The following is a 53651-nucleotide window of genomic DNA, read 5'->3' on the forward strand; positions in this document are numbered from 1 at the left end:
CGCGACCTCGACGCGATGCTCGAAGACCTGCGCACCATCTCGTAGGCGCGCGTTCGCGTTCGCCCGCCCGCGGAAGCGCGCGGGCCACCGGACTCTTGTGTGCGTCGCCCGTGCGTGGGACCGTGTCACACGCCGACGCGGGGGGACTGCTCGACCTGTTGGGCGACCGGTCGGTCAGGCGGATACTCGTCCACACTAGTGAACGCCCGCGGTCGGCGAGCGAACTCGCCGCCGCCTGCGACGTGTCGAAACCGACCGTCTACCGGCGACTCGAAGCGCTCGAACGCCGCGACCTGCTGGCGCGGGAGACGCGCTACGACGCCGACGGCAACCACTACGCGACGTACGCCTGTCGCCTCGAAGAAGTGACGTTCGGCGTCGGCGCCGACGGCCTCGCGGCCGACCTCGACCGGGACCGCCCGGAGGCCGACGACTGAGTCACGCGTTCGGGTTCCGCGACCCCAGGTTCAGCGAGGACTCCTCGGCGACGAAGATGTACCCGACCGCGAGCGCCGCGTACCCCAGCATGATGGGGACGTACCACTTCGGCGACGCCGACGGTTGGAGGAACGCCGCCCAGTAGGCGACGGCCAGGCTACCGACGGCGAACGCCGCGGCCTGCCAGTGGCGCGCGACGTCGCCGGCGGCGGTTCGAAGGTACGATTCGCCCGCGTCCGAATCCGAGTCCGAGTCTGAATCCGACCTCGAACTCGGGTCCGAGTTCCCGTCGTCCGCCGTCTCCTCCTTGGCGGACGTCCCAGCACGAGTTGTACCGGTCACGCGCGTGGTCGTGTAGAACCGTGATATACAAAAGCAATCGGGGGAGCTTCACGCGCCGAAGTCGCCGGCGGGCGACGGCACCGACGGAGGTGCGAACGGGAAACCACCCGGGGCCGACGGGTTCCGCTACTCCACGTAGTCGTAGCGTCGCTCGTTCATCCGGCCCCATCCGGTGAAGACGAACTCCGACTCGGGGGGGCTGAATCGGTCGACGTCGGTCTCTTTGTCGTGGTTGTGGACGTCGTGGACGAGTTCGTACTCGTCGTAGGTGATGTCGTAGCGGCGGGCGAGTTGGTCGTCCACCTCGATGGCATCGACGTGGTCCTCCCAGCCCTCGACGACCGTCTCGGCGTGAATCTCGGCCTGCGCGCCGGAACCGTACGACCCGACGAGCAACTTCTTGCCGGTCATGTCTTTGCCGCGTTCGAGGGCGTCTCGGAGCGCCGCGAGGCGGGCGATGTGGACCGACCCGGTGTACCAGTTGCCGACGCTGCGCGAGATTCCGAGCGTGGGTTCGATGGCGCGGCCGTACCACTCGCGGTAGCGGTCGGTGTCCTTCAGTTCGTCCATGTAGGCGCGGATGGCCTCCTCGTAGTCCTCCCGGGAGTCGTACGCCTCCTCGCGGGGTTGCATCCCTATCTCCTCGGCGAGTTCCTCCTCCACCTCGGTGTCGCGCGTCATGTGGCGGTAGCCGAGGACGGCGGCCTTGCGGACCATCCCCGGGAACGGCGTGTGGAACGGGATGTACTCGAAGTCGTCGGGGTGCGTGTCGCCCGAGACGGACTCGTAGTCTTCGAGCGCCTCGCGCATGCGCGCGAGGTACACCTGCACCGAGCGCTTGCCGTCGACGCTCGGGAACTGCTGGTTCGGCTTCAGGAAGTCCGTCTCGTCGGCGCTGCCGTAGCCCTGTTCGGTCGAGAGTTCGACGATGGAGGGGTCCTCCGTGATGAGCATCGCGACGGCGCCGGCGCCCTGCGTCGCCTCGCCGGGGTCGCCGCGTTCGTACAGGGCGGTGTCGGTGGCGATGACGAGGGCGGCGCGCCCGCGGTGGCGACCCGCCTTGATCCAGTTGTAGGCGTCGTCGATGCTCTGCGTGCCGGCGAGGCAGGCGAACTTCCGTTCGCCCTTGTTCGCGTGGTGGAAGTCGCCGTCGTACACCTGTTCGAGACAGCCCGCGATGTACGTCGAGACGGGCTTGGAGTTGTCGAACGCGGACTCGGTGGCCACGTCGATGCGGCCGATGTCGTCGGGCGTCAGCCCCCTTCGGTCCATCAGGCGCTTGGCCGCGTTCGCGCCCATCGTGACGATGTCCTCGTAGGTGTCCGGGAACGACGACGACTCGAGGCCGAGTCCCTTCGTGTACTTCTCGGGGTCCTCGCCCATCTCCGGCGCGAACGTGTTCGGCAGGTCGAGTCTGAGCTTGCCCGTCCATATCTCGATGGCGTCGATGCCGACGGCTGTCATGGTTCTTCACTCCGGAGCCCGGCCATATGGGTTTGTCGATGAGGTGTTACGTCAGCTGTCGAATTTCAGAGAGCGCTCCGGCGACGCCGCCCGGACGGGCTACCCGAACAGGAGACGGAGGAACCACTCCAGCCACCCCCACCAGCTCCACCCGTTCTGAGAGCCGCCCGCGTCGTCGGCGGGGACGCCGACGTCCACGGTGTCGGTGTCGGTCGCCCCGTCGTCGTCGGTGACCGTCAGTCGGACCGTCACCGTCCGGTCCTCGTCGAGGAGCCGCGAGAGTCCGAGCACCGGCCGGACCGCGCTCTCGTCGCTCAGTTCGAGCGCGTCGCCCAGTCCGCCGGCGTCGACGACCTCCCAGCGGTAGGTCAGTTCGTCGCCGTCGGGGTCGTAGCTCCCGGACCCGTCGAGTTCCATCACCGCGACCCTCCCGCCCATCGTCGGTCTGTCCCCCGAGGAGTCGAGGAGGAGCGACCGGGTTCCCGAGCGTCCGTCGCCCGGCCCGAACCCGGCGGACGGTTCGAAAACGCCGCCAGACGCGGAGGCGCCGGCGGACAGCGACCAGCGTCGGTCCCCGCGACCGTTGCGGTCGTCGGCCCCGCCGTTGACGCTCGCGACGGCGACGGGCGGGCGGTTGACCTTCTTGACCTCGACGGTCGCTGCGTCGCTGCCGGTTCCCGACCCCTCGGAGACGACGAGTTCGACCGTCACCGAGCGATTCTCGCCGGTGACGTTCTGCCGTATCTCGAAGGTGGCGTTCGGCGTCGACTCGTCGTCGTCGACGATGCGCGCGGCGTCCGAGGGGAGACCCGCGCCGTCGACGACGCGCCACTCGTAGGTCGGCGACCCCGAGGCGGTCGTCCCCGACCCGTCGAGCGTCAGCGTCTCGCCCGCCCGTCCCTCGACGGTCCCGCCGCGCGCGACGGCAGAGGGCGGGTCGGTCGCCTCGGGCGTCGCGGTGGGCGTCTCGCCGCGGGCGGGGTTGGCGGGCGCCGGCGTCGGCGCCGACGCGACGGCGACCGTCCGACTGAACAGCACGGCGCCGGCGTCGGTGTCGACGAGGTCCACGCGGAGTTCCTCGTCGGCGGACTGGTTCCAGTCGAGGCGCCAGCGCTCTCCGGAATCGAACGTCCCGTCGCCGTCGCCGCCCGTCAGGTGCGCCGGGGGGAACGCCAGTTCGGTCCGCCCGGACCCGTTGTAGACCACGACGCGGAGGCCCTGGGTCGGAACCGACCGACCGCCGGCGTGTGAGAGCGAGACTCGGTCGCGCGAGACGTCGCCGACGACGTTCACCGACGCGCCGGTCGCCCCGCCGCTTCCCCCGTAGGCGTCGCTCAGATAGAAGGCGCCGAACGCGCTGACGCCGAGGACGACGACACCGAGGAGGAGGACGACGCCGACGGCCTCCGCCTGTCCTCTCCCGTCGAAACCGGATGTCATTGTTCGTCTCTCGGCCGTTCGGTACGAGAAACTTTCTTACAAAATATCACATCGGATAGCTCCCGTCGGAACACGGTCCTTACCCAACCGTCCGCTCGTCCTCCTGCACGTTCCCGTCGGCGTCGACGGCGGTGACGCGGAACGTGTGCGGATTCGTCCCCCGTTCGACGTTGTTGAAGTTGACGTTGCGCGTCACGGAGTCGCCGTTGAGGTTGTAGCTCTTGCTCCGCAGCACCTGTCCGTCGCCGTCGACGAGTTCGAAGGTCATCCGTTCGAGGTCGTCGTCGCCGTCCGCGTCCTGCGCGGTGGCTTGGGCGCTCACGGTGAGCTTCGCGGAGTCGCTGTTGTCGTTGACCGGTCCGACCGTCAAGTCGATGGCGGACGTCTCCGACGGGCCGTCGTCGCTCCCGTCGTCCCCTCCGTTGACGGTCTGCACTGCGACATCGTACCGGAGGTCCTCGGGGTCCGAGGGGTCGAACGCCGAATCGGACAACGCGGGGACGGTCACGTTCACCGTATCGGAACCGCTCGCGTCGGGGGCTTCGTACACGTAGCGGTAGCGGCCGGCTTCCTCGACGGTTCCGTTGGGGACGGTCCCGCGGGCGGCGGCCGCCTCCACCTGCGACCCTACGGGGTTGTTGTATCGGTCGCGGACCTCGACGACGAACGACTCTTTCTGCCCCTCGTAGGGGAACTCTATTCCGTCGACGCTCGTCAGATACGCGGGTTCGGTGTCGCCCGCGTTCGCGCCGACGGCGACGTTCGAGAGCCGCAACTGATAGGTCGCGTTCCGCTCGAAAACGAGTTCGACGGCGTCCGGCCCGGCGTCGTTCACCGCGTGGACGTACCGCTCGTTCGATTCGTCGCCCGTCCCGTCGTACTGACCCGACTCCTCGAGGAGCGACCGCCACGCGTCGGCGTCCAAGCGCGTCGAGAGGAGGATGGAGACGTTGCCCGCCCGGGAGTCGTCCCGCGCGACGGTCACCGTCCGCGTGGACTGACTCACCGCCCGCGGGGATACCGAGAGCGTCCCCGTCCCGCCGCGGGAGAGGTCGCCCGACAGTGTCACGAGCGAGATTCGGCGTCCGGCGACGAGCGACTGGTCGGTGACGGCGATGGTGTCGTTCTCCCCGAACCGGTTGTAGAGCACGCCGTTCTCGTAGACGGTCGTCGGGGCGTTCCGGTACCGGGCGTACGACGGACTGTACGAGAGCGCCTTCGTCGCGTACGCGTGCGCGTCACCGTTCCAGAAATCGTCCGTCTCCGGGAAGTCGGCGTCCCGCGTCCGCGGGTCGTCGGCCTTCGCGTTCCGAATCGTGACGTTCCCGAGCGGCGACGTCGAGAGCGTTCCGCCCGGCGGCGCCGGGTTGACGAACACCGTCCGCGCGGGGTACTGCGTGCCGAGTTCGACTGCCGTGGGCGCCGACGACCCGGTCGCCGCCGTCCGAAGGATTCCGTTGCGGACCTCCTGCATGTCGCTCACCGCGCGCTGGTTGTGCCGGAACTCCACCTCTTCGTTCTCCTGCGGGACCACCGTCGCCTGATACATCGACAGCGAGACGACGAGGAACCCGAGCAACAGCACCGCTCCGATCTGAACGGTGACCCCCCGGTCGTCCCCCCGAAAGTCCATACATCGGATTGTGTGACTGTCAGATAAAAGTATTCCTCCGAGGAGACCGACGAGAGGCGCGGGTGTGCGAGGCCCGGCGAGGGGCGTCCGTCTACCTCAGTCGTCTTCTTCTTCGACGACTTCGGGGTCGCTCATGGCGCTCTGGAGGCTATCGAGGCCGTTGAGCCACTCGGAGACGAGGCCGTACTCGATCTCTTCGGCGACGGACATGTCGAGTTCGTCGCCCTCGATGATGCGCGTGCCCGCCTGCACGAGGTAGCCGAGGGCGGCGTCCAGGTCCTCCTCCTGTTCGGCCTCGGCGGCCACCTGCACGTACTCTTCGAGGGGGGCCTCCTCGGCGGGGCCGGCGACGATGTACTCCTCGGCGGCGTAGAAGACGCAGACGAGACTCGTCTGGACGCCGTCGATGAGCATCACCTTCTCCTCGACGTCGTCGCCCTCGAACTCCGGTTCCGAGAGGACGATCTCGCGGACGCCCTCTATCTCCTCGAGGGCCTCGTCCTCCGAGAGCGTCCCCTCCTCGTAGGCGGAGACGATCTTCGCCACCGCGATGGCGGCGTCGTCCTGTAGGTTCAAGAGGAGTCGGGCGGAGTCCTCGTTCTCCGGGTCGAGTTCTTCCTCTTCGACGCGCGAAATCCAGTTCTGCCAACGCTCTCTCGTGTAGTAGGTCTCCTCGGCCTCGGTCATGTCTCATTCATCCCGGTGGGCGTTCAAATGCCTTTCCTATATCCGCGGGGGCCGTGGACCGGACGCCCGCGGCGAATACGGGCGGCGAGGCCGCCGAATCGGCCGTCTCCGCGCGTCACGGGACGCGAGAGCACTTCGGGACCGGGGACGGCGACCGACCGCCGCGACCGTCACCGCTCCAGCGTCCCCCGCGTGTCGATGTCGTACACGGCCCGCGGCGTCTCGACGTGCGCCGTCTCCACGGCGTCGTCCCATCCCTCCTCCAGCATCCACCGCACCCGCCGCGGCACCGTCTTCGGGCCGAGCACCGCGCCCGGCCGGTCGGCGTCGTCGACGAAGTCCGTCTCCATCAGGAACGGCTCTCCCCGCTCGGCCGCGGTTTCGAGCCGGTCTTTCTCGCTCATCACGCTCGGCGTCGGCCCCTCGAGTCGCCCCGCGGCGTAGTGTTTCACGACCTTTTCGGGCTCCATCCCCGCCTCGGCGGCCCAGTCGGCGACCTCCGAGAGGTCCTCCGTCGACTCGGTGTGCAGTTGGACGGCGCAGTCCAGTTCGGCGCCGAGGTCGAACGCGTGCCGCATCACGTCGTTCGACGCCTCCCAGACCTCGTCGTCCACGTCGTAGTGCGGCCGTCCCGACTTCAGACCCAGCGCGTCGCCCTCGCGGACGTACTCGGCCGCGAGGTCCAATCCCGAGCGCATCACGTCGCGGGCCTCGGCCGGCGAGAGGTCGCGTTCGTCGACGAGGCGGGAGACGAGACCGGGGTGGACGCCGAGGACGGGCCACGCGCGGCCCGGCAGTTCCGCCGTCGCCTCGTCGACGACCTCCAAGGTCTCCTCGAAGACGGGTCGGAAGTCCGCTCGCTCGCTGGCCTCGATGCCGAAGTGCCACGACGGGCGGTTCACGACGAGCAAGTGCGTGCCGCCGAGGCGCGCGAAGTCGCGGACGGCGTCGATACCCCGACCGTGCGTCGGATTCAAGTGCAGGTGGTCGTCGAGGACCGGCGTACCCAGGTCTTCCATACGTCGGGGTCGGACGGTTCGAGTAAAAGGTTGGTCGCCCCCGGTCCGTGACCGACCGGACCGAACGACCCCGACTGCCCTCCCCCGTTACCCGTCGTAGCCGACCATCGACGGCCCCTCCTCGTCGTCGCCGAGGGTGACGCTCTCCGTCGCGGCGTTCCGCAGGGCGTCCGACCGGCCGAACGCGCCGGGCGCGATGGCCACGGTGCGCAGGCCGTAGGCGTTGGCCGTCTCGACGGCGGGCTTGAAGTCCGTGTCGCGGGAGGCGACGGCGACGACGTCCGCGCGGCCCTCGACGGCGAAGCGCGTCAGGTCGACGGCGAGGCGGACGTCCACGTCGCCGCTGGTGACGACCACCTCGAACCCGCGCGCCTCGGCGGCCTGAATCAGTCCCGGCGTGGCGTGTTCGTCGAGGTAGAGGCGCGTGGCCGCGGGGCGGCCGAAGGCGGCGGCCGCCTCGCGCAGGTCGTCCAAGTCGACGTCGAACTCCTCGCGGAGGACGTTCGGGCCGTCCACGAACAGGGCGACGCGCGCGTCGCTCCCGGCGCGGACGCCGTCGTCGGTGCGGCCGTCGGCGTCGGCGTCGATGTCGGTATCGGTGTCGGTGCGGGCGGCGTCTGCTGCGTCGCCGGCGCCCCCGGCGTCCCCCCCTGTTGCGGCTTCGGCGGCGTCGTCGGCCGCGGAGTCCCGTCGCGAGCGGTCCATGCGCGTCCGTTTCGCCCGGACCCGAATAACCCCGCTGGTTCGCCGAGGAGGATTCGACGCTCGTCCGCCCGCCCCGCGACCGACGGGACGAACGGACGGCGTGCCGGGTTTTCTAGCCCCGTATGTACACCTTATACTCCTTATGGGCTAGATTTATCTATCTATTCCGCCCACAAGTGGATGAAGTAAGAATGAGTGTAGCAAAGACTGGTGAAACGTTCACCGTCGTCGGTGAGATGAACGCCCACGGCGCGTTGACCCTGCGGACCCACGAGACGAACGCGACCTACCACGTGGTCGAGTACGCCCACGAGGGACTCCGCGAGCGACTCGCCGGACTCCCGACGGGAGCGCCCGTCACGATGGAGTTGACGCGCGCCGGCGCCCGAGGTAACGGGTGGCGCGCGGACGGCGTGTATCTCCGAAACGACGCGGCCGAAGATGCGGCCGCAGGTGGGTGAGAACACGGAGGAACCGAACGAGCCGAATCCAACTACGAGTGGTCCCCGTCGTACCGCCACCGGGACGTCCGCCGACGTTCCACGTTAGTCTGTATCAACCGTCCCTCCCGATACGCTTCGAGGGAGCGTGCACATCCCGCCTGGTGCGTTCGCTCCCTCGTTTCCGTTCTGCGACCCCGTGAGCCGATTCGCTCTGACACGCCGCGACCCCGCGCCAGCGACGCGAAACCCGAAGCGGCTAGCCGGCGCCGACGACGGCCACACAGCGTTTTCAGTCCGCTCCCGTTAGGGCCGACGTGCCGCGACCCGACACCGCCGTCGAGACGGTGCGGACCGTCGTCGAGGCGTCCTACGAGCACCGGGTGCAGTACCCGGCGGCGGCGCTGGCGTACTACGCGTTCGCCTCGCTGCTCCCGGTGTTGGTGCTGCTGCTGGTGGTCGTCGGGAGACCGGTCGTCGAACCGGTCCGCGAGGCGACGGCGCAGTTTCTCACCCCCGGGGCCCAGCGGTTGGTGTCGCGGGCGCTGTCGAACTCCGCCGGGAAAGCGGGCGCGACGCTGTTCGCCGTCGTCGTCCTCGTCTGGAGTGCGGCGAACGTCACCGCCGGCTTCGAGACGGTGGTCGCCCGCGTCGAGGACTCCGCGCACGAGTCGCCGAGCGGCCGACTCGGCGACGCGGTCACCATCCTCGTTTCGGTCGGTCTGAGCGTCGGGTCGGTCGTCGCCGCGAGCGCGCTCTTCGTCCTGTTGCCCAGCGTCGTGCCCGCGGCGGCCGGCCTCGGCTCCCTCTTCGTCGCGCTCTCCGTCGTCCTCCTCCCCCTGTACTACGTTCCGACGAGCGAACTCCCCTCGCCGACGGCGGCGCTCCCCGGCGCCGTCACCGCCGCTCTCGGGTGGACGACCCTGCTCGCCGCCGTCCGGTTCTACATCGCGAACGCGGCCGCGTACGCGGTCTTCGGCGTGCTCAGCGTCGTCCTACTCGTGCTCTCGAGCCTCTACCTCGCCGCCGTCGTGCTCATGCTCGGCTTCGTCGTGAACGCGACGCTCTCGACGGCGACGACCGCCGCGGGGTCGGCGTGACTGTGGCCCTGGCGCACGCCGCGGACGCGTCGCTCGCGGACCGCGGCGTCGAAAAAAAGGAGTCCGTCACCGCCCGTGGACTTCGAGCACCTTGCCGGCCGCGATGGTCTGACCCATGTCGCGGATGGCGAACGAACCGAGTTCCGGAATCTCCGAGGAGGGTTCCAGCACCAGCGGTTTCTGCGGGCGCAGGGTGACGACGGCGGCGTCGCCGGCCTTGATGAAGTCGGGGTTCTCCTCGGCGACCTCGCCGGATTTCGGGTCGAGTTTCTTGTCGATGGACTCGAACGTGCAGGCCACCTGCGCGGTGTGCGCGTGGATGACGGGCGTGTACCCCGCGGTGATGACCGACGGATGCTGCATCACGACGATTTGGGCCTGGAACGTCTCGGCGACCGAGGGCGGCGCGTCGGCGGGACCCGCCACGTCGCCGCGGCGGATGTCGTCCTTGCCGACGCCGCGGACGTTGAACCCGATGTTGTCGCCGGGGCCGGCGCTGTCGACCTCCTCGTGGTGCATCTCGATGGTCTTCACCTCGCCGGAGACGTCCGAAGGCTGGAAGGAAACGTTGTCCCCGACGTTGAGCGTTCCCGTCTCGACGCGGCCGACGGGGACGGTCCCGATGCCCGAGATGGTGTAGACGTCCTGAATCGGGATGCGCAGGGGGGCGTCCGTCGGCGGCGACGGCGCCGGGAGGTTGTCGAGGGCCTCGAGCACCGTGGGGCCGTCGAACCAGTCCATGTTCCCCGAGCGCTCGGCGATGTTGTCGCCCTCGAACGCCGAGATGGGGATGAAGCGGGCGTCGTCCGTGTCGAAGCGCACTTGCTTCAGCAGGTCCTGTACCTCGGATTTGATCTCCTTGTAGGAGTCCTCGCCGTAGCCGACGGTGTCCATCTTGTTGATGGCGATGATGAGCGTCTCGATGCCCAGCGTGCGGGCCAGGAAGACGTGCTCGCGGGTCTGGGGTGCGACGCCGTCGTCGGCGGCGACGACGAGGATGGCGTGGTCGGCCTGCGAAGCACCCGTGATCATGTTCTTCACGAAGTCGCGGTGACCGGGCGTGTCCACGATGGTGAAGTAGTACTTGTCCGTGTCGAAGCGCTGGTGGGCGATGTCGATGGTCACCCCGCGCTCTCGCTCCTCGGCGAGGTTGTCCATGACGTAGGCGAACTCGAACCCCGATTTACCCTTCTCTGCGGCCTCCTCGCGGTGCTGTTCGATGATGTGCTCGGGGACGCTCCCCGTCTCGAACAGGAGTCGGCCGACGAGGGTCGATTTCCCGTGGTCGACGTGTCCGATGATGGCCAGATTCTGGTGTGGCTTGTCGCTCATGATTGGAACGCGCCGGCGGCCGCGCCCGCGGGGCGGACGGGCCAGCGACGCTCAGCCGTCTAGATGGATACGAAAGGACAAAACCGTTTCTCGGGTCGAGAACCCCCGAAAGAGAGATTTTCAGCGGATCAGATGCTTCGCATCAGACGGTCCATGTCGGCGAAGGTGGCCGTTCGGCGGTCGCGGTCGTCGGCCCGGGCGGCTCGGTTGGGAGAATTTGCTACTATCATAGTAACTTATTCGGCCGCCGCCGGTATAAACCTAGTTCAGGGGACGTGATTTGTCGATACTATTTACTGTGTCCTACGATGATAACTATCTAGTACTTCACAGATACTATAATAAAGGAGAAATCAAATACTACTGTAATGACGGTCGCGAGTGACCTTCGGACGGCGGACGTGGGGGGCCGTCGGAGGGGCACGGAGAACGGTCACGCATGAGACACGACACACGCGGGGAGGAGGCGACGGGGGGCGGGCCGCGGTTACTCGTCGGACTGGGCTGTCTGTTCGTCCTCACTATCGTCGGCGAGTGGGCGCTGATGGAGGTGCTCCGACCGATGGAGCATCTGACGACCGAGTACGCCTTGGCGCTCCTGCTCAACGGGGTCCCGGCGCTCGGAATCAGCTACGGCGGCTACTGGCTCGCGCGGAGCGACGTCGAACCCGACCAGTACCGGCGCGTCGTCCGGTGGTGCGTCGGCGGACTCGTCGCCTTCCTCTCGCTCAACCTCGTGATGATCGCCGTCTGGCCGGCGGAGGGGCTCAGAGCCAACCTCGGGTGGGCCCGCGGAACGGCCATCTTCGGGGCGGTGGGGGGACTCCTCGTCGGCGGTATCGAGGCGCGGACGGTCCGACGTGCCCGCGCCGCCGAACGCGAAATCGCGCACACCGAGTACGTCGAATCCCAGCGCCGGTGGCTCGGCTACCTCAACAGCCTCCTCCGCCACGAGGTGTTGAACACCGCCAACGTCATCGAGGGCTACAGCGAACTGCTCATCGACGAGGGCCCCGACGGACTCGCCGCGGACCGACTCGAAATCATCCGCCGGCAGAGTCGCAACCTCACCGAGGTCATCGACGACGTGCGGGTGCTGTTGGAAGCCACCGAGGAACCCGAGGAACTCGAAGTTCAGAACCTCTCTACGGTGCTTGCCGACCGAGTCGCCGAACTGCGGGCGCGGAATCCGGAGGCGGACGTCCGGACGGCCGTCTCCGACGACGTGTTCGTGCGGGCCGACAGCCTCCTTCCGCGCGTGTTCTCGAACCTTCTGCACAACGCCGTCGACCACCACGACGGCGACAGCCCCGTCGTCTCCGTATCGGTCGAGACGACGGACGAGACGGCCGTCGTGTCGATAGCGGACGACGGGCCGGGCGTACCCGAAGCCAAACGCGACTCGATATTCGAGGGGGACGTCCGGTCGAGCAACCACGGCCTCGGGCTCTACTTGGTCCGGACGCTGGCCGAACGGTACGACGGAGCGGTCGAACTCCGCGAGACGGGACCGAACGGGAGCGTCTTCGCCGTCGAACTTCCCCGCGTCGGGCGGTCGACGGGTGGCTTCGACCCGGTCGACGCCGTCGTTCCGGCGGCTATCGCCGGTCGAACCGGGTGACGGGAGCGAAGGGCGGACGACCGAGCACCGACCGGCGCTCCGAAGCGCCTGTTAGTCGTCGCGTCGGAGTTACACGGTTCGAACGGCGCCACGGAGGCGGTTTGCTATCGCACCATGGGATTTATCGTGTCGCTCGCTCGCGATGCGGAATCCCGAACCGACATACCAAAGCATTACTTCGCCCGAACCAACTCGGAGATATGGCCCTTCGCAAACCGCCGTTGCGCGAGGCTCACGCGGCCCGTGACGCCAAGTTCACGGAGTTCGGTGGGTGGGACATGCCGGTCGAGTTCGACTCGATTCGGACAGAGCACGCGGCCGTCCGCGAATCGGTCGGCATCTTCGACGTCTCGCACATGGGCGAGGTGGAGGTGTCCGGACCGGACGCGGCGACGCTGATGCAGCGACTCACCACGAACGACGTGACGCGCCTCGCTCCCGGCGACTCGCAGTACGCGATGATAACGAACGAGGAGGGAACGATTCTGGACGACACCGTCGTCTATCGCCTCCCCGACGAGGAGACGGAGCGCTACCTGTTCGTCCCGAACGCCGGTCACGACGCCGAGATGCACGACCGCTGGACCGCCCACCGCGAGGAGTGGGGGCTGGACGCGCGCGTGGACGACGTCACCGAGGAGTGGGCGATGTTCGCTGTGCAGGGTCCAGACGCCGCGGACGCCGTCGCCGCCGCGGCCGACGGCGTCTCCGACCTCTCGAAGTTCGAGGCCCGCTACGCCGACGTCGTCGGCGCCCGGTCGTGGGTCGCTCGCACCGGTTACACCGGCGAGGACGGCTTCGAGATACTCTGTCCGTGGGACGAGGCTGAGACGGTGTGGAACGCGTTCGTCGACGACCACGACTGCACGCCCTGTGGCCTCGGCGCGCGCGACACCCTCCGAATCGAGATGGGATTCCTGCTCTCCGGGCAGGACTTCGACCCCGAGACGGAGCCTCGAAACCCCTACGAGGCCGGCGTCGGCTTCGCGGTGAAACTCGATACCGAGTTCGTCGGCCGCGACGCCCTCGAAGCCGTCTACGAGGAGGGCGTCGACGAGAAGTTCGTCGGGCTGAAACTGCTCGACCGCGGCGTCGCCCGGCACGGTTACGACGTCGTCGACGACGACGGACACGTCGTCGGCCACGTCACCAGCGGAACGATGAGCCCCACCCTGAACGAACCGATAGCGCTCGGCTACGTCCCCGTCGAGCACGCCGACCCCGGCACGCGCCTGCGCGTCGCCGTCCGAGAGCAGGAGAAGCGCGCGAAGGTAGTCAGCACGCCCTTCCTGGAGGATTAACAATGTTCGATGTACCCGAAGACCGAAAGTACCTGGAATCGCACGAGTACGCAACCACCGACGGCGAGACGGCCACCGTCGGCATCTCCGACTTCGCGCAGGACGAACTGGGCGACGTCGTCTTCGTCGAACTCCCCGCGGAGGGCGACGAGGTGACGAAAGGCGAGGAGTTCGGCGTCGTCGAGTCCATCAAGGCCGTCTCCGACCTCTACGCGCCCGTCTCGGGCACGGTGGTCGACGTGAACGAGGAACTGTTCGACCGCCCCGAACTCGTCAACGAGGACCCCTACGGCGAGGGGTGGATGCTCGAAGTCGAGGTGTCGGACCCCGACGAGTTCGACGGACTGCTCTCGCCCGAGGAGTACCGCGGCCAGACCGAATGACGCGCGGAAGCCCCTACGCACCCCACACCGACGCGGAGACGGCGGCGATGCTCGACGCCGTCGGCGTCGACGACGAGGAGTCGCTGTTCGACATCCCCGAGGAGGTGCGATTCGACGGCGAGTTCGACATCGACGCTCGCGGAGAACGGGAACTGCGGGCGGAACTGTCGAGGACGTTCGCGAAGAATCGGGACCTCACAGAGTTCCTCGGCCGCGGCCACCACGGGCACTACGTGCCGGCCCTCGTCGACGACATCTCGCGCCGCTCGGAGTTTCTCACCTCCTACACGCAGTACCAACCGGAGATAACGCAGGGGTTCCTGCAGGCCCTGTTCGAGTACCAGTCGTTGCTGGTCGAACTCACCGGCCTCCCGGTGGCCAACTGCTCGATGTACGACGCCGCGACGGCGCTGGCGGAGGCGGCGCGCCTCTCGAACCGGGTCCGCCGCGTCTCCGGCGACCGCATCTTGGTCCCGGAGACGCTCCACGCCGGCAAGCGGAGCGTCCTCGACAACTACGTCGCCGGGACGGACCTCGCCGTCGAGACGTACCCGATGGACGACGGCAACGTCGACGTGGACGCTCTCGGGGACGCGGTCGGCGAAGACGCCTCGATGGTGTACGCCGAGAACCCGACGGTCCGCGGCGCAATCGAGGAACGACTCTCTGAGATAGGAGAGCTAGCCGACGAGGCCGACGCGCTGTTCTGTCTCGGAACCGACATCGTGGCGCTCGGACTCCTCGAGGAACCCGCGAGCGTCGGCGCCGACGTCGTCGTCGGCGAGGCGGACGCCCTCGGGATGCCCACCTCGTACGGGATGGGCCTCGGACTGTTCGCCACCCGCGAGTCGTTCCTCCGGCAGGTGCCGGGGCGACTCGTCGGCGCGAGCGAGGACGCCGGCGGCAAGCGCGCCTACACGTTGACGCTGCAGACGCGGGAGCAGCACATCCGCAAGGAGCGCGCCACCTCGAACATCTGCACGAACCAGGCGTGGGTCGCCCTCCGGACGGCGATGCACGTCGCGTACCTCGGCCCCGACGGACTCGTCGAGTTGGCGAAGCGCTGCGTCACCGACGCCGAGTCGCTCGCGGCGGAGTTGAGCGACCTGAAGGGCGTCAAAGCCCCCGTCCACGACCGACACCACTTCCGCGAGTTCGTCGCGCACACCGACCAACCCGCCGAGGCCATCGCCGCCGACCTGGAGAGGGAGGGCTTCGCCGTCCACGTCGTCGGAGAACACGAACTACAGGTGTGCGTCACCGAGTCGACCGCCGCGAAGACCGACGAGTTGGTCGCCGCGTTCGAGGAGGTGCTCTGAACCCATGGATTACGACCAAGCGCGCTACTCGCGCGACGACCAGTACGAACCGCTGCTCGCAGAGAAGAACGCCGCGCGCGTCGAGATAGACGAAGAGGACTCGCCGCTGCCGGCCGAGTTGACGCGCGACTCGGTGGAACTGCCGGACCTCTCGGAACCCGAACTCGCCCGCCACTACACGCGCCTCTCGCAGATGAACTGGAGCGTCGAGAGCGGGCCGTACCCGCTCGGGTCCTGCACGATGAAGTACAACCCCTCGTTCACCGAGGACGTCGCCGCCGACCCGAACGCGGCGGTCCACCCCGACCGCTCCGCCCGGAGCGTGCAGGGGTCGCTCGAACTCCTCTGCGACCTGCAGGACTACCTCGCGCGCATCGGCGGGATGGACGCCGTGACGCTGCAACCGCCCGCCGGCGCCGCCGGCGAGTTCGCGGGCATCCTCGTGGCGAAGGCGTACCACGAGGCCAACGGCAACGACCGAAACGAAGTCGTCGTCCCCGCCTCCGCGCACGGGACGAACTTCGCGTCGGCTGCGATGGCGGGGTACGACGTGGTGGAACTCCCGAGCGACGAGGACGGCCGCGTCGACGTGGACGCCCTCGACGCCGCCCTCTCGGACGACACGGCGGCGCTGATGCTCACGAATCCGAACACCGTGGGCCTGTTCGAACGCGACATCGTCGACATCGCGGAGATGGTCCACGACGTGGGCGGTCTGCTCTACTACGACGGGGCGAACCTCAACGCCCTGCTCGGACGCGGTCGTCCGGGCGATATGGGCTTCGACATCATGCACTACAACGTGCACAAGACGTTCGCCACGCCCCACGGCGGCGGCGGTCCGGGCGCCGGCCCCGTCGGCGTCGTCGAGGAACTCGCCCCCTACCTCCCGAGTCCGCGGGTCCGCGAGAAGGGCGGCAACTACGAACTGTTCGACCCCGAGGAGTCGATCGGCAAAGTCCACGGCTACCAGGGCAACTGGCTCGTCCTCGTGAAGGCGTACGCCTACATCGCCCGCCTCGGCGACGAGGGACTGACGGACGCCTCCGCGAAGGCCGTGCTGAACGCGAACTACCTCGCCTCGCAGATAGACTACGAGGTGCCGTACGACCCGTTCCACCACGAGTTCGCCGCCACCGCCGGCGACAGGGACGCCGCCGACGTGGCCAAGCGGATGCTCGACTACGGCGTCCACCCGCCGACGACGAAGTGGCCCGAGTTCGTCCCCGAGGCGATGCTCACGGAACCGACGGAGGTGGAGAACCGCGACTCGCTGGACGACTTGGCGCGCGCGTTCGACGCCGCGATGGCCGACTCCGACGAGGAGTTGGAGAACGCGCCCTCGAAGACGACGGCGCGGCGCATCGACCAGGTGACCGCCGCGCGCGAACCGCGCCTGTCGTGGCGGGCGCTGGACGACGAGAGCGAGGAGTAGCGGCCGCGCGAGCGCTCTTTTTGGCCGCCGCTCGAACGAAGCGCGAAGAGAGAGAACAGCCGAGCCTACGCCGTGCTGATGTCGCCGTCTATCTGGATGAAACCGAACCCGCAGTCGCTACAGCGCCACTTCGTCTTCTTCCCGAGGTGAATCTCCATGTACGCCGTCTTCCAGAACTCGTTGCTGTCGCACTCGGGGCAGTCGCGTTCCATCTCCAGGCTCATACTCGCTGTTCTGCGTGGGGTACAGTTGAAGATACTGGTTCGGACGACGCCGAGCGAACCGCTCGACGAGGATAATATATGCTATGACGCGATACGCAATCTCGCTTCGGAGCGGACGGGTCGAGCACGTGTCTACGGCCGCCGAACCGCGCAACCGAGGTCCGAGAGCGCCGCGAGCGCGGACTCGGCGTCCGCCCGTCGGACGAGCACGTGGTCGGTGGAGTACGCCGAGAGCGCGAAGACGGGGATATCCTCCTCGGCCAGCGTCGAAGCCACCCGCGCGAGAAAGCCCACCAACTCGAACGGCAGGGTGGCGTCGAACGTGAGCAGCGCCCACCCGGGTTCGGCCGCCAGCGTCTCCACTTCGTCCAGTCGCTCCTCCCGAAGCACCTGCGTCACCTCCCGCCCGTCGTCGACGGTGGCGAAGGCCCCCGAAACCGGGCGTTCGGTCGCGACGACGGCGTAGTCGTCCGGCGCGAGTTCGACGGCGCTGTCGGCCAGAATCGCTTCGGGGTTCATGTTTTCCGTGGGACGGTCGCCGAGAAGTAGGTACCGAGTGCCGCGACGGCGCGCCGCCTCTACCGGCCGTCGAGTCCGACGGCCTCCGCCAACAGTTCGTGGGATTCCAGCGCGTGGTCGTGCTCCGCGACCACCTGCTGTATCATCATCTCGTCAGCGCCGACGCGTTCCGCGAGTTGGTCAAGGAGGCCGGACAGCATCTCGGGGCTCCCCGAGATGGCGCGGGGCCACTCGTCCCCGCCCAGCGTCTCGGGGGTGGGGTCGGGGACGCCGCCGAGTTCCTCGATTGACTCCTCGACGGAGGGTCTGGTGCCCACCTCGCCGCGCCGCATCCGCTTGTACGACGCCTCGGCCACCGCGCGGCGCCGCGCCGCCTCCTCGTCGGTCTCCGCGCAGACGGCGTTCAGCGCGACCATCACGTGCGGTTCGTCGAGGCCGCCGGCCGACTCCGAGGCTTCGAACTGCTCGCGGTACTCCGCGACGGCGTGGGCGGCGAACTGCGGGCGGATGAACGCCGCGAAGCAGTAGGGAAGGCCGAGTTCGCCCGCGATGGCCGCGCTGGAGGGACTCGACCCGAGCGCCCACGGCGCCGGCGTCTCGGCCCCCGAGCGCGGAATCTCCAGGTCGGCGTAGGCGTGCGTCTCGGGGTACTCGTCGTAGAGGTGGCTGACCACCGCCTCTATCTTCTCGCGGTGGTCGCCGTCGGGGTCCTCGACGTGCCGTTCGGTGCCGAGGGCGCTGTCGGCGGCCGGCGACCCGTTCGCCCGCCCCAGTCCGGCGTCGATGCGGCCGGGGGCGAGGCCGTCCAGCGAGCCGAACGCCTCGGCGACCTTGAACGGGCTGTAGTGGTTCAGGAGGACGGCGCCGGTGCCGAGGCGAATCGAGTTGGTCGCGCCGGCGAGTCGGCCGAGGAGCACCTCGGGCGTCGTCCCGGCGAGCGTGCCCGCCATCCCGTGGTGCTCGGCCACCCAGAACCGCGAGTAGCCCAGTTCTTCGGCCCGCTTGGCCGTCTCGACGGTGTTCGCGTAGGCGTCGGCGGCGGTACCGCCTTCGGGGACCGGAGAGAGGTCGACGAGAGAGAGGTCCATATTCGGGGTCGGAGACTGCGACCCAAAACGGTTCGGCTACCAGCAGTCCATCGGTTTCGGGCGGTTTCCGGCGGGGCGAACACCGCGACGCGCCGCTCAGCGACTCACGAGTTCGTACGGGTCGGCGCCCTCGGGAAGCGGGCTCTCGTACTCGTGACCCGCCGAGCGCTCCTCGAACTCCGCGCGGGCCGCCGCGCGCAACGCGTCGTCTTCGAGCAGGTCCGCGAGCGTCGACGCGATGGTCTTCGCGGCGAACGCCATGCCGACGGTGCCGAGGTCCTTCCCGGCCGCGACGGCCTGCCAGGAGTGGGCGGGCGTGCCGACGACCCACGTCGCCGCGGTGAACCGACCGAGCGGGACGTTCCACGACACGTCGCCCGAGTCCGTCGAATAAGAGCCGACCTGCCCCTCGTCGGGGGCGTCGACGGGCGTCGAGAACATCGACGACTCGCGGGCGGCCTCGCGCTCGGACTCCGGGAGTTGTCGAAGGGCGCCCTCCGCGTCGCCGAGCGTCTCGCGGAGTTCGGCGGCGAAGGCCGCCTGCTCGTCGTCCAACTGGAAGTCGACGAGGTCCATGTTCTCGCGGATGGCGTCGGCGATGGGGTGGTTCGGGAGGACGCCGTACATCCCCGCCGTCTTCGTCGCGTCGAGGTCCGTCCGGGTCATCGTCGCCGCCGCGCCGGCGATGTCGCGCACCCACTCGGAGATGCGTTCGACCTCCTCGCGTTCGGGCGCGCGGACGATGTACTCGACGCTGGCCTCGCCGGGGACGACGTTGGCCGCCGACCCGCCGTTGCGGACGACGTAGTGGATTCGCGCGGCGTCGGGGACGTGCTCGCGCATGTACTCGACGCCGGTGTTCATCAGTTGGACCGCGTCGAGCGCCGACCGTCCGGACTCGGGCGCGGCCGCCGCGTGCGACGTCTCCCCGCGGAAGGTGAAGTCGAAGCCGTCGTTGGCGAGACAGGAGCCCTTGCCCGGCGCGTTGTACCAGCCGGGGTGCCAGGAGACGATGGCGTCGACGTCGTCGAACGCGCCGTCGCGGACCATGTACACCTTGCCGCCGCCGGCCTCCTCGGCGGGCGTGCCGAAGAAGACGACCGACCCCGAGAGGTCGCCGCGCTCGATGGCGCGCTTGACCGCGAGGGCGCCGCCGAGGCTGCCGACGCCGAAGAGATTGTGCCCGCAGCCGTGACCCGGCGCGCCCGGTTCGATAGGGTCGCGCTCGGCCGCCGCGCGCTGGCTCATCCCCGGCAGGGCGTCGTACTCGCCCATCGTGCCGACGACGGGACCCTCTTCCCCATATCGCGCCACGAACGCCGTGTCGATGCCGCCGGCGCCCGTCTCCACCTCGAAGCCCTCCTCCCGGAGGACGGACTGAATCCGTTCGCTCGACTCGGACTCCCGGAGCGCCACCTCCGGGTGCTCCCAGATGTCGCGGGCGAGCGCCCGCAACCGCTCGCCCTCGGCGTCGATATCCTCGAACAGCCTCCGCTTCACCGCTCCGACGTCGCTGGTTGCCATGAGTCACCACACCATGGACGGGAGGTAAAGAGTTCGCCCACCGGCAGTCGGCGGGCCGCGGTCGGCGCAGGGTAGAAACCGCTCGCTCGCGAACTGTCGGGTATGGCAGACACCGTCCGCTGTTGGTTCGTCGAACGGGACTACAACGACCGCGACCTGATCATCCTCACGTACGCGACGCCGGAGGGCGACCGAGTGTACCGCCGGGAACTCGCGGCGCAGGTGGTCGACTCCTCGACGGCCACCGCCGCCCGCGACGTGGACCCCGACAACCTCGAATCGGTCGACGACCCCGAGACGCGCGAGCGCTACGCCGCGGAGGCCGAGCGAGTGGCGAGCGAGCACGACCCCGACGACGAGATCTAGCTTCGATAAGTGAGCCACAGCGTCGCGCCGCCGCCCACCGGAATCACGAACCAGAAACTGGCGACGCGGTAGAGGAGCGCGATTGCGGCGGCCGTCGGCGTCGGCACGCCGGCAAGCGTCACGAGGAGTCCCGTCACGGCCGCCTCGACGCCGCCGAGGCCGCCGGGAGTGGGGACGAGACTCGCCATCGAACTCGCGGGGACGATGAACGCGACCAGTTGGAGCGGCAGGGCGACGCCCATCGCCCGCCCGGCCAGCCACAGGGGGAGGGCGAAGAACACCCATCCGACGTAGGCGAACGCGACGGTTTCGAGCACCCACGAGCGTCGCTCTCCCAGGTCGCCGATGAGCGAGAAGAACCGCGTCACCCGCTCTTCGACGCTCCCGGCGTCGACGAACTCCACCCGCGCGGCGAGGGGGTCCAGCACGCGGGTTATCAGCCGGGTCGCCCGGCCGCGGACCCGCCAGACGAGGTAGGCGAGCAGGGGAACGCACACGGCGACGGCGCCCAGCGCGTACACCAGGGGGCGCACGTTCGTCGGAACGCTGCCGGTGACGCCGAGCACCACGACGCCCGCGCCCGCGAACGTGAAGAAGGGAAGGAGGTTCAGCGAGTCGGTGGTGACGACGCTGGCCAGCGACTCCTCGTAACTCACCTCGTGGTCCGCCGACAGCACCGCGGCGACGAACGGGCCGCCGCCGGCCTTGCCGAACGGCGTCACGTAGTCCGCGAACGTCGCGGCGTAGTACGTCGGGACGAGGTCGCGGTACGGAACCTCCACCGAGAGCGACGAGAGCACCACGTCCCAGCCCTTCGTCCAGACGGTGAGCGCGACGAGCGAACTCCCGCAGGCGAGGGCGACGGGGACGGGGTCCGCCTTCGACAGCGCCGAGAGGATGGAGTCCCAGCCGAGCACCCGACCGAAGAGGTACAACAGGACCGCCGCGACGCCGAACCCGGCGAGCGACTTCAGCGCCGTGCGGCGGTCGAACGTCGACTCGCTCATCCGCTGGCGGATAGGCGGAGCGGACGGTTAAGCGAGGTGGCGGACCGCGGTTCGAGCGTCGGACGCGGCCGGTTCGTCGGAGGCACGCTACCGCGTCGAGGCGGCCGGTCCGCCGAGACGGCCGCTCTCGCCGTCCTCTCCTTCGCCACCTTCCCCGCCCGCTTCGACGTCGTCCTCCTCGCCGCCTTCGCCGCCCTCTTCTCCACCTTCTTCGTCTTCTCCGCCTTCTCCTCCCTCTTCGCCACCTTCTCCGCCCTCTCCGCCTTCGCCCTCTTCGCCTTCTCCGCCGGGGGCCGCACAGCCCGCGAGTCCGATTCCCAGCGCGCCGGTCCCGATGCCGCGGATGAGCGTCCGCCGGTCGTAGTCGTCGGTATCCGTCATGGACTGCGACTCGGAACCCGCGCGGGTATACGTTCGGGCCGCCGCGTCGGACCCTTCGTTCACCGCGCGTCCAGCACCCGCTGGCACGCCCGCGCCAGCCCCTCGATACCGCGGTCTATCTCGTCCGGGGCGGCGTAACTGAAGGAGAGTCGCAGTCCGCGCTCTCCCCGTTCGTCCCCGCCGTCGGGGTAGAAGTGCTCGCCCGGCAGGTAGAGGACCCCCTCCTCGGCCGCCTCCGGAAGGAGCGCCGCGCTGTCGAGGCCCTCGGGGAGCGTCACCCAGACGAAGAAGCCGCCGTCGGGGTCGGTCCACGTCGCCTCCGGCGGCATGTGCGCGTCGAGGGCGTCGAGCATCCGGTCGCGGCGACGCTCGTACTCCCCGCGGAACGCCTCGACGTTCCGCTCGAAGTGGCCCTCGCGGCAGTAGCGGGCGAGGACGCCCCGCGTGAACGTGTTCGTCCCGCCGGGGTTCATCCGCTCGACCTGTTCGCGTATCTCCCCCTCGGCGACGACCCACCCCGTGCGGACGCCGGGCGCGATGGTCTTCGAGAACGTGCCGACGCGGACGACGCGCCCCTCCTCGTCCAGTGCCTTCAGCGGCGGCACCGGGTCGCCGTCGTACCTGAGCGCCCCGTAGGCGTCGTCTTCGAGGACGACGAAGTCGTACTCGGCGGCGAGTTCGAGCAGTCGCCGCCGCCGTTCGAGCGGCATCGTGGCGCCCGTCGGGTTCTGGAACGTCGGAATGGTGTACAGCAGTTTCGGGGCCGGACGCCCCGCCGCGCGGCGCGCGGCGAGTTCGGTTTCGAGGGCGCCCACGTCGAGGCCGTCGGCGTCCGTCGGCAGGCCCGTGACCGCGGCGTCGTACCCGCGAAAGAGGTTCAGCGCGCCCATGAACGTCGGCGCCTCCGCGAACACGCCGTCGCCCGGTTCGAGGAACGTCCGGCAGACGGCGTCGATGGCGCGCGTCGACCCGTTCGTCAGCACCACGTCCCCGGGGTCGCAGTCGACGCCCCTGTCGCGGGCGTGTTCCGCGACGACGTCCGCGAGGGCCCCCGCGTACTCCCCGCCCGTGTACTGGAGGGCCACGTCTCCCTCCTCGTCGAACACCGCGCGCGCGGCCGCGACCAACTCCTCGTTCGGGAACGACTCGGGGTACGGAAAGCCGAACACGAGCGACACGGCGTCGGGTGCCGTTATCGACCGCCACGCGCCGTATCCCTCGCCGTCCATGGTGTTCCGAACCGCATCGGTGAGCAAATGTTCGTACATCTATCGAGTGTGGGGTCAGTTGTCACCCGCTTGCGTCCTCCGGTACGGGCATCCTCTTCCGGTTCGCATCGGCGGCGAGCGCGGCAGATACCTCGGCTGTCGCCGTGAGCGCGCTCCCCTGGGCGGGAGCGCAGAACGACCCACCCCCGTGTGATTCTCGGGGCGACGCGGCCGGGAATCGCCGTGCTCTGCGCTTGGTACGTCGTTTACTTCGATTCGAGTTTATCAATATATTCCCGGAAATTGCCACACAGATATAGAAAACTCGGCGCAGATTCACGAACAGTCTTTCGAGAGAGTGGGACTAAGTTAGAAAAACGCTTATCGGAGTCCGAACTGTCAACCAGCGTGGAGATACTTTCGATGCCAGAAGTGAAATTCGAGGTCGACGTCGACAGTCCGCCCGACGAGCAACCCGGCGCGAACCCGTTCAACCGCTGGCACCCGGACATCCCGGCGGCCGTCGAGGCCGAACCCGGCGAGACGATGCGGTTGGAGGCGCTGGATTGGACCGGCGGCCAGATAGCCGACGACGACAACGCCAACGACGTGCGCGACGTGGACCTGAGCCAGGTCCACTACCTCGCCGGTCCGGTACACGTCGAGGGCGCCGAACCGGGCGACCTCTTGAAGGTCGAGTTCCTCGACATGGGGGTGCTGAACGACCGGTGCGAGTTCGGCTTCACCGGCACGTTCTCCCGACAGAACGGCGGAGGGTTCCTGACGGACCACTTCCCCGACGCCGCCAAGTCGGTCTGGGACATCGACGGCTACACCGTCTCCTCGCGCCATATTCCCGACGTGCGCTACGAGGGGAAGATCCATCCCGGACTGGCCGGATGCGCCCCGAGCGAGGAGCTATTGGAGGAGTGGAACGAGCGCGAACGGAACCTCGTCGAGAGACACGAGGCGGACCCCGAGTCCATCCACAACCACCCCACCGGCGAGGAGGAACCCGGCGTGGCGAACCTTCCGACGACGGAGGGCGCGCAGATGGGCGAGATGGACCCCGAGGTGGCCGAGGAGGCGGCCGAGACGGCCGCGCGGACGGTGCCGCCGCGCGAACACGGCGGAAACCACGACATCAAGGACCTCTCCATCGGGTCGACGGTGTACTTCCCCGTCTACGTCGAGGGGGCGAAGTTCGGCGTCGGCGACTTCCACGCCTCGCAGGGCGACGGCGAGATAACGTTCTGCGGCGCCATCGAGATGCCCGGCTACGTCGACGTGGAGTTCGACCTCGTGAAGGGCGGCATGGAGAAACACGGCGTCGACCACCCCATCTTCGAACCCGGCCACCGCGGCCCCCACTTCGAGGACTACGTGACCTTCTGCGGCTACTCGGTCACCGAGGACGGCGAACAGCACTACATCGACTCGCACGTCGCCTACCGCCGCGCCTGCCTGCAGGCCATCGACTACCTGAAGAAGTTCGGTTACACCGGCCAGCAGGCCTACCACCTGCTCGGCACGGTTCCCGTCGAAGGGCGACAGAGCGGCGTCGTCGACGTGCCGAACGCGTGTTCGACGCTCGCGCTCCCGAAGGGCGTCTTCGAGTTCGACGTCTCCCCGGGCGGACTGGAAGAGTCGAAATCCGACCGCGGCGACCTGGTCGTCACGGACGACCCCCTCGGGTGACCCGACGGATGCGAGCGGCGACCCCGACCGCGAACCGGGACGCGACCCCGAACCGTCTCCGTCCGGCGCTCCGATGTCGGACGTAGCGCGGTCGCCCCTCCGAGAAGCGGAAAGAAAAGCGGACGACGCCGGCGAACCTGCTCCGACGCCCGCCGAGTCCGCGCGGGCGCTGGCGGGCACCGTCCGCTCGACGTTCGGGCCGAACGGCCGCGACAAGATGCTCGTCGGTTCCGACGGCACCGTCGTCGTCACGAACGACGGCGCGCGCGTCCTCGACCGACTCGACGTCGAGGACCCGGTCGCGCGGGTGCTGTCGCGGGCGGTCCGGACCCAGCGAGCGCGCGTCGGCGACGGCGCGACGGGGACGCTGCTCCTCGTCGACGAACTGCTCTCGGCGGCGGCGTCGCTCGTCGGGGACGGCTACCACGCGACGACGGTCGTCGAGGGGTACGCGCTGGCGGCGGCCCGCGCCCGTGAACGGCTTCCGACCCACGAACTCGCGGTCGGCGCGAGCGACGGGGAGCGCCTGCGGAGCGTGGCGAAGGCGGCCGTCACGGGCCGGTGGGACGACGCGGCGGCGGAGCGGTTCGCCGGCCTCGCCGTCTCCGGCCTCCGGGCCGTCGACTTCGACGCGTCCCGCCTCGACCTGTGCGCCTACCCCGGCGGCGAACTCCGCGAGTCGGCGCTCCTCGACGGCGTCCTCGTCGACACCGACACCTCCTCGACGGGCGTCGAGGACGGCGCCGTCGAGGGACCGCGGACGCTCGTCGACGCGCGAGTGGCGATGCTCGACGCCGAACTGACCGTCGAGACGCCTCGCGGGACGGGGTCGCTCGGCCTCAACGGGCCCGAGGAACTCGACGCCCTCCGCGAGCACGAGCGGTCAGTCCGAACAGAGGCCGTCCGGACGCTCTCGGAGGCGGGCGCCGACGTCCTGTTTTGCCAGAAGTCCGTCGACGGGGCGGTGCGGTCGGAACTCGCCCGCGCGGGCGTCTTGGTCGTCGAGCGCACCCGTCGGGACGAGTTCGACGCCCTCGCTCGCGCGACGGGCGCCGACCCGGTGATGTCCGTCACCGACCTCGCTCGCGAGAACCTCGGACGCGCGGACGAGGTTCGCCGGCGGACCGTCGGGACGGCCGACGCCCTCGCCGCGACGGGCGGGGCGGGCGAGTCGCGGGCGACGCTGTTGCTCCGCGGCGGGACGCCGCACGTCGCCGAGGAGACGGAGCGCATCGTCGAGGACTGCCTGGCGCTCGTCCGGGGGGCCCTGCGCGACGGGGGCGTCCTCGCCGGCGGCGGCGCGGCGGCGACGGCCCTCGCAGGCGACCTCTCGTCGCACGCGCGCGCCGTCGGCGGCCGGGAGCAGGCGGCCGTCGAGGCGTTCGCCGACTCGCTGGAGGCGATACCCCGCCAGTTGGCGAGGAACGCCGGCCGCGACCCCGTCGACGCGCTGGTGGAACTCAGAACCCGACATCACGAGGGCGACTCGACCGTCGGCGTCGGCCGGTCGGGGGCGCTCCGGGAGATGGTCGAGGCGGGCGTGCTGGAACCGCCGTCCGTCCTCGATTCGACCCTCGCGACCGCGCTGGAGACCGTCTCGGCGGTGCTCCGCGTCGACGACGTGCTCGCGGTCGACGCGGCCGACGGCCCCGGTTCGGACGGCGGGTCCGGCGGGGCGGGCGGAGGCGGGAGCGGCGCCCCGCCCCGGAGTCGGGCGACCGGCGGCTATCCGTGGGCCATCGGGCACTGAGGCCGGAACCCTCCCGTCGCCCTCAGACCACCTGATTCGCCAGCGACTCGCCATCCCGGAGGCGGCGGACGTTCTCCCCGACGATGTCGGCGACCCGTTCGGGAAACGCCTCGTCGGCGGCTGAGGCGTGCGGGGTGACGACGACGTTCTCCATCCCCCACAGCGGCGACTCGGCGGGGAGGGGTTCGGGGTCGGTCACGTCGAGAGCGGCGCCGGCGATGGCGTCGGATTCGAGGGCGTCGACGACGGCCGACTGGTCCGCGACGGGGCCGCGCGCGACGTTCACGAGGTAGGCGTCCTCGCGCATCGCCGCCAGTTCCGCGGCGCCGAACAGTCCCTCGGTCGCCGGGTTCAGGGGCACCGCGAGGACGACGAACCGCGCGTCCGAAACCGCCTCCCGGAGGTTCTCGGGCGAGTAGCGCTCCGCGACGTGGTCGACGGGCGCGGGCGTCCGGCGCACGCCGACGACCGACATGCCGACGGCGTCCGCGCGGCGGGCGATACCGCGGCCGAGCGTACCCAAGCCCACGACGCAGACGCGTTCGCCCTCCAGCGTGAACGACTCGCCCCACGGCCGGGGATTCCACTCGCGGTCGAGTTGGTCGTCGCGGTAGCGGTGCAGACCGTGGGCGAACTGGAGCATATAGCCGAGGACCGTCTCGCCGACGGGGGCGCCGTGGATGCCGGAACTGTTCGTCAGCGCGATTCCCCGTTCGCGGAGGGCGTCGACCGGGAACTCGTCGTGACCGGCGCGGACGACGTGAATCCAGTCCAGACCGGCGTCGAGGAACCACTCCTCGAAGCCGAACGAGGCGACGACGTCCAGCGAGTTACCGACCGAGGCCGGGTCGACGGTGGCGTCCCTGCCGCCCCTGCCGTCGCCGCGGCCGTCGAGGACGCGGACCGTCGCGTCGGAGGCGGCGTCGGCCAGTTCCGATTCGAGGCGTTCGGGCGGCACGATGCGGGCGACGGACGGGTGGATGCCGATTGTGACGGGCACGTACGCGCGTCCGACGCCGACCGCAAAAGTCGTTCCCGAGGTGGCAAACGCTGGCGGGGGAGCGAGCGCTCGCGGCGCGGACAGGGCGTCGACCCACCGCGCCGCGGTTCAGTCGTCCGCCGGTGCTTCGACGTCGCTCACCGTCGACGAGGCGGGGTACTCCGCGCGAAGGCGTTCGAGGACGGCTTCGACCGTCTCGGTCTCGTACGTCCAAAAGCCCGAGAACTCCCCGACGTCGGCGTCCGTCTCGACGGCGACGAGGGCGCGCGCGTCGCCCGGGTCCTCGCCCTCGTAGACGACGAACCACGAGCCCAGAATCTCCGCGTCCTCGGAGGCGTGCGCGACCACGGGTTCGGGGGCGTCCGCGTCTGGGGCGCCGTAAACGTGCACGTCGACCCCCGATTCGGCGATTCGCTCGTATATTCTCGCCTGCGGGCGCAGGACCGAGAGGCGCTGGAACCCGGCGTGTATCTCACCCGCGCCCGCGTGGTAGGCGTAGGACTCTATCTCGCGGGAGGCGAGCGTCATCCGGCGGCGGTCGTAACTCGTGAACGTCCGGTCGTCGACGTGCCGAAGGATGGCGGGTCGCTCGGCGGACCCGAACTCGCCGGCTCCGAGGTAGGCCTCCCCGGAGAGATGGCGGCCGATTTCGTCCACCGCGGCGGCGGCGACGAACGAGTCGTCGTCGTGCAACACGGCGAAGTCGGCCGGCAGCGACGGCGCCGACACGCCGTCTCTCACCTGCACGTGCTGCGGTTCGAAGTACGAGACGATGCGGTTCTTCGTTGCCTCGGACCCGTCGTAGTTGACGATGGAGAGCGTCTGCGAGGACGCTTCGACTTCCTCGACGAGCGTGCGGAGTGGTGCGGTCACGGATTTCCCTCTTCGAACGCTACTTGTCACTCAGACACATAAACGGTTCGCCGCCGCTATCGGACGCGAGATTCGGGGCGGGGGATGTCGCGTTTCCTCGCCTTACTCGTCGCGCCCGTTCGACTCGGCCTCGCCTTCGAGGGCCGTCTCGACGAGGTCGCGGCCGTACTCGGTGTTGGTCTCCAGTTCGGGCACCTCCGTCGGGTCGCCGTCCTCGTCGACGGCGACGTATACGAAGTACGACTCGGTGGTGAGTTCCGTGTCGCCGGTGAGGGGGTCCTCCCGAAAGACGCGGAGGCGGACCTTCACGCTGGTCTGTCCGGCCTCGTAGACGTACGACTCGATGAGGGCGGCGTCGCCGCGCGGGATGGGGCGGTGGAAGTTGACGCTCTCCATCCGCGCGGTGACGCACGTCTCGCCCGCGAAGCGCATCGCGGACATCGCGCCCACCTCGTCCATCCACTTCATCACGTTGCCGCCGTGGGCCATGTCGTAGTTGTTCGTGTCGTTGGGGTGAACCAACACGCGGTTCTCGATGTACGTCTCCTCGACGTCGATCATACACGCCTTACTCGAACGCCCCGATTAACGCTTCTGACACGAGAGAGCGTTCGTTCCGGTCGTTCGTGAGGGTTACGCGGCCCGCGCTGCCGGCGGCCAAATCTCTTTGCGCGCGGAGTCCGAACGCCCGTACATGAGCATCACGCTGTACGCTCTGGACGGCTGTCCGTACTGCGAGAAAGTCCACGACGCCCTCGAGGACGGCGGCGTCGAGTACGAGACGGAGTGGGTCGGTGCGCTCCACTCCGAGCGCGACGAGGTCAAGCGCGTGAGCGGCCAGCGCGCGGTGCCGGTCCTCGTGGACCACGACCGCGGGGTGACGATGGGCGAGTCCGAGAACATCCTGCAGTACGTCGAGAAGACGCTCGCGGCATGACCATCTACACCGGTCGTGGCGACGAGGGGAAGACCGACCTGCGCGACATGTCGCGGGTGTCGAAGACGAACGCCCGCATCGAGGCGTACGGCACCGTCGACGAGGCGAACGCGCTGGTCGGGAGCGTCCGCCCGACCGGATACGACGACGTGGACGAGAAACTGGAGCGGATACAGAACCACCTCCACGTCGTGCAGGCCGACTTCGCCAACCCGGACCCCGACGAGGACGCCCCCGTCGTCCGCGCCGACCACGTCGAGCAGGTGGAGGCGTACATCGACGAGGCCGACGAGGAACTCGAACCGCTCCGGTCGTTCGTCCTCCCTGGCGGCGGCGACGCCGGGGCGAAACTCCACCACGCGCGGGCGGTGACGCGCCGGGCGGAGCGCCGCGCCGTCGCTCTCGCGGACGAGGAACCGGTGAACGCGGAGGCGATTCGCTACCTCAACCGGCTGTCGGACGCGCTGTTCGTGTTCGCGCGGCTGGTGAACAAGCGGGACGGAGTACCCGAGGAGTCGCCGACGTACGACTGAGTGATATAGTAGCGTTCGCAACTGATTACTCATCCGACCGCACAGTGTCGTGCGGTCGAGGACTGAAGACTTGCGAACGCTACTATAGGGTGTGGACCGACGGTGATGATGCCCACGGTCGGCCACGTTGGGATAGACGCTCGATGGACACCGACGGACCGGCGCCGCATCGGTTTTAGGCACGCCTAACAAACACTAAAACGCTTCGGTTTTGGTTGGCCTAAACCGTCCTTGGTAACTACTCGCATAATTCTTTTATCCGCCGCCGGTCTATCGACGCGTATGAATCGACACTTCGAGGACGCCTGGTACTACCTCCGACGGGCCGGCGAGCATCTCGCGGTCGGACTGCGCGAGGAGGCCGCGCCGCTCGAACGGCGGGTTCGTCGGGCCGTCGGACGGGAGCGAGCGGCCGAACCGGAACCGACCGGACGCGAGCGTCTGGAGACGGAACTCCGGAGCGTGCCCGTCCGCGCCGAACGCGGCGGCAAGAAGGCCATCCGAGAGGCGCGCGGACGGGTGAAGCGCTACCGCGGCGGCGCCGCCGAGTGAGACCGAAACAGAACGGTTAAGTCTCACCCGAAGATACGTTTTTCTGCCTGGGTTGGTGGTCTAGCCAGGTTATGACGGCTCCTTCACACGGAGCAGGCCGGCGGTTCGAATCCGCCCCAACCCACTTCTCTTCGGCGCTACCGACGAGCGAAGCGAGGAGCGTATGCCGAAGTGTGTGATCGCCGAGGATTCGAGCCCAGAGGACGAGCGAAGCGAAGTCCTCGTGGTTCGTAATCCGCCCCAACCCACTCGTTTTCCCATCCTCGTGAAGGAACACGGAGCAGGCCGGCGTTCGCGCGCGACGACTGACCGCTCCGGTGCTCGCTACTCGTTCTCTCTCCTCCACCGCGCGACCAACTCTCCGTACGGGCCGGCGTCGCCTCGGAAGTGCTCGCCTCCGGGTCGTCGTCTCCGTCCGACTCAGTCGTCCTCGCGGGCTTCCAGTTCCGCGATCAGTTCCGAGAGCGCGTCGCGGACCTCCCGCGCCTTGTCGACGTCCATCCGTTCGTACACCGGCTTGCTGGTCGTGATACTGATCGTATCGCTCGTCCCGTCGAGCCGCCAGTATATCTCGTCCACCAGATGCATCAACGGATATACAGTTCTAAAAATACATATACACGTCGTACAGTCTCAGAATCTGTTATCAGTTGTCGACGCCCGCAGTTTCCGCGGGGAGCGCGGCGGGGGCCGACAGCGTCATGTGACGCTGCCCGGTCGATTGCACATGGAACGAGGAAGTTTCGACCCGGAGGTCGTCGTCTCGGTGGACACGCCGGGGTTCGGCGCGCGGATAGAACACGGGGACGACGTCTACGAACTGGTCACCGGAGAGGTCGCGGCGGGCGCGTTCGAGGAGGACGGCGACGACGGCGGACGTCCCGCCGTCCTCGTCGACAGCCGCGTGCAGGAACTGGACGCCCCCGACGGGTACGAGGGCGAGTCGGTCGTCGTGAAACTCGACTACGGCGCGAAGGACGCGAAGTTCTCCGCGCGCGGACGGGCGGGGACGGAGTCGAACCCGGCGGCGTTCAGCGCCGTCCGAGGCGAGCGGCCGACCGGGAAGTTCTCCGGGCACGAGGCGGCGGTGAAGGTCCTGAAGCGGGCCGACAACGTCTGAATCGGTTCCGCTCCGACCTCACCCGGCACACTCAAGCAGCGGCGACATAGCCTCGCGGCGCGTCCGTAGCGGTGTGAGCTTCCAGAACCGGTTCCAGTACGCGGGGTTGAAGCCGTACGAGGACGAGCGAAGCCGCGCCGAGGCGGGCGAGATGACCCACCACGAGTACGAACTGCTCTCGCGGGACGACACGTACCGGAAACTCGCGGAGTTGCGGTGGCTCGTCTCCGAGTTCGAGCGCGAACTCGGCGGGGACGACGCCGACCTGACCGAGGAGACGCGGGCTTCGCTCGCGCGCACCGTCGCCGAGGCGGGGGTTCCGCTGTCGGAGGCCGTCGACCGCTACGTCGACCGGTGGCTCGAAACCCACCGGGCGGCGGAGGCGAGCGAGGTGTGAGAGCGGCGAGCACGGAGAACGTCGGACATCGGTTGGTTCTTCAGTGCGACTCCGCAACCGACGCGCATGGGCTTCGGAAGCTACGACGAATCCGAGCAGGAGCGTCAACAGTCGAACGACGAGGAGGAAGCGGCCGAGGGCGTCGACGCCCACGAGCACGAACACGACGGGGAGGTCAACGTCGAGAGCGACGTGTCGACGGACGCCCTCGTCGACCGACTGGGCGAGATGAAGGCCGACGCCGAGGCCGACGACGAGGACGCGTAGCGGCCGACCCGCTCTCGGCCGTCGCTCGACGCGGCGGCGGACGCCGGGAGTGCGAGGTTATATCAGACGCACCGACGTAGCGTCGGCAGCGTGGAGTCTCGACATCGGGCCGTCGTCGGTGACGCGCGGGAGATGAGCGGCCTCACGGACGACGCCGTCGAACTCGTCGTCACCTCGCCGCCGTACCCGATGGTGGAGATGTGGGACGACCTCTTCTCGAACCTCACAGACGGCGTCGGACCGGCGCTCGAAGACGGCGACGGCGAGGCGGCGTTCGAGGCGATGCACCGCGTTCTGGACGAGGTGTGGGCCGAACTCCGGCGCGTCCTCGTTCCGGGCGGCATCGCCTGCGTGAACGTCGGCGACGCGACGCGGACGGTCGGCGACAGCTTCCGCGTCTACCCGAATCACGCCCGCGTGCTCGACGCGTTCACCGACCTCGGATTCGAGCCGCTCCCGGACGTGCTGTGGCGGAAACCGACCAACAGCGCCGCGAAGTTCATGGGGAGCGGCATGCTCCCGCCGAACGCCTACGTCACCTTAGAGCACGAGTACGTGCTGGTGTTCCGCAACGGCGCCGGGTCGCGGTCGTTCGACCCCGGCGCGGACCGACGCTACGAGTCGGCGTACTTCTGGGAGGAGCGGAACGCGTGGTTCACCGACGTCTGGACGGACGTGGCCGGCACCGACCAGCGCGTGACCGAGGCGGCGAAGCGGTTCGACGCTTCGGGAATTTCGAGCGACGGCGGGGACGCCGAGGGTGCGAGCGCGGGCGCGAACGCGAGCACGAACGCGGGCACCGGCGAGTCGCCGGACGAGGAACTCAGAGACCGGACGGCGGCGTACCCGTTCGACATCCCCTACCGACTGATAAACATGTACTCCGTCTACGGCGACACCGTCTTGGACCCCTTTTTCGGCACCGGCACCACCTCCTTGGCCGCGATGGTCGCCGGGCGCGACTCGGTGGGCTACGAACTCGAACGGGCGTTCGTCGAGGCGTTCGATACTCGGGCGAGGCGCGCCCCGGCCCTCTCGCGCGCCGTCGTCGCCGACAGACTCGACGCCCACCGGGAGTTCGTCGCGGAGCGACGCGAGCAGGGGAGTCCACCGGGCTACGAGGCCGAACACTACGACTTTCCCGTCGTGACGAAACAGGAGCGGCGGCTCCGGTTCCGCACCGTCTCCGACGTGCGGCGCGAGGACGAGGCGTGGGTCGCCGACCACGAGGCGGTGTGACCGCTCAGACCGGCTTCCCCTCGAACTCCACCTCGCGGGCGCGGCGGCGGATGTCGTCGGCGTCGGCGGTCTGGAGGCCGCCGAACGCCTCGTCGTAGACGGCTTCGCCGTCGACCATCGTGAACGTCACGTCGTCGCCGTGGGCGGCGAAGACGAGGTGCGAGAGCGCGTCGTGCAGCGGCGTCGCGCGGGTGATGTCGGTGTCGAGGGCGACGACGTCCGCCTTCCACCCCTCCCGGAGCGCTCCGACGTCCTCGAACCCGGCGGCCCGCGCGCCGCCGAGCGTCGCCATCTCGAAGACGGCCCCCGCGGGCGTCGTCGTGGGGTCCATCTCCTCGACCTTCTGGAGGAGGCTGGCCTGCCGCATCTCGGTGAACGGGTCCAGCGTGTTGTTGCACGGCGGGCCGTCGTTCCCCAGTGCGACCGTGATTCCCCGGTCGAGGTAGTCGGGTATCGGCGCGACGCCGGAGGCGAGTTTCATGTTGGAGGACGGGCAGTAGGTGACGTTCGTCTCCGTCTCCGCGAGCAGTTCCCGTTCGGCCTCCGTCGTGTGGACGCAGTGGGCCAGCACCACGTCCTCGCCCGTCAGTCCGACCTCGTGGAGCCACTCGATGTTTCGCATTCCGGTGTCTTCCTCCACCGTCGCCACCTCGTCCGTGTTCTCGCTGGCGTGGGTGTGGATGGTGACGCCGTCGTACCGGTCGGCGAGTTCGCGCGCGCCGCGGAGGCAGTCTTCGGTGCAACTGACGGCGAACCGCGGCGTGACGGCGTACCGAATCCGGTCGTCGAACGACCCGTGGTACGTCTGGATGAGTCGCTCCGTCTCCGCGAGGGCGTCGTCGGTGTCCTCGGTCAGTCCGTCGGGGGCGCGTTGGTCCATCAGCACCTTCCCGAGTCGGCCCCGGATTCCGAGTTCGCCCGCCGCCTCGAACGCCTCCTCGGCGTGGGCCACCGAGAGGTGGTCTATCGCCGTCGTCGTCCCGCTCTCCAGCAGTTCGAGGTAGCCCAACTCCGCGGCCGTCCGCATCCCCTCTGCGTCCAGCGACGCCTCCATCGGGAGGACGTGGTCGAACAGCCAATCGAGCAGCGAGGTGTCGTCGGCGATGCCGCGTCCGAGGCTCTGGACGGAGTGGACGTGGCCGCCGACGAGTCCCGGCGTCAGGAGGTCGAACTCCCGCACCTCGTGGTCCGGGTGGTTCTCCGTCAGCGTCGCTCGCTCGCCGACGGCGACGATTCGGTCCGCCTCGACGACGACGGCGCCGTCGTCGATGAGTGTCGATGAGTCGGCGATGACGGTTCCGGCGAGGAGCATGTTTCCCTCGTACGCCTGACGGTCCGGGGTCAAAGCGGTTGCGGAAGCGACATCGCGGGGACGGAACCGATTCCGCCTCGGCGTCGCCGCTCAGGGGAGGAACGGGGGCGACGCCGTCGGCAGCGAGATGAGCCAGAGGCTGATGGCGGTGTACGCCATCATCACGAAGACGAACGGATACTGGCTCTCGATGGCCTGCAACCGACTCGGGAACAGGCGGTAGGCGGTGGAGTGCGCCACCCAGATGGCGAGCAGGTGGCCGCCGAGGACGAACCCGATGTTGAGCGCGCCCACCCACGCCGGCAGCGTGAGGACGAGCGGGTTCGGCGGGACGGACAGCGGCGAGGCGAGGACGGCGAGGAGCGACGGCGACAGCGAGACGAAGAAGGCGAGGTAGTGCGCGAGGTGGTAGCCGGCCGCGATGGCGAGCAGCGCGGGCGCGAAGCGGACGGCGAGTTCGCGCGCTTCCCGGTACGTCCGCAGGCGGTCGGCCGACACGCGGGCCGCGAGGACGTACGCGCCGTAGAACGCCGCGAAGCCGGCGAGGAAGAGGCCGCCGTAGACGACGACGGCCGGGAGGCCGACGCCGACGAGGGCGCGGACGAACGCCCCGCCCTGCGCGGTGGTCACGAACCCGCTGTAGGTGAGTTCCCAGACGAGGGCGACGGCGAACGCGACGTCGTCCATCCCCCAGGTCGGGTCGGCGGACTCGCTCCCGCTCTCGTCGCCGTACCCGTCGTCGCCGACGAGTCGCATCCCCGGCAGGCGGAGTCGGAGGCGGCCGTCCGCCCGCGAGACGGGGGCGGCGCGCCCGTAGAACGCGAAGAACACCGAGACGGGGTCGACGTTCCGGAACCAGTCGTCGACGCCGACGGCGAGGGCGCCGGCGACGGTGAGGACGGAGTAGGCGGCCACGGCCGCGGCGAGCAGCTCCGGGTCGTTCGTCACCGGCGTCGTCGTCTCCACCCAGACGAGGGCGAGGAGGCCGGCGACGGCGGGCCAGCGACCGAACCGCTCGGGGTAATCGAGGAAGCCGTTCGGCAGTCGCTCGGCGACGGTCCGCCACGGGTTCAGCGCGGGCCAGGGGTTACCGACGAGGTACGCGAACATCGTCAGCCCGGCCCGCATCCCGGCGAAGACGACGACGACGGCGAGGTTGACGGTGGGTATCTGCGGGCCGACGAGCCCCCGGTAGACAACGAGGGCGAGGAGGACGAGGCCGAGGAGCTTCAACGCGCCCGCGGCGACGCAGTACGCCGTCTCGGCGTCGGGCAGCGTCTCCTGCCGGCGGTGGATGGAGAGGACGAACCGGCGGTCGGTGACGAAACTGGCGAGGAGGGCGGAGGCGCCGATGGTGACGCCGCCGGTGGCGACGTAGAGCCACCGCGGGACGCTCAGCGGGTCGCGGGAGGCCTGTCCGAGGCCGACGGCGGCGTTGCTGGCGGCGACGCCGCGGGCGAGGAGGAGGAGGCCGACGACGGCCAGACAGAGGCTCAGCGCGCGGCCGACGAGGCGGCGGCGAGTGGAGGACCGGGAGGGAGAGGAGGCGCTCACGTTCGGGTCACCCCGCGAAGCCGATGTAGAGGAACAGGACGCCGAAGTAGAGGACGACAAGCACGGCCAGCGCCCGGATGCGGAAGGAGTGCAGCGCGGCCTCTTCCTCCCGATACGCCTCGACGTAGGCCTCCTTCTCCCCGTCGGTGAGCGCGCCCGCGTGGCGGACGCCGCGGTGGAGGACGAGCAGTTTCGGTTCCGGGAACGCCCGCCCACACACCCGGCAGGCGTGGCCTCCGGACGCGTTCGAGGCGGCGTCCGGGTCCGGGTCCGCACCCTCGTTCGCGTCCGCGCCCGCACCCGCCTGCCGGTCCGCCGCGCCGCGCGTCGTCTCCGTCATGGACTTGCCTCGTGCTTCGTTTCAGACCCGCCTGAGGCTTTCCGTTCCCGTTCCCGCGTTCGCTCGCTCCGGTGTATCCCCCTCATGACGGGACGGTGAACGTCGTCGGTTCCATCTCCACGAACGCCGTCTCGTAGCCGTCGTGGCGCGCCACCTGCGGCGGCACCGCGACGGCGACGCGCACCTCGTTGCCCGCGTCGAGCGAGTCGACGCTCGTCCCGTAGTGGTATCCGAGTTCGGGGTCGAGCGTTCGGGTCAGGTCGGTCTCCGTCGTTCCGCTATCGTGCGAGACCGTCGCCGTCAGCCCCATCATCGGCAGGACGATTCCGTTGTGCGGCGTCCGCGGGGAGACGTAGAGGTAGGTGCCGTCGCCGAAGCGGTCGGCGTCGAGGGCGAACGCGTGGAAGACGGCGTCGCCGCTCGTCGCCCGCCCGAGGTGTCGACCCGGCAGCGACTCGGGGTCCGGCGCGCGGCCGACGGGGACGTTCGCCATCTCCATCGGGGAGATGGCTCCCCGGGACCCCGGGTTCTCGGGGTTCGTGAGGGGCACGTCGTACAGTTCGTCCGTGTCGAACTCGATATCGAAGGTCGCCGTCTCGGCCTGCCCGAAGCGCCCCTCGAACGCGCCGGTTCGGCGGAGGGAGACGCCGCCGACGCGGACGGTCACCTCGTAGCTCCCTTCGCCGTCCAGCGCGTAGTTCGATCCGTAGTGCAGCCCCATCTGCTGGGAGAGCATCGGGTAGGCTATCTCCTCGCTGACGAGGTTCCCGTCCCGAAGGATTTCGATGGTGAGACCGGAGTCGACGGGGAGGACCATGCCCGTCTCGGCGTCCCACAGCGACACCATGAGGTGTATCGAGTCGTCGGACTCGACGACGGTCTTCGAGAACTCCGTGCCCGTGAGCGTCCAGAAGCGGTGCGGGTACGAGTACGTCAGCGCCACGCCGTACGGGCCGGCGGTCTGCTTTCCGTACATCTTCATCCCCTCGGTGATGGCGGGGACGTAGACGGCGTCCGGGCGGTTCTCGACCAGCGGCGGGTCGCGCCACGCCGACTGCGTCTCGAACCCGAGCGCGCTCATACAGCCCGCGGTGCTCGCGAGCGCGCCGGTGCCGAGCGTCCCGAGGAGGCGACGGCGAGTGAGTTTCGGAGCCATTGGGAGTACGCTCCCGCCCGGGGTGCGGACGGGCGTCGTTGTCCGCCCTAGCGGTTCGGCGGGGATGACGTTTGCGAACGGGCGGAGGGATTCGACGGGGACTCCGGGCCGTCAGTCCGTCCGCACCTTGTGCTGGAACGCCCGGTAGACGCTGACGCCCGTGTCGGTCAGGACGACGTTCTTCCGCTTGCCCGCGGGTTCGAGCCGGACGTACCCCTTCTCGACCAAGGGGTCGACGATGGCGGCGTCGAGGCGGCGGTACTCCGACTGCCTGCTCTCCGTCGAGTAGTTCGCGAGGAAGGGGAGCCCGTAGTCGTTCGCGCGCTGGATGAGACTCCGCTTGTTCAGCGTGTACGGCTTCTCGACGGTCTGTTCGTACAGGTAGCCCATGATGTGCACCTGCTCGCGCGTCGGCGCCTCGATGGGGTAGTCGGGGACGCGGTCGATGCTGGCGACGCCCCGCGAGAGCGGTTCGGCGTCGACGTCGTGACCGTAGGACTCCGGTTCGACGCTGTAGGGGAGGGCGGCGGTGGTCATACAGGCGATGGCGGCGCCGACGGCGGCGACGTTCGTCCCCGAGGAGATGTTGACGAACACCTGGTCGTCGGCGTGCGCGGCGGCGACGGTGGTGGTGACGCCCATCACGTCGTAGACGTTGTGGACGTCGACGGGGACGCCCCGCGCCTCGCAGAGCGAGTCGAGTTCCTCGCGCACGGCGCGTTGGTACGGCGTCGCGGCCGTCCACGGGACGTTCTCCGCGTCGGGGGAGGACCAGTCGGCGTCGGCGTCCACGTCGCCGCACTCGGCGTCGGTCCGGTCGGGGTCGTCGACGAGGAGGTAGACCACGTCCGCGGCCTCGGTGCGCACGGGTTCGACGACGCGGTCGCGCTCGTACCCGAGAGGTGCGATGTGCACCCGTCGGCCGGAGGGGAGTCCGCTGTCCATAGTCGGAGTGGTTCGAAGGCCTACATGAACCTTCGGAAGAGTCGGAGGGCCGAGCGGTCGGCGGGGGCCGACGCGGAGGGCGTCGGCGGAAGGGGGCCGTCGGAGCGGGCGGACCGAACCGGGCGACTTCGGTCCGTCCGCCGACGACGGCGGGGGCGAGGGAGGGCCGAACCGTCGGGCCGGGCGGCCCGCGGCGGCGTCGGCGGGGACGTCGGCACGCGCCCGTCACCGGCGGCGCGGACGCGTGCGATTGCACGGTGTCGCCGCCGTATCGTCCGTATTGACACGAGAGTGTCGTGACTATCGGGACAGTCGGGAGCGGGCGGCGCCGTCGAGACTCAGTTGGCGTCGCAGCGTTTCACGGGCGTCGCTTCGAGCACCTGCACGTCGCCGTCGCCGCGGAGGTGGATGCGGTAGCCCGCGTAGTCGAACTCGACTTCGCTCGCGACGGTCTCGTCGGGTCCGTCGAACAGGGCGACGAGGGCGTCCGGGTCGACGACGGACGCGAGCGGCGGGATGTCGGTGACTGCGACGCCGTCTAACTCCGCGACCAGCGACACGATGGCCTCCGGGAGCGAGTCGGGCGTCGCGGGCGTCGTACGGTCGGTCCTCATAGCTCACCAGTAGTAGTTAGTATTCTTAAACGTCACATTCGTTCGCAGCGTCTGAGACTATCAGTGATTCCTGAAACTAATTTTATCATATATACCGTTCGTCCGCACACGGAGTTCGAACGGACGCCGCGCAGTCCGTCGATTTCTCGGCGGCGACCCGTTCGCCCGCGTCGGCGTTCTCGGTCTCGAATCGTGCGAACGGCCGTTCCGGGCGCGTGCGCCGACTCCAAGCGGTCGCGTTCGCAACCGGCGATAGAGACAAGTCCGTCTACCCCTTGGCGCTCCTATGGATTGGCAGGTCGGGTTCGCGCTCTTCCTGTCGGCGTTCTGCATCGTCGCACCCACCCTGCTGTACGTCGGACTCGTCCGCGGCCTCGAACGCCTCCGCGACGACCCGTTCGTCGAACAGGTGCTGTTGCAGATGGACGAGTACGAGGGCGAGAACGGGCGCGGGTCGGACGACCGAAAGGGGAACCGACGGTCGAACCGCGGGGCGTGGCGCGCGTTCGCGCCGTCGCTGCCGGGGTCGGACGCCGACGGGAGGGACCGACGGGACGGGCGGGCGGTCGGCGGCGGGCCGACGTGCTCTCGGTGCGGCGCGCCGAACCCCGAGTACACCCGCTTCTGCGGCGTCTGTCTGGCGAAGATAACGAAGTGAGCCGTAGCCGGATTCGAGCGCCGAAAGAAGTGAATCGGTCGAGTCGCGCGGGTCGAGTCGAGATTCCCGAGCGGTCTACAGGAAGTCTTCGACGTGTTCGGCGACTTCGTTCGGCGTGTCGCCGACGGGGACGCCGGCGTCGTTGAGCGCGGAAATCTTCGACTCTGCGGTACCGGTACCGGACCCGGAGACGATGGCGCCGGCGTGGCCCATGCGCTTGCCCGGCGGCGCGGTGCGGCCCGCGATGAAGCCCGCGACGGGCGTGTCCATGTTCTCGGCGATGTAGTGGGCGGCCTGCTCCTCGTCCTCGCCGCCGATTTCACCGCACATCACGACGGCGTCGGTGTCCTCGTCGGCCTCGAACAGTTCGAGGGCGTCGACGAACGACGTGCCGATGATGGGGTCGCCGCCGATGCCGATGGCCGTCGTCTGGCCGATGCCGCGGTCGGTGAGGTTCGAGACGACCTGGTAGGTGAGCGTCCCCGACCGGGAGACGAGACCGACGTTACCGGACTCGAAGATGTTGCCGGGCAGGATGCCGAGTTTCGCCTCGTCGGGCGTGATGATGCCGGGGCAGTTCGGTCCGAGGAGGCGCGTGTCGACCTCCGTCAGCCGTTTGTTCACCTTCGCCATGTCCTGCGTCGGGATGCCCTCGGTGATAGCGACCACGAGGTCGAGGTCCGTGTCGAGGGCCTCGAAGACGGCGTCGCCCGCGAACGCCGGCGGGACGAAGACGACGGAGGCGTCGGCGTCCTCCTCCTCGACGGCCTCGTCGACCGTGTCGTAGACGGGGATGCCGTCGACGTCCTGACCGCCCTTGCCGGGCGAGGTGCCGGCGACGACGTTCGTGCCGTACTCCACCATCTGCTGGGTGTGGAACTTGCCCTCGCCGCCGGTGATGCCCTGTACAACCACGCGCGTGTCGTCGTCGACCAGTATGCTCATTGGTTCGCCTCCTGTGCGTTCTCGACGGCCCGTTGGACCGCGTCTTCGAGCGTCTTCTCGACCTCCACGAGGTCGGTGTTCAGAATCTCCATGCCCTCCTCCGCGTTGGTGCCCGCCAGTCGGACGACCACCTTCTTCGGTATCTCGTCGAACGCTTCGAGCGCCTCGTTGATGCCCTTGGCCACCTCGTCGCCGCGGGTGATACCGCCGAAGATGTTGAACACGACGGCGTCGACGTTCTCGTCGGAGAACACCATGTCGAGGGCGTTCGTCACGCGTTCGGCCTTCGCGCCGCCGCCGATGTCGAGGAAGTTCGCGGGTTCGCCGCCGTAGTGGTCGACGAGGTCCAGCGTCGTCATCACGAGACCGGCGCCGTTGCCGATGATGCCGACGTTACCCGACAGGCGGACGTAGTCGAAGCCGTAGTCGTTGGCCTTGCGTTCGAGGTCGTCCTCCGCCGCCTCGTCCTCCATCTCCGCGAGGTCTGGCTGTCGGAACAGGGCGTCGTCGTCGATGTTCATGACGGCGTCGGCCGCGACGATGTCGCCGTCCGACGTGATCATGACGGGGTTTATCTCGATGTCGGAGGCGTCCTTCTCCTCGTAGAGGTCGTACAGCGTCGTCAGGATGGACGCCACGTCGTTCGCCACGTCGCGGTCGATGCCCGCGTCGTAGACGACCTTTCGCGCCTGGTAGGGGTGCAGGCCGAACGCGGGGTCGATGTGCTCGCGCGCGATGGCGTCGGGGTTCTCTTCTGCGACCTCTTCGATGTTGACGCCGCCCTGCGTCGAGACCATCGCCACGGGTTCGCCCTCGCCGCGGTCCATCGTGACGCCGACGTACAGTTCGTTCTCGAAGTCGACGCCGGCCTCGACGAGCACCTTCTCGACGGTGTAGCCCTTGAGGTCCATGCCGAGGATGTCCTCGGCGGCCTCGCGGGCCTCCTCCTCGCTCGTCGCTATCTTGATGCCGCCCGCCTTGCCGCGGCCGCCGACGTGGACCTGCGCCTTGATCGCGGCGGGGTAACCGATATCCTCGACAGCCACCATCACTTCGTCGACCGACGCCGCGAGGCGGGACTCGGGCACGGGAATCCCCGCCTCGGCGAAGATATCCTTCGCCTGATACTCGTGGAGTTTCATGCGTTCCTGTGTGCGAATGACGCGCGCTTAAATCCCGTTCATCCGGTACCGATAGGTGGCGCTAACTCCCGCCGAACACCCGCGAGAACTGACCTGTCGGCGTCGGGCGGGGGCGGTGGGAACGGCGACAAGCGGACAATATCGGGGAGCACTCGAAGGGCTATCACGGGGGCGCCCGCAGGCCGGGGCATGGAGTACACCACTCTGGGCGACACGGGGACGAAAGTGTCCAAACTCTGTCTCGGTTGTATGAGCTTCGGCGACCCGGCCGAGGGCGGCGAGATGTTCGAGTGGACCGTCGGAGAGGAGCGGGCGACGGAGGTCATCGACCGCGCGATAGAGCTCGGAATCAACTTCTTCGACACCGCGAACATCTACTCGAACGGCGACTCCGAACGCATCCTCGGCAGCGCGCTCTCCGAGCACGACCGGGACGAGCAGGTGGTCGCGACGAAGGTGTGGGGACAGATGCGCGAGGACGACCCGAACTCCGGCGGCCTCTCGCGGAAGACCGTCGAGCAGGAGTTGGAGAACTCCCTCGACCGACTCGGGATGGACGCGGTGGACCTCTACCAGATTCACCGGTGGGACCCGCAGACGCCGATTCGGGAGACGCTGGGCGCCCTCGACGACGCGGTGCGCCGCGGGAAGACGCGTTACGTCGGCGCGAGTTCGATGTGGGCCCACCAGTTCGCGGACGCCCTCCACACCTCCGAGCGGTTCGGGCTGGAGCGGTTCGCGACGATGCAGAACCACTACAACCTCCTGTACAGGGAAGAGGAGCGCGAGATGCTGCCGCTCTGCGAGACGGAGGACGTCGGCGTCATCCCGTGGTCGCCGCTGGCCGGGGGGTACCTCGCCCGCCCGCACGAGGAGGCCGACGAGATGCGCGAGCGGACCGCGGGCCGCTACGACTCCCCGCAGAGCCGCGAGATCAACGGGCGCGTTCAGGAACTCGCCGACGAGAAGGGGGCCTCGATGAGTCAGATCGGACTGGCGTGGTTGCTCCACAAAGAGGGCGTGACCGCGCCCATCTACGGCACGTCGAGCGTCGAACACCTGGAGGAGGCCGTCGAGGCGGTCGAGATGGACCTCTCCGATTCGGACGTGGCGTATCTCGAAGAGCCCTACGAGCCGATGCCCGTCCTCGGACACGAGTAGTCGCAACCGCGAGGCGGGAACGGAACGGAACCGGGCCGCGGAGCCGAACCAGCAACCAGCGTTAACGCCCCGGCGTCCGAACCCCGGGTCATGCGCGCCGCAGCATTCGCCGAACTGACCGGACCGGACGGCGTGGAGATGGTCGACCGAGCGGACCCCGAACCGGGGCCGGGCGAGGCCGTCGTCGACGTCGACGCGTGTTCCATCAACCGCCACGACCTCTGGATTCTCGACGGCGACTCCGCGATGGTCGACGCCGACGACCTCCCGTTCGTCAGCGGTCTCGACGTGGCGGGGACGGTGCGCGCCGTCGCCGACGGCGTGACCGCCGTCGAACCGGACGACCGGGTCGTCCTCTGCCCGAACGAGACCTGCGGGACGTGTCGCTTCTGCCGCGAGGGGCCGGAGAACCTCTGTGAGAACTTCTCGCTGTACCACGGCGGCCTCGCCGAACGGGCGCGCGTGCGGGCGGACAGACTCGTCGCCCTGCCCGACGCCGTCGATACCACGACGGCCGCCGCCCTCCCCACCGCGTACATGACCGCCTACCACATGCTCCGGAAAGCGGGGGTGGGGGCGAACGACCTCGTGTTCGTTCCGGGAGCGACGGGCGGCGTCGGCGTCGCGGCCGTCCAACTCGCGAACGCCCTCGGCGCGCGGAGCGTCGGCACCTCCTCCTCGGCGTCGAAACTCGACCGGATGACGGAGTTGGGCCTCGACCACGCCGTCGAGGGCACCGACCCCGACGAACTGCGCGAGGCCGTCGCGGACGTGGGACCGGCCGACGCCGTCGTCAACCATCTCGGCGGCGAGTACACCCAACTCGGCCTCGACGCCCTCCGCCGCGGGGGTCGGATGACCGTCTGCGGCCGGACGGCGGGGCGCTACTCGGAGATAGACATCCCGCAGTTGTTCTTACAGCACAAAGAGGTGCTCGGCAGCACGATGGGCACGCAGACGGAGTTGGAGCGACTGGTCGGTCTCGTCGCCGACGGCGAGTTCTCCCCGGAAATAGACGAGACGTATTCCCTAGAAGAGACGGGCGAGGCGTTCCGCGCGATGGCGGAACGAGAGAGCGTCGGGAAACTCGTCGTGACGAACGACTAGGTGTAGCGAACCGAAGCGCGGCGAACCGCAACGACGAGAACAGTTCGGAAGCCCCCGGTCGCTCGACGGCTGCGACTCGCTGCGGTCCTCGTCGCTCGCTTCGCTCGCTCCTGCGGTCCTTACTTCGTCTCGCTCGCCGAGCGACCGGCCCCTTCCAGTCCCGCCCGCCGGCGGTTTCTCCGCTCAGCGACACGTGTGAGGGTGTTCGGTTCAGCGGCGTCTCCCCGAACACCGGCCGACGACGACAACTTATGGCACCCGCCGTCGACGCCTCGGTATGGGAGTCATCGACAGATTCAGACTCGACGGCGAGACGGCCATCGTGACCGGCGGCAACCGCGGCATCGGCCGCGCCATCGCGGGGGCCCTCGCGGAGGCGGGCGCCGACGTGGTCGTGGCGAACCGGAACGCCGACGCGGGGGCCGTCGCCGCCGAGGAGATAGCCGACGCGACGGGCGCGGAGACGCTGGCCGTCCCCGTCGACGTCGCCGACGAGGACTCGGTGCGGTCGATGGTGAACGCGACTTTGGAGGAGTTCGGCGACGTCGACGTCCTCGTGAACAACGCCGGTATCGTCGTCCACGAGGGCATCGAGGACATGACCTTAGAGGAGTGGAACCGAGTGGTAGAGACGAACCTCACGGGCGTCTTCCTCTGCTCGAAGTACGCGGGCGAACCGATGCGCGCCGGCGACGGCGGGAGCATCGTCAGCGTCTCCTCGATGTCGGCGTTCATCGCCAACTACCCCCAGCGACAGGTCGCCTACAACGCCTCTAAGGGCGGCGTCGAATCGTTCACCCGGCAACTCGCCTCCGAGTGGGCCGAACACGACGTGCGCGTGAACACCGTCGCGCCGGGTTACATCCGCACCGACAACACCGACCAGGCCGACGCCATCGACCCCGACATCGACGAGGTGTGGAAGGGCGAGATGCTGATGGAGGACATCGCGCCGCCGGAGGACGTGGCGCCGACCGTCGTCTACCTCGCCAGCGACGCCGCGCGGTACGTCACCGGCGCCTCCGTCGTCGTCGACGGCGGGTACATGGTCCGGTGAGCGCCGTCACTCCGCGTAGAGGCGCACGAGGCCGCACCCGGGGCAGACGTAGGCCTGCACCTCGTTCCCGTCTCGGCCGTGCAACCGTTCCCTGCCGCCGGCGTCGACGCGGAGTCCGTTCGCGTCGTTCGTCGTCTCGTGCGTGGCTTCGTCCATGGCGAACTCGCAGTCGGGGCACGTTCTGGGGGGCACGGGTTCACTCCGCCGCACTCATTTATCAAGCCCGGTGTCGAACCGACGGCCGATGCGCGCAGTCAGGTTCCACGAGCACGGAGGCCCGGACGTACTGACCGTCGACGACGTGGACGAACCCGAACCGGGGTACGGCGAGGTCGTCGTGGAGGTCGGCGCCGCCGGCGTCAACCCGGTGGACACGTACTTCCGCGAGGGGGCGTACCCGGTCCCGAGTCTCCCGTTCGTCCCCGGGTCGGACCTCGCGGGCACCGTCGTCTCCGTCGGTGACGGCGTCGAGCGATTCTCCCTCGGCGACCGGGTGTTCGGCACCGGCCTCGGCAACGGCCGACCGGGCACCTACGCCGAGCAGGTGGCCGCACCCGCCGACTCGCTCGCGCATCTCTCGGAGGACGCGGAGTTGGCCGACGCGGCCGCACTCGCCCTCGTCGGCACGACGGCGTGGCGCGCCCTCGTCCACCACGCGGCCGTCGAACCCGCCGAGACGGTGCTGATACACGGCGGGAGCGGCGGCGTCGGGCACGTCGCCGTCCAACTGGCGGGGGCGATGGGCGCGCGCGTCCTCGCTACGGCCTCTCCCGACCACCACGACGCCCTTCGTGACCTCGGCGCCGAGTCCGTCTTCGACTACCGCCGCGACGACCTCTCGTCGGTCATCTCGGAGGCGGGCGCGCCCGACGTCGTCCTCGACACCCACATGGACCGCTACCTCCAACTGAACGCGAACGTCGCCGCCGACGGCGCCCGCATCGTCGGCGTCGGCAACGACACCGCCGAGGGCGGGTTCGACGACATCGGCGTCACGAAGTCGAAGGAACTGCGCTACCAGTTCATGTCGATGTTCAACACGCCCGACCCGAGCGAGGTGCTTGCGCGCCTCAACGAACTCCTCGTCTCCGGGACCGTCGAACCGGTCATCCACGACACCTACACCCTCGAAGCGGCCGGCGACGCCCAGCGCACCGTCCTCAACGACAGTTTCGTCGGGAAACTCGTGCTCGTCCCCTGAGCGGGCGTCGACCGTTCGCCCATAACGGACAGATATTTGTCACTACTGCGGGAACGGCCGTCATGGGTCACTGTCCCGACTGCGGCGAGGAGCTAGTGGAAGTGGTCGAGAGCGACACGGCGGCGAAGTTCAGCACCGGCAGGGTGTGGGAGTGTTCGGAGTGCGGCGCGATTCTGGGCGTGACGAAAATCGGAACCTGAGCGTGCGGCGTCGGGGGCGCAGCGACCGCGTTCGCGTTCGCCGCCTCAGCGGTACGCCTCGCGGAGGTACACCAGCGCCGCGCCGAACATCGCCAGGTTGCCGAAGAACGCGAGTCGCTCGCCGCTGGCGTCGCCCTCCTCGTTCCAGAAGTCGTGCATCGTCGTCGTCACCACCGCGAGGAACGTGACGACGGCCCCCGTCGCGAGGCGGGGAAGCCGCCAGGCCGCGAGGAGCAGTCCGCTCGTGAACATCATCCCGGAGGCGAACGGGGCCATCAGTTCCGGCATCGGCACGCCCGCGGACTCGGCGTACTCTACCTGCCCGTCCATGTCGCGGAAGTCCTCGGAGGCCTGAAGCGCCAGACCGAGGCCGAACAGCACGCGGCCGAGCGTCGACAGGGAACGCGTCGCGTCGGGGGTCGTCTCGGAGTCGTCTGCCATACGGTACCACTGATACGCCGCCGACATAAGCCTACGTGCCCGCCCGGCACGAAACGGCGTTCGGTAAGTGGTCTCATCCGACGCGGCACATATAGTCACCCACATCACCGCGGAGCGACAGAAACGGACGAACGTTTCTTCAGGGGACGGCTACGAGCGAACCCGTCGATTTCTCGGCCGATTTCGGACGCACATCGTGTTGTTTATCACGTTTTCGTCTGGTACGGAGAGACAGACATGAGCGAACGAGAGACGTGGGCGACGCGAGCGGGGTTCATCCTCGCGGCCGTCGGTAGCGCCGTCGGCCTCGGGAACATCTGGCAGTTCCCGTTCAAGACGGCGCAGTACGGCGGCGCGACGTTCCTCGTCGTCTACCTCGTGGCGGCGTTCGGCATCGGGCTTCCGGCGATGCTCTCGGAGTTCGTCATCGGCCGGAAGAGCAACCTCAACACCATCGGCGCGTTCGAGCGACTCGGCTACCGCAACTGGCGCGTCGTCGGCATCGTCGGCCTGCTGACGGGCTTTTGGATCCTCTCGTACTACAGCGTCGTCGGCGGGTGGGTGCTCCGCTACATCGGCGGCAGTCTCACCGGCGCGTACTTCGGCGACGCCGCGGCGTACTTCGGCGCCGTCTCCGCCGGCCTCCCGGCCGTCGCCCTCCACGCCGTCTTCATGGCCCTGGTCGTCGGCATCGTCGCCTTCGGCATCGAGGACGGCATCGAGAGGGCGACGAAGCTGATGGTGCCGAGCATCCTCGTCATCCTCGTCGCCCTCGCCGTCTGGGCGTTCACGCTCCCCGGGTCCGGTCCCGGCTACGCCTACTTCCTCTCGCCCGACCTGAGCCAACTTCGGCTCTCGGTGGTCTTCACGAACGCCTTCCCGTTCGTCGCCTTCAGCGGTCCCCTCGCCGAAATCATCCCGTTCGCCGTCTCGCAGGCGTTCTTCTCGCTGTCGCTCGGCATGGGCGCGATGATAACCTACGCCTCCTACATCGACGGCGACGAGAGCCTGTTCGGCGACAGCGTCACCATCGTCGTGTTCAACAGCCTCATCGGCATCCTCGCGGGACTCGTCGTCATCCCCCTCCTGTTCGCGCAGGGGGCCGAACCCGGCAGCGGCGGGGCCGGCGCCCTGTTCGTCAGCGTCGCCGGTGCCTTCGCGACCATCCCGTTCGGCCGCGTCGTCGGCTTCGTCTTCTTCCTCGTCGTCCTCGTGGCCGCCCTGTCGTCGGCCATCAGCCTGCTGGAAGTCGTCGTCTCCTACGCCGTCGACAACTACGCCGTCTCCCGACCGCAGGTGGCCGCCGGCCTCGGCGCCGCCATCTTCGTCCTCGGCCTCCCCTCGGCGTGGGACACCGCGTGGCTGACGTGGTTCGACACCCTCGCCTACCAACTGCTGCTGCCGCTGTCGGTGCTCGGTATCCTCGTCTTCGTCGGCTGGGTGTTCGGCCGGCCGGCCGTCGAGGAACTCCTCCGCGGCACCGGCTTCGGCGGCGGAATCGGCTCGCTGTGGCTGTGGCTGGTCCGCACCGTCGTCCTCCTCGGCGTCGTCCTCACCCTGGTGCTCGGACTCATCACGCTGTTCGGTGGTCCCGACCCGGCAATCATCCCGCCGCTCTGACGCCGCGCGGGTCGACGTCGACTCCGCGGGCGCCGACTCGGCTCGCCCCGCCGTCGAAGAACCGTCACCGAACGGCCGATTTCCGCTCCGATTCTCGACGAATATCGCATTCTGGCCGCCGTTTATCCGTTACATTTGCCGGTTGACGAATCTTCGGTCCGTAAGCGCTTTTACTCCGAGCGGGGGACTGCGAGTCAATGACACGAGAGACGTGGGCGACACGCGTCGGGTTCATCCTCGCCGCCGTCGGCAGCGCCGTCGGCCTCGGGAACATCTGGCGGTTCCCCTGGGTGACGGCCGAGAACGGCGGCAGCGCCTTTTTCGCGATGTATCTCGGTATCGTCTTCCTGGTCGGCGTCCCCGGCCTCCTCGCGATGTTCGTCGTCGGGCGGCGCGCCAAGCGCAACCCCGTCGGCGCCCTGCAACGGCTCTCGGGGTCGGACCGCTGGGGGCTGGCCGGCGGCTTCCTCGTCCTCAGTTCCCTGGTGCTCATCTCCTTCTACAGCGTCGTCGGCGGCTGGATACTGCGCTACCTCGGCGAGAGCCTCCTCGGCGTCGTCACCGGACGCACCCCCTACTTCGCGAACCCCGGCGCGTCCTTCAGTGCGGCGTCCGTCGGCGTCGACGCCGTCGCCTTTCACCTCGTCTTCCTGGCGCTGACGGCGTTCGTCGTCGTCGCCGGCATCCGGCGGGGCATCGAAGTCGCCACGAAGTGGATGATGCCCGCCATCTTCGCCCTGCTCGTCGGCCTCGCGGCGTGGGCCTCGACGCAGTCCGGCGCCGCCGAGGCGTACGCCTTCTACCTCCGGTTCGACACGAGCGTCATCCGCGAGAACTTCTTCGGCCTGCTCGGCCCCGCCGCGGGCCAGGCGCTGTTCACCCTCTCGCTCGGCGTCGGCACGATGATAACGTACGCCTCCTACCTCGACGAGGACCGCTCGCTCCCGTTCGACGGCGCGAGCGTCGCCGTCCTCAACACCGTCGTCGGCGTCCTCGCCGGCCTCGTCGTCTTCCCCCTCCTGTTCTCGCTCGGCATCGAACCCGGCGAGACGGGCACCGGCGCGGGCGCGCTGTTCGTCGGCCTCGCCGGGGCGTTCGCGCAGCTTCCCGCCGGCGCGCTCGTGGCGACGGCCTTCTTCGCCGTCGTCGCCCTCGCGGCGCTCTCCTCGGCCATCAGCATCCTCGAAATCTCCGTCTCCTTCCTCGTCGACGAGTACGACCTGCCGCGCCGCCGCGCCGCGGCGGCCGTCGGCGGCCTCGTCGCCGTCACCGGCTCCGTCTGCGCGCTCAACGCCGGCGTGTTCGGCTTCGTCGCGGGCACCCTCGTCGACATCCTGCTCACCATCGGGCTGGCCGTCTGTCTCGTCTTCGTCGGCTGGGTGATGGGTCGGGACGCCCTCGTCGAGTTCCGGAAGGGCGCCGGACCGGTCGGCCGCGCCGTCGCGACGCCGTGGCTGTTCGCCGTCGGCGTCCTGCTCCCGACGTTCCTCGTCTTCACCCTCCTAACGACGTTCAACGTCGACGCCGAAATCGGCTTCTGGCCCACCGTCGCCGCCGCCGTCGCCGTCGCCGCCGCCGCCTTCGCGGGCCTGCGCGGCGAGCGCTCGCTCGTCTGATTTCTTCTCCCCGACGCCCCTTCCGCTATCAGCACGCTTTCCCCGCCGCCGACGGACCGACGCACGTGAACGTCTCCGTCCCGCCGCTCGTCCTCCTCCTCTCGCTCGGCCCCGCGGTGCTCTGGGGGTTCACACCCGTCATCGAGAAACGCGCGCTCTCCGGCGGCGGGCGACCCTTACAGGCGGCGCTGGTGGTGGTCGTCGTCGACACCCTCCTCTACTCGCTGGCCCTCCTCGCGCGGGGGACCGTCCCGTTCGTCGGCCTCCCGCTCGAAACCGCCGCGGTGTTCGTCGCCGCCGGCGTCTTCGGCACCGCGCTCGGACGGCTGGCCATCTTCGCCGGCAACGACCGCGTCGGCGCCAGCGTCTCCAGCGCCGTCGTCAGCGCCCGACCGCTGTTCGCCACCGCCCTCGCCGTCGGGTTCTTGGGAGAGCCGGTCTCGCTCGCGACGGCCGCGGGCGTCCTCGTCCTCGTCGTCGGCCTCGCGGTGCTCTCCCTGGCGAAGGGCGGCGACATCGCCGGCTGGGACACCCGGGACCTGCTGATGCCGCTCGCCGCCGCCGTCACGTTCGCCATCGGCAACGTCCTCCGCCGGTTCGGCCTGGGACTGGGGGACACCTCGGCGCTCGAAGCCGTCGCGCTCAACGAGTTCGCGGCGCTCGTCGCCCTCGGCGGCTACGTCCTCGTCGCCGGCCGCCGCGACGTGCTGGAGGCGCCGCGGCGCACCTACGGCGTCTTCGCCGTCAGCGGGACGATGACCGCCGTCGCGCTCTTGGCGATGTTCACCGCGCTGGCGCTGCCCGAGGGCCGCGTCGCCGTCGTCGACCCGCTCATCGCCACCGCGCCGCTGTTCACGACGGTGTTCTCGTACTTCCTGCTCTCGGACCTCGAACGCGTCACCCGCGGCATCGTCGCCGGGGCGGTGCTGGTCGTGGCGGGGGCGGCGCTGGTGGCGGTGTGAGAGACGGGAAACGAAGTGTGAGAGCCGAGGGAAAGAAAAGTCCGTATCAGGCGCGCTCGCCCGTGGTCGCCGCCGAATCGGTCGCGTCCAGCGCGGCGACGTCGAAGTACTCGGCCTCCTCGGGGACGACCACCCGCTGGCTCACCTGCCGGTTGTCGTCGGGCCGGAGGTCGGTCTCGCGGCGTTCGACCCGGAGCACGGGCGCGTCAGACTCGTCGTAGAACGTGAGTCGGACCGCGCCGTCGCGGGGTTCGCCCTGGTTGACGAGCGTCGCTTCGAGCGTCACCGCCTCGCCGCGGACGGCCTTCGCCGACTCGACGTTCCCGCCGTTGTCGGTGAGGCCGGCGCCAGAGGCGTGGACGGTCTCGGAGGCGTCGTTCCGCGAGTCGCGGTAGATTTGGAGGCGATTCTCGATGCCCTCCGCCAGCCTGTCGGCGTCGCCCGAGAGCCGTTCGCGCATCGAGACGACGACGCCGTCGATGTCGTCGACCAGTGACGCCCGCGAGGTGCTGACGTCGTCGCGGTCCTCGTACTCCGCGAGGAGCGAGCGCGCGCGGTCCAGTTGCTCGGAGACGTCCGCGTCGGCCTCGCGTTCGATGCGGTCCAGCGCGTCCCGCACGTCGAGGATGGGCGGGAGTTCGCGGTCCGCGGGGCCGTCCGTCTCGTCGGCGTCCGTCTCCGCGGCGGCCACCTCGTCGGCCGTCGAACCGTCATCGGGGTCCGGACTGCTGCCGGCCTCCGTGCCGGCCCCCGACGCCTCGCGGCTGGTGACGGTCGTGTCGCTGTCGACGTCCTCGCCCGAGCGACGGTCGTCCGAGCGGCGGGACGCGTCCTGATCGAACACTTCCGACTCCTCGTCGTCGTCGTCGTCGCCGGTGTAGCGGTGGGACACGGACGCCGATACCGACCGGCGTCGCCTAAGCGTGACGGCAGTCCGCTCGCGGAGCGAAGCGGGGGCGGTACGACGGACGTCGAACCCTCGATTGCCGTATTGCGGAAACCCTTTTGCGCCCCGTCCGGACGTTCGTGATAATGAGTGTAGGTGGTCCGCTGTGACGATGGACGACCGTATCGACGAACTCCGCGAGAAGCGCGAGCGAGCGCTGAAAGGCGGAGGTGAGGAACGCATCGAGTCCCAACACGACAAGGGGAAGATGACCGCCAGAGAGCGCATCGACTACTTCCTCGACGACGGGACGTTCAACGAGTTCGACCAGTTCCGAACCCACCGCAACCACAAGTTCGGGATGGAGGAGACGAAACTCCCCGGCGACGGCGTCGTCACCGGCTACGGCGACGTCGACGGCCGCAAGACGTTCGTCTTCGCCCACGACTTCACCGTCTTCGGCGGCTCCCTAGGTGAAGTATTCGCCGAGAAAGTCTCGAAGGTCATGGACAAGGCCGTCGAAGTCGGCGCCCCCGTCATCGGCCTCAACGACTCCGCCGGCGCCCGCATTCAGGAGGGCGTCCAGTCGCTCGGCGGGTTCGGCGAGATATTCCGGCGAAATACGGAGGCCTCCGGCGTCGTCCCGCAGATTTCGGCCATCATGGGCCCCTGCGCCGGCGGCGCCGTCTACTCGCCCGCCATCACCGACTTCACCTTCATGGTGAAGGACACCAGCCACATGTTCATCACCGGCCCCGACGTCATCAAGACCGTCACCGGTGAAGAGGTGACGTTCGAGGAACTCGGCGGCGCGATGACGCACGCCTCCGAATCCGGCGTCGCCCACTTCGCCTGCGACTCCGAGGAGCAGGCTCTCGACCAGATTCGACTCCTCCTCTCGTACCTCCCGCCGAACAACGTCGAGGACCCCCCGCGCGTCGACCCCTGGGACGACCCCGAACGCGCCGACGAGTCGCTCAATTCGGTGGTCCCCGACCAACCCCGCAAACCCTACGACGCCCACGACGTCATCGACGGCGTCCTCGACGAGGGCTCGTTCTTCGGCGTCCACGAGGAGTTCGCCAAGAACATCGTCGTCGGCTTCGCCCGTCTGGACGGTCACTCCGTGGGCGTCGTCGCCAACCAACCCCGCGTCAACGCCGGAACGCTGGACATCGAAGCCTCCGAGAAAGCCGCCCGCTTCGTGCGCTTCTGCGACTCGTTCAACGTCCCCATCGTCTCCTTCGTCGACGTGCCGGGGTTCCTCCCCGGCACCGACCAGGAACACGGCGGCATCATCCGCCACGGCGCGAAACTGCTGTACGCCTACTCCGAAGCGACCGTCCCGCTGATGACGGTCATCACGCGGAAGGCCTACGGCGGCGCCTACGA

Annotated in this window: 59 protein-coding genes and 1 tRNA gene (2 of these 60 running past the window's edge); 30 read left to right on the forward strand and 30 right to left on the reverse strand. The window is 69.0% G+C overall.

Annotation, left to right across the window (positions count from 1 at the left end):
* A protein-coding gene (locus NDI79_RS10175) for a helix-turn-helix domain-containing protein (protein ID WP_310928357.1) crosses the window boundary here: on the forward strand, positions 1-45 show its 3' portion. It extends 663 nt beyond the left edge of the window; only the last 45 of its 708 coding nucleotides appear in the window; its start codon lies beyond the left edge, outside the window; its stop codon occupies positions 43-45.
* A 77-nt stretch (positions 46-122) separates the two neighbouring features.
* On the forward strand, positions 123-437 hold the full coding sequence (locus NDI79_RS10180) for an ArsR/SmtB family transcription factor (protein WP_310928358.1): 315 nt from the start codon (positions 123-125) through the stop codon (positions 435-437).
* Between the two features lies 1 nt (position 438).
* Here NDI79_RS10180 and NDI79_RS10185 read toward each other — a convergent pair whose 3' ends face one another.
* The 7 genes from NDI79_RS10185 to NDI79_RS10215 all read right to left on the reverse strand — a co-directional run bounded on the left by NDI79_RS10185 (position 439) and on the right by NDI79_RS10215 (position 7728).
* On the reverse strand, positions 439-780 hold the full coding sequence (locus NDI79_RS10185) for a hypothetical protein (RefSeq protein ID WP_310928359.1): 342 nt from the start codon (positions 778-780) through the stop codon (positions 439-441).
* A gap of 126 nt (positions 781-906) precedes the next feature.
* A complete protein-coding gene (gene hmgB, locus NDI79_RS10190) occupies positions 907-2244 on the reverse strand; it encodes a hydroxymethylglutaryl-CoA synthase (protein WP_310928360.1) in 1338 nt (445 codons plus the stop codon).
* 99 nt (positions 2245-2343) lie between these two features.
* Positions 2344-3684, reverse strand: coding sequence for a PKD domain-containing protein (locus NDI79_RS10195; protein ID WP_310928361.1), 1341 nt, complete (start codon positions 3682-3684; stop codon positions 2344-2346).
* Positions 3685-3763: 79 nt separating this feature from the next.
* Positions 3764-5317: a hypothetical protein gene (locus tag NDI79_RS10200; RefSeq protein ID WP_310928362.1), complete on the reverse strand. Its 1554-nt coding sequence runs from the start codon at positions 5315-5317 to the stop codon at positions 3764-3766.
* A gap of 96 nt (positions 5318-5413) precedes the next feature.
* Complete coding sequence (locus tag NDI79_RS10205; protein WP_310928363.1) at positions 5414-6004, reverse strand: DUF2150 family protein; 591 nt, start codon at positions 6002-6004, stop codon at positions 5414-5416.
* Between the two features lie 170 nt (positions 6005-6174).
* Positions 6175-7023: a TatD family hydrolase gene (locus NDI79_RS10210; protein ID WP_310928364.1), complete on the reverse strand. Its 849-nt coding sequence runs from the start codon at positions 7021-7023 to the stop codon at positions 6175-6177.
* Positions 7024-7110: 87 nt separating this feature from the next.
* Positions 7111-7728 (reverse strand): NYN domain-containing protein, encoded by a 618-nt coding sequence (locus NDI79_RS10215; protein ID WP_310928365.1) that lies wholly within the window; start codon positions 7726-7728, stop codon positions 7111-7113.
* 191 nt (positions 7729-7919) lie between these two features.
* Here NDI79_RS10215 and NDI79_RS10220 point away from each other — a divergent pair, with 191 nt between their 5' ends.
* Positions 7920-8189: a DUF7999 family protein gene (locus tag NDI79_RS10220; RefSeq protein ID WP_425499593.1), complete on the forward strand. Its 270-nt coding sequence runs from the start codon at positions 7920-7922 to the stop codon at positions 8187-8189.
* Between the two features lie 296 nt (positions 8190-8485).
* Positions 8486-9268, forward strand: coding sequence for a YhjD/YihY/BrkB family envelope integrity protein (locus NDI79_RS10225; protein WP_310928366.1), 783 nt, complete (start codon positions 8486-8488; stop codon positions 9266-9268).
* Between the two features lie 66 nt (positions 9269-9334).
* Here the strand turns inward: NDI79_RS10225 and tuf are convergent, their stop codons facing one another.
* Positions 9335-10600 carry a translation elongation factor EF-1 subunit alpha gene (tuf, locus tag NDI79_RS10230; RefSeq protein WP_310928367.1) on the reverse strand — a complete coding sequence of 422 codons (1266 nt, stop codon included), beginning with the start codon at positions 10598-10600 and terminating at the stop codon, positions 9335-9337.
* Between the two features lie 439 nt (positions 10601-11039).
* Between tuf and NDI79_RS10235 the strand changes: the two genes are divergently transcribed.
* The 5 genes from NDI79_RS10235 (at position 11040) to gcvPB (ending at position 16659) form a co-directional block, all read left to right on the forward strand.
* Positions 11040-12221, forward strand: coding sequence for an ATP-binding protein (locus NDI79_RS10235; protein WP_310928368.1), 1182 nt, complete (start codon positions 11040-11042; stop codon positions 12219-12221).
* A 200-nt stretch (positions 12222-12421) separates the two neighbouring features.
* Positions 12422-13522 (forward strand): glycine cleavage system aminomethyltransferase GcvT, encoded by a 1101-nt coding sequence (gene gcvT / locus NDI79_RS10240; RefSeq protein WP_310928369.1) that lies wholly within the window; start codon positions 12422-12424, stop codon positions 13520-13522.
* Positions 13523-13524: 2 nt separating this feature from the next.
* Positions 13525-13905, forward strand: coding sequence for a glycine cleavage system protein GcvH (gene gcvH / locus NDI79_RS10245; protein ID WP_310928370.1), 381 nt, complete (start codon positions 13525-13527; stop codon positions 13903-13905).
* Positions 13902-15224 (forward strand): aminomethyl-transferring glycine dehydrogenase subunit GcvPA, encoded by a 1323-nt coding sequence (gene gcvPA / locus NDI79_RS10250; RefSeq protein ID WP_310928371.1) that lies wholly within the window; start codon positions 13902-13904, stop codon positions 15222-15224. Before gcvH ends, gcvPA begins: the two co-directional genes overlap by 4 nt.
* 4 nt (positions 15225-15228) lie before the next feature.
* Entirely contained in the window at positions 15229-16659 is a 1431-nt protein-coding gene (gene gcvPB / locus NDI79_RS10255) for an aminomethyl-transferring glycine dehydrogenase subunit GcvPB (RefSeq protein WP_310928372.1), read from the forward strand.
* 65 nt (positions 16660-16724) lie between these two features.
* Here gcvPB and NDI79_RS10260 read toward each other — a convergent pair whose 3' ends face one another.
* From NDI79_RS10260 to NDI79_RS10275, 4 genes are all read right to left on the reverse strand, one after another.
* A complete protein-coding gene (locus tag NDI79_RS10260; protein WP_310928373.1) occupies positions 16725-16883 on the reverse strand; it encodes a DUF7838 family putative zinc beta-ribbon protein in 159 nt (52 codons plus the stop codon).
* Positions 16884-17015: 132 nt separating this feature from the next.
* Positions 17016-17402, reverse strand: a complete 387-nt coding sequence (locus NDI79_RS10265; RefSeq protein ID WP_310928374.1) for an ACT domain-containing protein — start codon at positions 17400-17402, stop codon at positions 17016-17018.
* Positions 17403-17461: 59 nt separating this feature from the next.
* Positions 17462-18490, reverse strand: coding sequence for an LLM class flavin-dependent oxidoreductase (locus tag NDI79_RS10270; RefSeq protein WP_310928375.1), 1029 nt, complete (start codon positions 18488-18490; stop codon positions 17462-17464).
* A gap of 96 nt (positions 18491-18586) precedes the next feature.
* Positions 18587-20014: an amidohydrolase gene (locus tag NDI79_RS10275; protein ID WP_310928376.1), complete on the reverse strand. Its 1428-nt coding sequence runs from the start codon at positions 20012-20014 to the stop codon at positions 18587-18589.
* Positions 20015-20116: 102 nt separating this feature from the next.
* On the opposite strand from NDI79_RS10275, the gene NDI79_RS10280 reads away from it, so the two are divergent.
* Positions 20117-20380 carry a DUF7967 family protein gene (locus tag NDI79_RS10280; protein WP_310928377.1) on the forward strand — a complete coding sequence of 88 codons (264 nt, stop codon included), beginning with the start codon at positions 20117-20119 and terminating at the stop codon, positions 20378-20380.
* On the opposite strand, the gene NDI79_RS10285 is transcribed toward NDI79_RS10280, so the two are convergent.
* The 3 genes from NDI79_RS10285 to NDI79_RS10295 all read right to left on the reverse strand — a co-directional run bounded on the left by NDI79_RS10285 (position 20377) and on the right by NDI79_RS10295 (position 22997).
* A complete protein-coding gene (locus NDI79_RS10285; protein ID WP_310928378.1) occupies positions 20377-21387 on the reverse strand; it encodes a lysylphosphatidylglycerol synthase transmembrane domain-containing protein in 1011 nt (336 codons plus the stop codon). The two genes, NDI79_RS10280 and NDI79_RS10285, sit on opposite strands and share 4 nt — an antisense overlap.
* Before the next feature lie 87 nt (positions 21388-21474).
* The gene (locus NDI79_RS10290; RefSeq protein ID WP_310928379.1) at positions 21475-21768 is read right to left on the reverse strand and encodes a hypothetical protein; all 294 of its coding nucleotides are present in this window, start codon (positions 21766-21768) and stop codon (positions 21475-21477) included.
* Positions 21769-21827: 59 nt separating this feature from the next.
* Positions 21828-22997, reverse strand: coding sequence for an aminotransferase-like domain-containing protein (locus NDI79_RS10295; protein WP_310928380.1), 1170 nt, complete (start codon positions 22995-22997; stop codon positions 21828-21830).
* 402 nt (positions 22998-23399) lie between these two features.
* Between NDI79_RS10295 and fmdA the strand changes: the two genes are divergently transcribed.
* Entirely contained in the window at positions 23400-24674 is a 1275-nt protein-coding gene (fmdA, locus tag NDI79_RS10300) for a formamidase (RefSeq protein WP_310928381.1), read from the forward strand.
* A gap of 73 nt (positions 24675-24747) precedes the next feature.
* A complete protein-coding gene (locus NDI79_RS10305) occupies positions 24748-26424 on the forward strand; it encodes a TCP-1/cpn60 chaperonin family protein (RefSeq protein WP_310928382.1) in 1677 nt (558 codons plus the stop codon).
* 22 nt (positions 26425-26446) lie between these two features.
* Here NDI79_RS10305 and ddh read toward each other — a convergent pair whose 3' ends face one another.
* The 3 genes from ddh to NDI79_RS10320 all read right to left on the reverse strand — a co-directional run bounded on the left by ddh (position 26447) and on the right by NDI79_RS10320 (position 28858).
* Positions 26447-27424 (reverse strand): D-2-hydroxyacid dehydrogenase, encoded by a 978-nt coding sequence (ddh, locus tag NDI79_RS10310; RefSeq protein WP_310928383.1) that lies wholly within the window; start codon positions 27422-27424, stop codon positions 26447-26449.
* A gap of 108 nt (positions 27425-27532) precedes the next feature.
* A complete protein-coding gene (locus NDI79_RS10315; protein WP_310928384.1) occupies positions 27533-28297 on the reverse strand; it encodes a DICT sensory domain-containing protein in 765 nt (254 codons plus the stop codon).
* A 102-nt stretch (positions 28298-28399) separates the two neighbouring features.
* Positions 28400-28858, reverse strand: a complete 459-nt coding sequence (locus NDI79_RS10320) for an acyl-CoA thioesterase (RefSeq protein ID WP_310928385.1) — start codon at positions 28856-28858, stop codon at positions 28400-28402.
* A gap of 133 nt (positions 28859-28991) precedes the next feature.
* Here NDI79_RS10320 and NDI79_RS10325 point away from each other — a divergent pair, with 133 nt between their 5' ends.
* The 4 genes from NDI79_RS10325 (at position 28992) to NDI79_RS10340 (ending at position 30443) form a co-directional block, all read left to right on the forward strand.
* Positions 28992-29234: a glutathione S-transferase N-terminal domain-containing protein gene (locus tag NDI79_RS10325; protein ID WP_310928386.1), complete on the forward strand. Its 243-nt coding sequence runs from the start codon at positions 28992-28994 to the stop codon at positions 29232-29234.
* Positions 29231-29767, forward strand: coding sequence for a cob(I)yrinic acid a,c-diamide adenosyltransferase (locus tag NDI79_RS10330; RefSeq protein ID WP_310928387.1), 537 nt, complete (start codon positions 29231-29233; stop codon positions 29765-29767). The genes NDI79_RS10325 and NDI79_RS10330 overlap by 4 nt, the downstream gene beginning before the upstream one ends.
* Positions 29768-30049: 282 nt before the next feature.
* On the forward strand, positions 30050-30319 hold the full coding sequence (locus tag NDI79_RS10335; protein ID WP_310928388.1) for a DUF7553 family protein: 270 nt from the start codon (positions 30050-30052) through the stop codon (positions 30317-30319).
* 49 nt (positions 30320-30368) lie between these two features.
* Positions 30369-30443 (forward strand) — tRNA-Val (locus NDI79_RS10340).
* Between the two features lie 296 nt (positions 30444-30739).
* Here NDI79_RS10340 and NDI79_RS10345 read toward each other — a convergent pair.
* Complete coding sequence (locus NDI79_RS10345) at positions 30740-30907, reverse strand: hypothetical protein (protein ID WP_310928389.1); 168 nt, start codon at positions 30905-30907, stop codon at positions 30740-30742.
* 139 nt (positions 30908-31046) lie between these two features.
* Here NDI79_RS10345 and NDI79_RS10350 point away from each other — a divergent pair, with 139 nt between their 5' ends.
* The 4 genes from NDI79_RS10350 (at position 31047) to NDI79_RS10365 (ending at position 33342) form a co-directional block, all read left to right on the forward strand.
* Positions 31047-31439, forward strand: a complete 393-nt coding sequence (locus NDI79_RS10350; protein ID WP_310928390.1) for a hypothetical protein — start codon at positions 31047-31049, stop codon at positions 31437-31439.
* A 73-nt stretch (positions 31440-31512) separates the two neighbouring features.
* Positions 31513-31836, forward strand: coding sequence for a hypothetical protein (locus tag NDI79_RS10355; protein ID WP_310928391.1), 324 nt, complete (start codon positions 31513-31515; stop codon positions 31834-31836).
* Positions 31837-31902: 66 nt separating this feature from the next.
* Positions 31903-32103: a DUF5786 family protein gene (locus NDI79_RS10360; protein ID WP_310928392.1), complete on the forward strand. Its 201-nt coding sequence runs from the start codon at positions 31903-31905 to the stop codon at positions 32101-32103.
* Positions 32104-32193: 90 nt separating this feature from the next.
* Positions 32194-33342 carry a DNA-methyltransferase gene (locus tag NDI79_RS10365; RefSeq protein WP_425499594.1) on the forward strand — a complete coding sequence of 383 codons (1149 nt, stop codon included), beginning with the start codon at positions 32194-32196 and terminating at the stop codon, positions 33340-33342.
* A 4-nt stretch (positions 33343-33346) separates the two neighbouring features.
* Here the strand turns inward: NDI79_RS10365 and NDI79_RS10370 are convergent, their stop codons facing one another.
* The 6 genes from NDI79_RS10370 to NDI79_RS10395 all read right to left on the reverse strand — a co-directional run bounded on the left by NDI79_RS10370 (position 33347) and on the right by NDI79_RS10395 (position 39263).
* Entirely contained in the window at positions 33347-34654 is a 1308-nt protein-coding gene (locus tag NDI79_RS10370) for a 5'-deoxyadenosine deaminase (protein WP_310928393.1), read from the reverse strand.
* Positions 34655-34744: 90 nt separating this feature from the next.
* Positions 34745-36208 carry a hypothetical protein gene (locus NDI79_RS10375; RefSeq protein WP_425499595.1) on the reverse strand — a complete coding sequence of 488 codons (1464 nt, stop codon included), beginning with the start codon at positions 36206-36208 and terminating at the stop codon, positions 34745-34747.
* A gap of 7 nt (positions 36209-36215) precedes the next feature.
* A complete protein-coding gene (locus NDI79_RS23580) occupies positions 36216-36548 on the reverse strand; it encodes a DNA-binding protein (RefSeq protein WP_425499596.1) in 333 nt (110 codons plus the stop codon).
* Between the two features lie 82 nt (positions 36549-36630).
* Positions 36631-37704, reverse strand: a complete 1074-nt coding sequence (locus tag NDI79_RS10385; protein WP_310928394.1) for a DUF7350 domain-containing protein — start codon at positions 37702-37704, stop codon at positions 36631-36633.
* Between the two features lie 111 nt (positions 37705-37815).
* Positions 37816-38649 (reverse strand): HFX_2341 family transcriptional regulator domain-containing protein, encoded by an 834-nt coding sequence (locus NDI79_RS10390; RefSeq protein WP_310928395.1) that lies wholly within the window; start codon positions 38647-38649, stop codon positions 37816-37818.
* Positions 38650-38987: 338 nt separating this feature from the next.
* A complete protein-coding gene (locus NDI79_RS10395) occupies positions 38988-39263 on the reverse strand; it encodes a HalOD1 output domain-containing protein (protein ID WP_310928396.1) in 276 nt (91 codons plus the stop codon).
* 286 nt (positions 39264-39549) lie between these two features.
* Between NDI79_RS10395 and NDI79_RS10400 the strand changes: the two genes are divergently transcribed.
* Positions 39550-39921, forward strand: a complete 372-nt coding sequence (locus tag NDI79_RS10400) for a zinc ribbon domain-containing protein (protein ID WP_310928397.1) — start codon at positions 39550-39552, stop codon at positions 39919-39921.
* 75 nt (positions 39922-39996) lie between these two features.
* On the opposite strand, the gene sucD is transcribed toward NDI79_RS10400, so the two are convergent.
* Complete coding sequence (gene sucD / locus NDI79_RS10405; RefSeq protein ID WP_310928398.1) at positions 39997-40866, reverse strand: succinate--CoA ligase subunit alpha; 870 nt, start codon at positions 40864-40866, stop codon at positions 39997-39999.
* Positions 40863-42026, reverse strand: coding sequence for an ADP-forming succinate--CoA ligase subunit beta (gene sucC, locus NDI79_RS10410; RefSeq protein ID WP_310928726.1), 1164 nt, complete (start codon positions 42024-42026; stop codon positions 40863-40865). The genes sucD and sucC overlap by 4 nt, the downstream gene beginning before the upstream one ends.
* Before the next feature lie 171 nt (positions 42027-42197).
* On the opposite strand from sucC, the gene NDI79_RS10415 reads away from it, so the two are divergent.
* The 3 genes from NDI79_RS10415 to NDI79_RS10425 all read left to right on the forward strand — a co-directional run bounded on the left by NDI79_RS10415 (position 42198) and on the right by NDI79_RS10425 (position 45333).
* The gene (locus NDI79_RS10415) at positions 42198-43169 is read left to right on the forward strand and encodes an aldo/keto reductase (protein WP_310928399.1); all 972 of its coding nucleotides are present in this window, start codon (positions 42198-42200) and stop codon (positions 43167-43169) included.
* A 90-nt stretch (positions 43170-43259) separates the two neighbouring features.
* Entirely contained in the window at positions 43260-44276 is a 1017-nt protein-coding gene (locus NDI79_RS10420) for an alcohol dehydrogenase catalytic domain-containing protein (RefSeq protein WP_310928400.1), read from the forward strand.
* A gap of 277 nt (positions 44277-44553) precedes the next feature.
* Positions 44554-45333: an SDR family NAD(P)-dependent oxidoreductase gene (locus tag NDI79_RS10425; RefSeq protein WP_310928401.1), complete on the forward strand. Its 780-nt coding sequence runs from the start codon at positions 44554-44556 to the stop codon at positions 45331-45333.
* A gap of 6 nt (positions 45334-45339) precedes the next feature.
* Here NDI79_RS10425 and NDI79_RS10430 read toward each other — a convergent pair whose 3' ends face one another.
* Positions 45340-45525, reverse strand: a complete 186-nt coding sequence (locus NDI79_RS10430; RefSeq protein WP_310928402.1) for a hypothetical protein — start codon at positions 45523-45525, stop codon at positions 45340-45342.
* A gap of 52 nt (positions 45526-45577) precedes the next feature.
* Between NDI79_RS10430 and NDI79_RS10435 the strand changes: the two genes are divergently transcribed.
* The gene (locus NDI79_RS10435) at positions 45578-46534 is read left to right on the forward strand and encodes an NADPH:quinone reductase (RefSeq protein ID WP_310928403.1); all 957 of its coding nucleotides are present in this window, start codon (positions 45578-45580) and stop codon (positions 46532-46534) included.
* 62 nt (positions 46535-46596) lie between these two features.
* Entirely contained in the window at positions 46597-46734 is a 138-nt protein-coding gene (locus NDI79_RS10440) for a hypothetical protein (RefSeq protein ID WP_310928404.1), read from the forward strand.
* 45 nt (positions 46735-46779) lie between these two features.
* Here NDI79_RS10440 and NDI79_RS10445 read toward each other — a convergent pair whose 3' ends face one another.
* Positions 46780-47175, reverse strand: a complete 396-nt coding sequence (locus NDI79_RS10445) for a DoxX family protein (protein ID WP_310928405.1) — start codon at positions 47173-47175, stop codon at positions 46780-46782.
* Positions 47176-47412: 237 nt separating this feature from the next.
* Between NDI79_RS10445 and NDI79_RS10450 the strand changes: the two genes are divergently transcribed.
* The 3 genes from NDI79_RS10450 to NDI79_RS10460 all read left to right on the forward strand — a co-directional run bounded on the left by NDI79_RS10450 (position 47413) and on the right by NDI79_RS10460 (position 51373).
* Positions 47413-48795: a sodium-dependent transporter gene (locus NDI79_RS10450; protein ID WP_310928406.1), complete on the forward strand. Its 1383-nt coding sequence runs from the start codon at positions 47413-47415 to the stop codon at positions 48793-48795.
* Positions 48796-48992: 197 nt separating this feature from the next.
* Positions 48993-50411, forward strand: coding sequence for a sodium-dependent transporter (locus tag NDI79_RS10455; RefSeq protein WP_310928407.1), 1419 nt, complete (start codon positions 48993-48995; stop codon positions 50409-50411).
* A gap of 65 nt (positions 50412-50476) precedes the next feature.
* On the forward strand, positions 50477-51373 hold the full coding sequence (locus NDI79_RS10460; protein ID WP_310928408.1) for an EamA family transporter: 897 nt from the start codon (positions 50477-50479) through the stop codon (positions 51371-51373).
* A 46-nt stretch (positions 51374-51419) separates the two neighbouring features.
* Here NDI79_RS10460 and NDI79_RS10465 read toward each other — a convergent pair whose 3' ends face one another.
* Positions 51420-52265 carry a hypothetical protein gene (locus NDI79_RS10465; RefSeq protein WP_310928409.1) on the reverse strand — a complete coding sequence of 282 codons (846 nt, stop codon included), beginning with the start codon at positions 52263-52265 and terminating at the stop codon, positions 51420-51422.
* 166 nt (positions 52266-52431) lie between these two features.
* Here NDI79_RS10465 and NDI79_RS10470 point away from each other — a divergent pair, with 166 nt between their 5' ends.
* Positions 52432-53651 carry the 5' portion of an acyl-CoA carboxylase subunit beta gene (locus NDI79_RS10470; RefSeq protein WP_310928410.1) on the forward strand. The gene runs 325 nt beyond the window's last position, so only the first 1220 of its 1545 coding nucleotides appear in the window; the start codon lies at positions 52432-52434; its stop codon lies off the right edge, out of view.

Source organism: Halogeometricum sp. S3BR5-2 (assembly GCF_031624635.1).
GTDB classification, from domain to species: domain Archaea; phylum Halobacteriota; class Halobacteria; order Halobacteriales; family Haloferacaceae; genus Halogeometricum; species Halogeometricum luteum.

Bases quoted from the DNA above. Each gene is read 5' to 3' on its own strand.
- sucD (WP_310928398.1), bottom strand. From the start codon at position 40,866: ATGAGCATACTGGTCGACGACGACACGCGCGTGGTTGTACAGGGCATC.
- NDI79_RS10400 (WP_310928397.1), top strand. From the start codon at position 39,550: ATGGATTGGCAGGTCGGGTTCGCGCTCTTCCTGTCGGCGTTCTGCATC.
- NDI79_RS10420 (WP_310928400.1), top strand. From the start codon at position 43,260: ATGCGCGCCGCAGCATTCGCCGAACTGACCGGACCGGACGGCGTGGAG.
- NDI79_RS10325 (WP_310928386.1), top strand. From the start codon at position 28,992: ATGAGCATCACGCTGTACGCTCTGGACGGCTGTCCGTACTGCGAGAAA.
- NDI79_RS10425 (WP_310928401.1), top strand. From the start codon at position 44,554: ATGGGAGTCATCGACAGATTCAGACTCGACGGCGAGACGGCCATCGTG.
- NDI79_RS10235 (WP_310928368.1), top strand. From the start codon at position 11,040: ATGAGACACGACACACGCGGGGAGGAGGCGACGGGGGGCGGGCCGCGG.
- NDI79_RS10415 (WP_310928399.1), top strand. From the start codon at position 42,198: ATGGAGTACACCACTCTGGGCGACACGGGGACGAAAGTGTCCAAACTC.
- NDI79_RS10290 (WP_310928379.1), bottom strand. From the start codon at position 21,768: ATGACGGATACCGACGACTACGACCGGCGGACGCTCATCCGCGGCATC.
- NDI79_RS10350 (WP_310928390.1), top strand. From the start codon at position 31,047: ATGGAACGAGGAAGTTTCGACCCGGAGGTCGTCGTCTCGGTGGACACG.
- NDI79_RS10210 (WP_310928364.1), bottom strand. From the start codon at position 7,023: ATGGAAGACCTGGGTACGCCGGTCCTCGACGACCACCTGCACTTGAAT.
- NDI79_RS10360 (WP_310928392.1), top strand. From the start codon at position 31,903: ATGGGCTTCGGAAGCTACGACGAATCCGAGCAGGAGCGTCAACAGTCG.
- NDI79_RS10280 (WP_310928377.1), top strand. From the start codon at position 20,117: ATGGCAGACACCGTCCGCTGTTGGTTCGTCGAACGGGACTACAACGAC.
- NDI79_RS10195 (WP_310928361.1), bottom strand. From the start codon at position 3,684: ATGACATCCGGTTTCGACGGGAGAGGACAGGCGGAGGCCGTCGGCGTC.
- NDI79_RS10445 (WP_310928405.1), bottom strand. From the start codon at position 47,175: ATGGCAGACGACTCCGAGACGACCCCCGACGCGACGCGTTCCCTGTCG.
- NDI79_RS10440 (WP_310928404.1), top strand. From the start codon at position 46,597: ATGGGTCACTGTCCCGACTGCGGCGAGGAGCTAGTGGAAGTGGTCGAG.
- NDI79_RS10435 (WP_310928403.1), top strand. From the start codon at position 45,578: ATGCGCGCAGTCAGGTTCCACGAGCACGGAGGCCCGGACGTACTGACC.
- NDI79_RS10305 (WP_310928382.1), top strand. From the start codon at position 24,748: ATGTCGGACGTAGCGCGGTCGCCCCTCCGAGAAGCGGAAAGAAAAGCG.
- NDI79_RS10390 (WP_310928395.1), bottom strand. From the start codon at position 38,649: ATGGACAGCGGACTCCCCTCCGGCCGACGGGTGCACATCGCACCTCTC.
- gcvH (WP_310928370.1), top strand. From the start codon at position 13,525: ATGTTCGATGTACCCGAAGACCGAAAGTACCTGGAATCGCACGAGTAC.
- NDI79_RS10265 (WP_310928374.1), bottom strand. From the start codon at position 17,402: ATGAACCCCGAAGCGATTCTGGCCGACAGCGCCGTCGAACTCGCGCCG.
- NDI79_RS10330 (WP_310928387.1), top strand. From the start codon at position 29,231: ATGACCATCTACACCGGTCGTGGCGACGAGGGGAAGACCGACCTGCGC.
- tuf (WP_310928367.1), bottom strand. From the start codon at position 10,600: ATGAGCGACAAGCCACACCAGAATCTGGCCATCATCGGACACGTCGAC.
- NDI79_RS10215 (WP_310928365.1), bottom strand. From the start codon at position 7,728: ATGGACCGCTCGCGACGGGACTCCGCGGCCGACGACGCCGCCGAAGCC.
- NDI79_RS10455 (WP_310928407.1), top strand. From the start codon at position 48,993: ATGACACGAGAGACGTGGGCGACACGCGTCGGGTTCATCCTCGCCGCC.
- NDI79_RS10270 (WP_310928375.1), bottom strand. From the start codon at position 18,490: ATGGACCTCTCTCTCGTCGACCTCTCTCCGGTCCCCGAAGGCGGTACC.
- NDI79_RS10335 (WP_310928388.1), top strand. From the start codon at position 30,050: ATGAATCGACACTTCGAGGACGCCTGGTACTACCTCCGACGGGCCGGC.
- gcvPA (WP_310928371.1), top strand. From the start codon at position 13,902: ATGACGCGCGGAAGCCCCTACGCACCCCACACCGACGCGGAGACGGCG.
- gcvT (WP_310928369.1), top strand. From the start codon at position 12,422: ATGGCCCTTCGCAAACCGCCGTTGCGCGAGGCTCACGCGGCCCGTGAC.
- NDI79_RS10285 (WP_310928378.1), bottom strand. From the start codon at position 21,387: ATGAGCGAGTCGACGTTCGACCGCCGCACGGCGCTGAAGTCGCTCGCC.
- NDI79_RS10320 (WP_310928385.1), bottom strand. From the start codon at position 28,858: ATGATCGACGTCGAGGAGACGTACATCGAGAACCGCGTGTTGGTTCAC.
- NDI79_RS10385 (WP_310928394.1), bottom strand. From the start codon at position 37,704: ATGGCTCCGAAACTCACTCGCCGTCGCCTCCTCGGGACGCTCGGCACC.
- NDI79_RS10370 (WP_310928393.1), bottom strand. From the start codon at position 34,654: ATGCTCCTCGCCGGAACCGTCATCGCCGACTCATCGACACTCATCGAC.
- NDI79_RS10395 (WP_310928396.1), bottom strand. From the start codon at position 39,263: ATGAGGACCGACCGTACGACGCCCGCGACGCCCGACTCGCTCCCGGAG.
- NDI79_RS10260 (WP_310928373.1), bottom strand. From the start codon at position 16,883: ATGAGCCTGGAGATGGAACGCGACTGCCCCGAGTGCGACAGCAACGAG.
- NDI79_RS10205 (WP_310928363.1), bottom strand. From the start codon at position 6,004: ATGACCGAGGCCGAGGAGACCTACTACACGAGAGAGCGTTGGCAGAAC.
- hmgB (WP_310928360.1), bottom strand. From the start codon at position 2,244: ATGACAGCCGTCGGCATCGACGCCATCGAGATATGGACGGGCAAGCTC.
- NDI79_RS23580 (WP_425499596.1), bottom strand. From the start codon at position 36,548: ATGACGGAGACGACGCGCGGCGCGGCGGACCGGCAGGCGGGTGCGGGC.
- NDI79_RS10295 (WP_310928380.1), bottom strand. From the start codon at position 22,997: ATGGACGGCGAGGGATACGGCGCGTGGCGGTCGATAACGGCACCCGAC.
- NDI79_RS10345 (WP_310928389.1), bottom strand. From the start codon at position 30,907: ATGCATCTGGTGGACGAGATATACTGGCGGCTCGACGGGACGAGCGAT.
- NDI79_RS10200 (WP_310928362.1), bottom strand. From the start codon at position 5,317: ATGGACTTTCGGGGGGACGACCGGGGGGTCACCGTTCAGATCGGAGCG.
- fmdA (WP_310928381.1), top strand. From the start codon at position 23,400: ATGCCAGAAGTGAAATTCGAGGTCGACGTCGACAGTCCGCCCGACGAG.
- NDI79_RS10275 (WP_310928376.1), bottom strand. From the start codon at position 20,014: ATGGCAACCAGCGACGTCGGAGCGGTGAAGCGGAGGCTGTTCGAGGAT.
- NDI79_RS10450 (WP_310928406.1), top strand. From the start codon at position 47,413: ATGAGCGAACGAGAGACGTGGGCGACGCGAGCGGGGTTCATCCTCGCG.
- gcvPB (WP_310928372.1), top strand. From the start codon at position 15,229: ATGGATTACGACCAAGCGCGCTACTCGCGCGACGACCAGTACGAACCG.
- NDI79_RS10220 (WP_425499593.1), top strand. From the start codon at position 7,920: ATGAGTGTAGCAAAGACTGGTGAAACGTTCACCGTCGTCGGTGAGATG.